Annotated in this window: 49 protein-coding genes, 2 tRNA genes and 1 riboswitch (1 of these 52 running past the window's edge); of the genes, 23 read left to right on the forward strand and 28 right to left on the reverse strand. The window is 42.1% G+C overall.

Features of this window, described 5'->3' with window-relative positions; translation table 11 throughout:
* Nucleotides 1-210 precede the first annotated feature (210 nt).
* A complete protein-coding gene (locus ACZW67_RS04605; RefSeq protein ID WP_465182315.1) occupies nucleotides 211-1257 on the reverse strand; it encodes a histidine kinase in 1047 nt (348 codons plus the stop codon).
* A gap of 206 nt (nucleotides 1258-1463) precedes the next feature.
* Here ACZW67_RS04605 and argH point away from each other — a divergent pair, with 206 nt between their 5' ends.
* Both argH and ACZW67_RS04615 read left to right on the forward strand, forming a co-directional pair.
* Nucleotides 1464-2837, forward strand: coding sequence for an argininosuccinate lyase (gene argH, locus ACZW67_RS04610; RefSeq protein WP_465182380.1), 1374 nt, complete (start codon nucleotides 1464-1466; stop codon nucleotides 2835-2837).
* Between the two features lie 140 nt (nucleotides 2838-2977).
* The gene (locus ACZW67_RS04615; protein WP_465182316.1) at nucleotides 2978-3268 is read left to right on the forward strand and encodes an oxidative damage protection protein; all 291 of its coding nucleotides are present in this window, start codon (nucleotides 2978-2980) and stop codon (nucleotides 3266-3268) included.
* Between the two features lie 260 nt (nucleotides 3269-3528).
* On the opposite strand, the gene phoU is transcribed toward ACZW67_RS04615, so the two are convergent.
* The 5 genes from phoU to pstS all read right to left on the reverse strand — a co-directional run bounded on the left by phoU (nucleotide 3529) and on the right by pstS (nucleotide 8834).
* Nucleotides 3529-4323: a phosphate signaling complex protein PhoU gene (phoU, locus tag ACZW67_RS04620; protein ID WP_465182317.1), complete on the reverse strand. Its 795-nt coding sequence runs from the start codon at nucleotides 4321-4323 to the stop codon at nucleotides 3529-3531.
* Between the two features lie 118 nt (nucleotides 4324-4441).
* Nucleotides 4442-5200: a phosphate ABC transporter ATP-binding protein PstB gene (gene pstB / locus ACZW67_RS04625; protein ID WP_465182381.1), complete on the reverse strand. Its 759-nt coding sequence runs from the start codon at nucleotides 5198-5200 to the stop codon at nucleotides 4442-4444.
* A gap of 312 nt (nucleotides 5201-5512) precedes the next feature.
* Entirely contained in the window at nucleotides 5513-6427 is a 915-nt protein-coding gene (pstA, locus tag ACZW67_RS04630; RefSeq protein WP_465182318.1) for a phosphate ABC transporter permease PstA, read from the reverse strand.
* Between the two features lie 106 nt (nucleotides 6428-6533).
* On the reverse strand, nucleotides 6534-7487 hold the full coding sequence (gene pstC / locus ACZW67_RS04635; protein ID WP_110922050.1) for a phosphate ABC transporter permease subunit PstC: 954 nt from the start codon (nucleotides 7485-7487) through the stop codon (nucleotides 6534-6536).
* Nucleotides 7488-7661: 174 nt separating this feature from the next.
* Entirely contained in the window at nucleotides 7662-8834 is a 1173-nt protein-coding gene (gene pstS, locus ACZW67_RS04640) for a phosphate ABC transporter substrate-binding protein PstS (protein WP_465182319.1), read from the reverse strand.
* A 331-nt stretch (nucleotides 8835-9165) separates the two neighbouring features.
* Nucleotides 9166-9296: riboswitch (TPP riboswitch) on the forward strand.
* A 246-nt stretch (nucleotides 9297-9542) separates the two neighbouring features.
* Between pstS and thiC the strand changes: the two genes are divergently transcribed.
* Both thiC and ACZW67_RS04650 read left to right on the forward strand, forming a co-directional pair.
* The gene (gene thiC / locus ACZW67_RS04645) at nucleotides 9543-11468 is read left to right on the forward strand and encodes a phosphomethylpyrimidine synthase ThiC (protein ID WP_465182320.1); all 1926 of its coding nucleotides are present in this window, start codon (nucleotides 9543-9545) and stop codon (nucleotides 11466-11468) included.
* Nucleotides 11469-11661: 193 nt separating this feature from the next.
* The gene (locus ACZW67_RS04650) at nucleotides 11662-15426 is read left to right on the forward strand and encodes an autotransporter family protein (RefSeq protein ID WP_465182321.1); all 3765 of its coding nucleotides are present in this window, start codon (nucleotides 11662-11664) and stop codon (nucleotides 15424-15426) included.
* Between the two features lie 93 nt (nucleotides 15427-15519).
* Here the strand turns inward: ACZW67_RS04650 and ACZW67_RS04655 are convergent, their stop codons facing one another.
* Both ACZW67_RS04655 and ACZW67_RS04660 read right to left on the reverse strand, forming a co-directional pair.
* Nucleotides 15520-16410, reverse strand: a complete 891-nt coding sequence (locus ACZW67_RS04655; protein WP_465182322.1) for a fructose bisphosphate aldolase — start codon at nucleotides 16408-16410, stop codon at nucleotides 15520-15522.
* Nucleotides 16411-16592: 182 nt separating this feature from the next.
* Entirely contained in the window at nucleotides 16593-17441 is an 849-nt protein-coding gene (locus tag ACZW67_RS04660) for an EamA/RhaT family transporter (protein ID WP_465182323.1), read from the reverse strand.
* A 349-nt stretch (nucleotides 17442-17790) separates the two neighbouring features.
* Here ACZW67_RS04660 and ACZW67_RS04665 point away from each other — a divergent pair, with 349 nt between their 5' ends.
* The 3 genes from ACZW67_RS04665 to ACZW67_RS04675 all read left to right on the forward strand — a co-directional run bounded on the left by ACZW67_RS04665 (nucleotide 17791) and on the right by ACZW67_RS04675 (nucleotide 21305).
* Nucleotides 17791-19698 carry an ABC transporter ATP-binding protein gene (locus tag ACZW67_RS04665; protein WP_465182324.1) on the forward strand — a complete coding sequence of 636 codons (1908 nt, stop codon included), beginning with the start codon at nucleotides 17791-17793 and terminating at the stop codon, nucleotides 19696-19698.
* A gap of 90 nt (nucleotides 19699-19788) precedes the next feature.
* Complete coding sequence (locus ACZW67_RS04670; protein WP_465182325.1) at nucleotides 19789-20679, forward strand: alpha/beta fold hydrolase; 891 nt, start codon at nucleotides 19789-19791, stop codon at nucleotides 20677-20679.
* An 8-nt stretch (nucleotides 20680-20687) separates the two neighbouring features.
* Nucleotides 20688-21305: an alpha-ketoglutarate-dependent dioxygenase AlkB family protein gene (locus ACZW67_RS04675; protein ID WP_465182326.1), complete on the forward strand. Its 618-nt coding sequence runs from the start codon at nucleotides 20688-20690 to the stop codon at nucleotides 21303-21305.
* 24 nt (nucleotides 21306-21329) lie between these two features.
* On the opposite strand, the gene ACZW67_RS04680 is transcribed toward ACZW67_RS04675, so the two are convergent.
* From ACZW67_RS04680 to ACZW67_RS04690, 3 genes are all read right to left on the reverse strand, one after another.
* Nucleotides 21330-22325: an NADP-dependent oxidoreductase gene (locus ACZW67_RS04680; RefSeq protein ID WP_465182327.1), complete on the reverse strand. Its 996-nt coding sequence runs from the start codon at nucleotides 22323-22325 to the stop codon at nucleotides 21330-21332.
* A gap of 124 nt (nucleotides 22326-22449) precedes the next feature.
* Nucleotides 22450-23208, reverse strand: coding sequence for an endonuclease/exonuclease/phosphatase family protein (locus ACZW67_RS04685; RefSeq protein WP_465182328.1), 759 nt, complete (start codon nucleotides 23206-23208; stop codon nucleotides 22450-22452).
* A 209-nt stretch (nucleotides 23209-23417) separates the two neighbouring features.
* Nucleotides 23418-24530 carry an AOC03_06830 family ribosome hibernation factor gene (locus ACZW67_RS04690; RefSeq protein WP_465182329.1) on the reverse strand — a complete coding sequence of 371 codons (1113 nt, stop codon included), beginning with the start codon at nucleotides 24528-24530 and terminating at the stop codon, nucleotides 23418-23420.
* A gap of 644 nt (nucleotides 24531-25174) precedes the next feature.
* On the opposite strand from ACZW67_RS04690, the gene ACZW67_RS04695 reads away from it, so the two are divergent.
* The 4 genes from ACZW67_RS04695 to ACZW67_RS04710 all read left to right on the forward strand — a co-directional run bounded on the left by ACZW67_RS04695 (nucleotide 25175) and on the right by ACZW67_RS04710 (nucleotide 28811).
* The gene (locus ACZW67_RS04695; protein ID WP_465182330.1) at nucleotides 25175-27334 is read left to right on the forward strand and encodes a M3 family metallopeptidase; all 2160 of its coding nucleotides are present in this window, start codon (nucleotides 25175-25177) and stop codon (nucleotides 27332-27334) included.
* Nucleotides 27335-27592 carry a YheV family putative metal-binding protein gene (locus tag ACZW67_RS04700; protein ID WP_465182331.1) on the forward strand — a complete coding sequence of 86 codons (258 nt, stop codon included), beginning with the start codon at nucleotides 27335-27337 and terminating at the stop codon, nucleotides 27590-27592.
* Nucleotides 27593-27712: 120 nt separating this feature from the next.
* Complete coding sequence (locus ACZW67_RS04705) at nucleotides 27713-28213, forward strand: hypothetical protein (RefSeq protein WP_465182332.1); 501 nt, start codon at nucleotides 27713-27715, stop codon at nucleotides 28211-28213.
* 34 nt (nucleotides 28214-28247) lie between these two features.
* Nucleotides 28248-28811 carry a hypothetical protein gene (locus ACZW67_RS04710; RefSeq protein WP_465182333.1) on the forward strand — a complete coding sequence of 188 codons (564 nt, stop codon included), beginning with the start codon at nucleotides 28248-28250 and terminating at the stop codon, nucleotides 28809-28811.
* Between the two features lie 230 nt (nucleotides 28812-29041).
* Here ACZW67_RS04710 and pnp read toward each other — a convergent pair whose 3' ends face one another.
* The 14 genes from pnp to tpiA all read right to left on the reverse strand — a co-directional run bounded on the left by pnp (nucleotide 29042) and on the right by tpiA (nucleotide 42887).
* The gene (gene pnp / locus ACZW67_RS04715) at nucleotides 29042-31144 is read right to left on the reverse strand and encodes a polyribonucleotide nucleotidyltransferase (protein ID WP_465182334.1); all 2103 of its coding nucleotides are present in this window, start codon (nucleotides 31142-31144) and stop codon (nucleotides 29042-29044) included.
* Nucleotides 31145-31866: 722 nt separating this feature from the next.
* Nucleotides 31867-32133, reverse strand: coding sequence for a 30S ribosomal protein S15 (gene rpsO, locus ACZW67_RS04720; RefSeq protein WP_110922066.1), 267 nt, complete (start codon nucleotides 32131-32133; stop codon nucleotides 31867-31869).
* 399 nt (nucleotides 32134-32532) lie between these two features.
* Complete coding sequence (locus ACZW67_RS04725) at nucleotides 32533-32709, reverse strand: hypothetical protein (RefSeq protein WP_465182335.1); 177 nt, start codon at nucleotides 32707-32709, stop codon at nucleotides 32533-32535.
* A gap of 119 nt (nucleotides 32710-32828) precedes the next feature.
* Entirely contained in the window at nucleotides 32829-32990 is a 162-nt protein-coding gene (locus ACZW67_RS04730; protein WP_465182336.1) for a hypothetical protein, read from the reverse strand.
* A gap of 74 nt (nucleotides 32991-33064) precedes the next feature.
* Nucleotides 33065-33589 (reverse strand): type 1 glutamine amidotransferase domain-containing protein, encoded by a 525-nt coding sequence (locus tag ACZW67_RS04735; protein ID WP_465182337.1) that lies wholly within the window; start codon nucleotides 33587-33589, stop codon nucleotides 33065-33067.
* 369 nt (nucleotides 33590-33958) lie between these two features.
* A complete protein-coding gene (gene truB / locus ACZW67_RS04740) occupies nucleotides 33959-35038 on the reverse strand; it encodes a tRNA pseudouridine(55) synthase TruB (protein ID WP_465182338.1) in 1080 nt (359 codons plus the stop codon).
* 9 nt (nucleotides 35039-35047) lie between these two features.
* Nucleotides 35048-35437 carry a ribosome-binding factor A gene (locus ACZW67_RS04745; RefSeq protein ID WP_110922069.1) on the reverse strand — a complete coding sequence of 130 codons (390 nt, stop codon included), beginning with the start codon at nucleotides 35435-35437 and terminating at the stop codon, nucleotides 35048-35050.
* Between the two features lie 203 nt (nucleotides 35438-35640).
* Nucleotides 35641-38364: a translation initiation factor IF-2 gene (infB, locus tag ACZW67_RS04750; protein WP_465182339.1), complete on the reverse strand. Its 2724-nt coding sequence runs from the start codon at nucleotides 38362-38364 to the stop codon at nucleotides 35641-35643.
* Nucleotides 38365-38515: 151 nt separating this feature from the next.
* Nucleotides 38516-40000, reverse strand: a complete 1485-nt coding sequence (gene nusA, locus ACZW67_RS04755; RefSeq protein ID WP_110922071.1) for a transcription termination factor NusA — start codon at nucleotides 39998-40000, stop codon at nucleotides 38516-38518.
* Between the two features lie 169 nt (nucleotides 40001-40169).
* Nucleotides 40170-40670, reverse strand: coding sequence for a ribosome maturation factor RimP (rimP, locus tag ACZW67_RS04760; protein WP_465182340.1), 501 nt, complete (start codon nucleotides 40668-40670; stop codon nucleotides 40170-40172).
* Between the two features lie 464 nt (nucleotides 40671-41134).
* A tRNA-Met gene (locus ACZW67_RS04765) sits at nucleotides 41135-41211 on the reverse strand.
* Nucleotides 41212-41335: 124 nt separating this feature from the next.
* Nucleotides 41336-41419 (reverse strand) — tRNA-Leu (locus tag ACZW67_RS04770).
* A gap of 142 nt (nucleotides 41420-41561) precedes the next feature.
* Nucleotides 41562-41870 (reverse strand): preprotein translocase subunit SecG, encoded by a 309-nt coding sequence (secG, locus tag ACZW67_RS04775; RefSeq protein WP_110922073.1) that lies wholly within the window; start codon nucleotides 41868-41870, stop codon nucleotides 41562-41564.
* A 204-nt stretch (nucleotides 41871-42074) separates the two neighbouring features.
* Nucleotides 42075-42887, reverse strand: coding sequence for a triose-phosphate isomerase (tpiA, locus tag ACZW67_RS04780; protein ID WP_465182341.1), 813 nt, complete (start codon nucleotides 42885-42887; stop codon nucleotides 42075-42077).
* 451 nt (nucleotides 42888-43338) lie between these two features.
* Here tpiA and pilB point away from each other — a divergent pair, with 451 nt between their 5' ends.
* From pilB to coaE, 4 genes are all read left to right on the forward strand, one after another.
* Nucleotides 43339-45048 (forward strand): type IV-A pilus assembly ATPase PilB, encoded by a 1710-nt coding sequence (gene pilB / locus ACZW67_RS04785; protein WP_465182342.1) that lies wholly within the window; start codon nucleotides 43339-43341, stop codon nucleotides 45046-45048.
* Nucleotides 45049-45269: 221 nt separating this feature from the next.
* Entirely contained in the window at nucleotides 45270-46493 is a 1224-nt protein-coding gene (locus ACZW67_RS04790; RefSeq protein WP_465182343.1) for a type II secretion system F family protein, read from the forward strand.
* 25 nt (nucleotides 46494-46518) lie between these two features.
* Nucleotides 46519-47418, forward strand: coding sequence for a prepilin peptidase (locus ACZW67_RS04795; protein WP_465182344.1), 900 nt, complete (start codon nucleotides 46519-46521; stop codon nucleotides 47416-47418).
* 124 nt (nucleotides 47419-47542) lie between these two features.
* Nucleotides 47543-48235: a dephospho-CoA kinase gene (coaE, locus tag ACZW67_RS04800; protein ID WP_465182345.1), complete on the forward strand. Its 693-nt coding sequence runs from the start codon at nucleotides 47543-47545 to the stop codon at nucleotides 48233-48235.
* Here coaE and rlmB read toward each other — a convergent pair.
* Together rlmB and ppnP are read right to left on the reverse strand one after the other, a co-directional pair.
* Complete coding sequence (rlmB, locus tag ACZW67_RS04805; protein ID WP_110922079.1) at nucleotides 48198-48968, reverse strand: 23S rRNA (guanosine(2251)-2'-O)-methyltransferase RlmB; 771 nt, start codon at nucleotides 48966-48968, stop codon at nucleotides 48198-48200. The two genes, coaE and rlmB, sit on opposite strands and share 38 nt — an antisense overlap.
* Before the next feature lie 252 nt (nucleotides 48969-49220).
* The gene (gene ppnP / locus ACZW67_RS04810) at nucleotides 49221-49556 is read right to left on the reverse strand and encodes a pyrimidine/purine nucleoside phosphorylase (protein WP_465182346.1); all 336 of its coding nucleotides are present in this window, start codon (nucleotides 49554-49556) and stop codon (nucleotides 49221-49223) included.
* Nucleotides 49557-50406: 850 nt separating this feature from the next.
* Here ppnP and recN point away from each other — a divergent pair.
* The 7 genes from recN to xerD all read left to right on the forward strand — a co-directional run bounded on the left by recN (nucleotide 50407) and on the right by xerD (nucleotide 56584).
* The gene (recN, locus tag ACZW67_RS04815; RefSeq protein ID WP_465182347.1) at nucleotides 50407-52086 is read left to right on the forward strand and encodes a DNA repair protein RecN; all 1680 of its coding nucleotides are present in this window, start codon (nucleotides 50407-50409) and stop codon (nucleotides 52084-52086) included.
* 118 nt (nucleotides 52087-52204) lie between these two features.
* Entirely contained in the window at nucleotides 52205-52768 is a 564-nt protein-coding gene (locus ACZW67_RS04820) for a YqgE/AlgH family protein (RefSeq protein ID WP_194196217.1), read from the forward strand.
* Nucleotides 52769-52824: 56 nt separating this feature from the next.
* The gene (gene ruvX, locus ACZW67_RS04825; RefSeq protein WP_201588965.1) at nucleotides 52825-53361 is read left to right on the forward strand and encodes a Holliday junction resolvase RuvX; all 537 of its coding nucleotides are present in this window, start codon (nucleotides 52825-52827) and stop codon (nucleotides 53359-53361) included.
* A 90-nt stretch (nucleotides 53362-53451) separates the two neighbouring features.
* A complete protein-coding gene (locus ACZW67_RS04830; protein ID WP_465182348.1) occupies nucleotides 53452-53967 on the forward strand; it encodes a hypothetical protein in 516 nt (171 codons plus the stop codon).
* Nucleotides 53968-54026: 59 nt separating this feature from the next.
* Nucleotides 54027-54371 carry a sulfurtransferase TusA gene (tusA, locus tag ACZW67_RS04835; protein ID WP_465182349.1) on the forward strand — a complete coding sequence of 115 codons (345 nt, stop codon included), beginning with the start codon at nucleotides 54027-54029 and terminating at the stop codon, nucleotides 54369-54371.
* A 68-nt stretch (nucleotides 54372-54439) separates the two neighbouring features.
* On the forward strand, nucleotides 54440-55621 hold the full coding sequence (locus ACZW67_RS04840; RefSeq protein WP_465182350.1) for a methyltransferase: 1182 nt from the start codon (nucleotides 54440-54442) through the stop codon (nucleotides 55619-55621).
* A 24-nt stretch (nucleotides 55622-55645) separates the two neighbouring features.
* Nucleotides 55646-56584, forward strand: coding sequence for a site-specific tyrosine recombinase XerD (gene xerD / locus ACZW67_RS04845; protein ID WP_465182351.1), 939 nt, complete (start codon nucleotides 55646-55648; stop codon nucleotides 56582-56584).
* A gap of 314 nt (nucleotides 56585-56898) precedes the next feature.
* Here the strand turns inward: xerD and ACZW67_RS04850 are convergent, their stop codons facing one another.
* The gene (locus ACZW67_RS04850; protein WP_465182352.1) at nucleotides 56899-57198 is read right to left on the reverse strand and encodes a hypothetical protein; all 300 of its coding nucleotides are present in this window, start codon (nucleotides 57196-57198) and stop codon (nucleotides 56899-56901) included.
* A gap of 103 nt (nucleotides 57199-57301) precedes the next feature.
* On the opposite strand from ACZW67_RS04850, the gene ACZW67_RS04855 reads away from it, so the two are divergent.
* Nucleotides 57302-57671 carry the 5' portion of a PH domain-containing protein gene (locus ACZW67_RS04855; protein ID WP_465182353.1) on the forward strand. The gene runs 50 nt beyond the window's last position, so only the first 370 of its 420 coding nucleotides appear in the window; it begins with the start codon at nucleotides 57302-57304; its stop codon lies off the right edge, out of view.

A 57671-nucleotide genomic window follows, 5' to 3' on the forward strand; every position in this document is an offset into this window, starting at 1 on the left:
AACCGGTAAATCAGGGCTAATAATAAATTTAATACGAGGCTATTTTTTGTATCTCGTTTTTTATATTTATTTATTCACCGTTAATAACAATGATTATTAATCATTACTAAATATAAAGTAAAACAATAATATAGATACAATATACGGTGCAATATGTATGCCACGCCGGTCTATTTATAAGAAAAATAAAAAATAAGTAATGAAAAATCATTACAGACTGACGTCTTGTAGCGGATAGTCAATAACAGTAATGATTTGAGTGTTCGTCACTGTACTTTTAATATCAGCACTTTGACCAAAATAGGAACGCAAACGCTCAGCTTGAACATAAAAACTCATGTTTTGGCGTAAATCGTGATTAATGATTAAGGTTCTTTTGGGAAGGTCGACACCAATTACAATCATAACCTGATGCTGCTGCCACGTTGCTTTAATATTGATACAAATAATTTCAGTGGTCATCTCAACCACATTTAACAGCATACGTTCCAATATACTCTGCAAGGTTAAGGCATTAATCACCATGTCATACATAACATCTTCGTCAGGTAAATCCCATGTCACCTCAAGCTTATCTGCCAAACGGCTAGCTTCAATCGCCAAATAATGCTCACATAAAGCGATCTCTTCTTCGAAGCTAATCTCGCGTGCCCCATTAAAGCTGGCATGGAATAATGCGGAAACATTCTGTAATAAGGCAGCCGCTCGTGGTGGGTTAGATTCGATAAGTGATACAAGCGTGTTAATGGTATTAAAGAAAAAATGCGGGGAAAGACGCGCTTTGATGATATCGTTTTGGGCACTTAGTTTGTGTTCAAATGATTGCTTGAGCGCATTCATCTCGCGATAGCGGCGTAAGAAATACAGTAGAAATATCAAGGCAAAACCACCGGCACTCACGGTATCAACTAATATATCTGGAATGAACGTCTGATGATTATAGTCAATCCAACCCATATTAATCATAATAAGACTGATTAGCGTCATTGAAATGGCATAGTTAGTCATTAGTATACTGACTACATATACCGTAACTTTGGGGATGCTCATGCTTTTAAAGATATGGCGAAGATAGTCAATGATATACAGCGATGGCATGATGCTCAAAATGTTTTGAAGTAACCTACTCGACAGGTGCATTAAAAAATCTGACCAAGTGGCGATCTCGTAACGATGCGTCACCGTCACGAATAGCGTCCAAAAAAAGACATATAACAGCCACTGCCAAGCTTTCATGACATCCATGAGCTTGGGCATAAAAAACTCTAAGCGCTCCGCTAGCAAGGCTACCTCATCCTTTGCTATACTCGAGTTCTTATTCTCTTGACTTGTCTTGTACCGATATGAACGCCAATTCTTCAAACCTTAGTAATCCCGAATCAAATGTAACCGCATCTGTCTCTGATTCTAGCACAGATGCCTCTATAACAAGTAACAGCCCTGCAAGCGGTCAGGGTCAGCAAATGTGGGGCGGTCGCTTTAGTGAAGCGACAGACAGCTTCGTTGCTGCCTTTACCGCATCTGTTGGCTTCGACCAACGTTTTGCACGTCACGATATTCAAGGCTCGATCGCTCATGCGACCATGCTCAAAGAATGTGACATTCTGACTGCTGACGAAGTGGCTACTATCATCGATGGCCTGCAGCAAGTGCTGCGCGAGATTGAAGCTGGTGAGTTTAATTGGTCAATCGCGCTTGAAGACGTACACATGAACGTCGAATCACGTCTGACTGACATTATAGGTGCGGTTGGTAAAAAACTACATACTGGCCGTAGCCGTAACGACCAAGTGGCCACCGATATTCGTCTTTGGTTACGTGAAGAGACGGATAACATCCTAGCCCTATTGGTACGTTTGCAAAGTGGCTTGTTGGATTTGGCTGAGCAACATACCGATACCATCATGCCAGGCTTTACCCATTTGCAAACGGCACAGCCCGTCAGCTTTGGTCATCACGTGATGGCATGGTTTGAGATGTTGTATCGCGATACTGAACGTCTAGTCGATGCGCGTCGCCGTATTAATCAGATGCCACTTGGTAGCGCAGCGCTCGCTGGTACTACGTTCCCAATCGATCGTACGATTACCGCTGAGTTGCTTGGTTTTGAAGGCATTTGCCAAAACTCGCTAGATGCAGTTTCTGATCGTGATTTTGCTATTGAGTTTACCTCTGCCGCGTCTATTCTTATGATGCATATGTCACGCATGAGTGAAGAAATTATCCTGTGGATGTCAGCGCAATTTAACTTCGTACAGATTCCAGATCGCTTTTGTACTGGCTCATCTATCATGCCCCAAAAGAAAAACCCTGATGTGCCTGAATTGGTACGCGGTAAAGCAGCACGTGTCTTTGGTCAACTGATGACCCTGCTCAGCCTGATGAAGAGTCAGCCACTGGCCTATAACAAAGACAATCAAGAAGACAAAGAGCCGCTTTTTGATTGCGTTGATACCCTTACCGGCTGTTTATTGGCTTTTGGTGATATGCTACCTAACATCACGCCTAATAAAGAAAACATGCGTGCTGCCACCATGAAAGGCTATGCGACTGCCACTGACCTTGCAGATTATCTGGTACGCCAAGGTGTTGCGTTCCGTGATGCCCATGAAGTGGTTGGTAATGCCGTTGCTTTGGGTATCAAAGAAGGCGTTGATTTGAGTGATTTATCATTGGCACAGCTACAGCAGTTTAGCGATGCTATCGGTGATGATGTATTTGATTATTTAACGCTAGAAGGCTCATTAGCAGCCCGTGACCATTTAGGTGGTACTGCACCGAATCAAGTAAAAAAGGCCGTAGTCAATGGTCGTGCTCGTTTGAAAGCTTTTGCTTAAAAGCGACTCTATAACCAAGTAGTTTATTACTCTAATAATTGAAAAACACCCGCTACTTAGGCGGGTGTTTTTGTTACCATAAGCAGGTAACGTCATTTAAAATATATTTATAAAGACCCATACATAATAAGGAACGCCTTATGACTGAGACTTTTAACCCTCAAGCCAATACTGTATTTTGCCGTAAATATAAGCAAGATTTGCCAAAGATGCCACACCCGCCTTTTCCTAATAAGAAAGGTCAAGAGCTGCAAGAAACCGTATCTGACAAAGCGTGGAAAGAATGGATCGAACACCAAACCATGCTGATCAACGAAAATCATTTAAGCATGATGGATCCTGCCGCCAAAAAGTTCTTAAATGAGCAACGTGATAAATTTTTGGATAATGAAGATTACGAACGTGCGCAAGGTTGGACACCCGAAAGCTAGCCTTTCCTCGCTTTCTAGAGCGTGTCCTCATTTTAAAAATGGTGATAAAAATGAGATAAATTGCCGTCAAACGAGGAAAGTAGTGCAGATAATATCGAGATATTGACCAACTATTTGACGATGTTTGGCAAAATTTAGCTATCTTTAGCCCATTTAGAGGACACTCGTTTGAATTGAGGACACGCCCTAATAACCATCAAAAACGCGCTATTTTATATAGCGCGTTTTTTTAGGCTCAAATACCAACTAAATAGTTTTTGCTAGTCCTCATTACTGTCTAACGCATCGAAATCAGAAGCTGCCATTGTGGCTGATGTTATATTGACTTGGCGCGCCGCCATGCGGTCATTGGCTTCTTGTACGGCTTTTTCGACCAGTGCATAGTCAGAATGACGAACATCTTGACCACTACTATAGTTAATCACCAGCTCGGCGACATTCTGTGCATGATCGCCAATACGCTCAAGTGCACGCAAGACCCACATAATATTGATTACTTTTGAGACATGGCGTGAATCTTCCATAATATAGGTCATTAGTGCGCGAATAGCCGACTGGTATTCATCGTTGACCACATTGTCATTGCGCATGACTTCAAACGCTTGCTCAGCATTCGACTGACTAAAAGCCTCTAACGCATTATGGAGCATGAGGCGAACTTGATTACTTAGATGCTGTACTTCTGAATAGCCGTACGACAATTTCCCTTGCGCAGCGATTTTATTTGCCATTTGGGCGATTTTTACGGCTTCATCACCAATACGTTCTAAATCAACCACGCCTTTACTGATCGACATGACCAAACGTAAATCACTGGCGGCTGGCTGGCGTTTTGCGACCAATAACAAAATATGCTCATCCAACTCTACTTCCATTCGATTGATCTCAAAATCCAGATCGATGACCTCTTGTGCCAACGTCTCATTTTTATCGATGAGCGCATGAATGGCTTGGGCCACTTGATCAGCGGCCCTATCACCCATGTATAGAAACAACCGAATGGCTTCGTCAAGATCTTGGTCAAAACTTTTAGAGATATGCTTATCACTTTGCATAAGAGGTATTCCCTGAAATCCATGTATTAATAGCGCGATGAGATTTTTAGGTTAAACGAATTGGCTCACGAAACACTATCAAACGTATTGAGCATTTTTCACTTATTGATACTCAGTGTTAGCCATAACGACCTGTAATATAGTCTTCTGTCGCTTTTTGAACAGGCTTAGTAAATACTTGATCCGTCTCACCCATCTCAATCATATCGCCCAAATACATATAGACGGTGTAATCAGATACACGTGCGGCTTGCTGCATATTGTGAGTGACGATGGCGATCGTATAGTCTTTTTTAAGATCTTCAATCAAATCTTCGATTGCACCCGTCGAGATAGGGTCTAACGCGGATGTCGGCTCATCGAGCAGTAATACTTCAGGCTTAGTCGCGACACTTCGGGCGATACATAAGCGCTGCTGCTGTCCGCCTGATAAAGACAATCCAGAAGCCTTTAGTTTGTCTTTTACTTCTGGCCATAATGCAGATTTTTTGAGTGCCCATTCCACGCGATTGTCTAACTCAGCTTTGCTTAACTTTTCATAGAGGCGTACTCCAAAGGCGACATTGTCATAAATCGACATTGGGAATGGCGTCGGTTTTTGAAAGACCATACCGACTTGGGCACGTAGCAAATTCACATCGACATCTTTACCCAAGATGTTATTGCCATCAAGATTGATACTGCCTTCGGCACGCATACCTGGATACAAGTCATACATACGATTAAAGGTACGTAATAGCGTAGATTTGCCACAACCTGATGGGCCGATAAAAGCGGTTACTTTTTTATCAGGGATATCGATATTGATATTTTTTAGTGCTTGGAAATCACCATAATAAAAATTTAAATCACGAATCTGCATTTTTGCTGGCGGCATATTTTGCGGGAGATCATGAAGTGTTTGTTTGGTCAGGCTGGCAATATCAGGTTGCTGCATTTGTGTACTCGTAGACATGGAACGATTCAATAAATTGCCAGTTGTCGTATTGAATGTATCAACCGTGCTTTTGGTGCGTGTTTTGCTTGCGACATCATTCATAATATTATCCAACCTAGCTTAATTGATTTCGTATAAGTGTGAGTAAATGCTTGGTATCTTGGTATCTTGGTATCTTGGTATCTTGGTATCTTAGTATCTTAGTATCTTAGTATCTTAGTATCTTCGTGCTGTGTCATCTGACATCAGGCTTTATTTGACCTGACCTCTACTACCAATGAATCTCGCCAAAATATTGAGTACCAAGACAGAAGTAGTAATAAGGAGCGCCGCTGCCCACGCTAAAGTATGCCAGTTGTCATAAGGACTCATCGCAAACTGGTAGATCGTATTTGGTAAGTTGGCAAGAGGTTGACCCATATCAGTGCTGAAATACTGGTTGTTCAGCGCGGTAAATAGCAATGGTGCCGTCTCACCTGTGATTCTCGCAAAGGCCAATAACACCCCAGTCGTAAGTCCGGCTCTAGCAGCTTTGATCGTTACTTGCGTAACCATCTTCCACTTAGGCGTACCCAATGCATAGGCTGCTTCGCGAATGCTATTAGGAACCAGATTCAACATATTCTCAGTGGTACGCACGACCACAGGAATCACGATTAATGCCAATGCCAATGCGCCCGCCCAACCAGAGAAACTTTGACCTTTTACCATGAGCGCATAAATAAACAGGCCGATGACAATAGATGGTGCTGATAACAAAATATCATTTAAGAATCGTGTGACTTTACCAAGCATGCTACCTTGAGAAAACTCAGATAAATAAATACCTGTCATCAGTCCGATAGGTGCCCCGATAAACAATCCTGAAAACGCTAACATGACTGAACCGACAATCGCGTTGCGTAACCCGCCAGCACTCATCGGTGGCGGTGTATCAGCAGTAAAGATAGGCAGTTGCACCATACCCTGAAAGCCTTCCACTAACAGCGTTAACAAAATCCAAGACAGCCAAAATAAACCAAAAACCATTGCCGTCATGGCAAATCCTAGACCCAACTTATTGGCCCAGCGGCGCTTGTTATATAAGCTTCTGTTATAGCGCCCTTCAAAACCCGTGTTCAGCGGTGACGGTGCATTGATTGCGTTGGTAGCATTGTTAGAAGGCATAAAATGTGTTTCCCGTATTTTTATCAATACCAATAACCATCGACACTTAACTGATTGATTCACTCGAACCGACTCAATCAAACTAAGGCAATCTAGCAACTAGCGATTAGCGATTACCTGCTTTTTTATCCATACTCATGAGCATCAGCTTAGCGAGCGATAGCACGATGAAGGTAATGACAAACAAGATTAAGCCCAGATGTAGTAAGGAAGCCAAATGTAGCTCACTCGATGCTTCTGCAAATTCATTTGCCAAGGCTGACGTAATCGTAACGCCTGACGTAAAGAGACTTGGACTGATGTTGAAGGCGTTACCAATCAAGAAAGTGACTGCCATCGTCTCGCCCAATGCACGACCCAATCCCAAAATGACGCCACCTACCACACCTGCTTTGGTATAAGGCAGGATAATCTTGAACATGACTTCCCAAGTGGTCGCACCCATTCCATAAGCGGACTCTTTCAACAGGTCTGGTACAACCGAAAAAACATCACGCATGGTGGCGGCAATGAATGGAATAATCATGATGGCCAGTACCAATGAAGCGGTAAACATACCTAGCCCCATTGGCGCACCTGCAAATAGTTTACCGATGATAGGCAGTGGACCAATGTGCTCAATGAACCATGGCTGAATGTGATCGCCAAAGAAAGGCGCAAATACAAACAGTCCCCACATACCGTAAATGATAGAAGGGATACCAGCCAATAGCTCAATAGCGATACCAAGGGGTTTTTTTAAGAACTTTGGGCACATCTCAGTTAAAAATATGGCAATACCAAAGCTGACTGGAACCGCAATTAAGATAGCGATAAATGACGTCACTAACGTGCCGTAAATAGGCGCTAATGCACCATACTCATTGGCAACTGTATCCCAATTATTACTGGTATAAAAACCCAAACCAAATGCTTGAATGCTCGGCCATGCGCCGACTATCAATGAGACTAAAATACCACCTAAAGACATTAGGACAAGAATGGCAAAAGCTTTGGTTGCATTAACAAACAAAAAATCGTAACGTTTTTGTTTAGCCAATTGGGACCTTAAATCATTCATAAGTGTCTCAGCATTGAATAGGGTTGAGTCAAAATATTAGAAATCTTTATTGGGTTTTATCACAGCAAGCTTAGGATCAAAATTACTGTGATAAAACCTCTCAAATAACTACCGGAGAATAGTTATTCGAGAGGGTAACTCGTAACGTGCTAACGCTTATTTAGCAGATACCAGTTACTGAGCTGGCTTGTAAACTGGTTGTCCATCACTGCCTTTTACGTCATTCCATTTGGCTTTGAATAAGGCAACAGCCGTATCAGAGAATGGAACGTAATCTAGTGCCATGGCATCATCGTCACCTTGGGTGTAGGCCCAATCAAAGAAGTTTAATACGCCAGCCACTTGCTGAGGATTTTCTGGTTGCTTGTGTACTAAAATAAAGGTCGCAGCAGCGATAGGCCATGCTTGCTCAGTCTCAGAGTTGGTAATAACTTTATAGAAGCCTTCTTGCTGTGACCAGTCGATATCACCAGCCGCTGCAAAAGTTTCTGCAGATGGTTGTACGAAGTTACCCGCAGCATTTTTTAGCGCTGTGTGTGACATTTTATTTTGCTTGGCATAAGCATACTCAACGTAACCGATAGAGTTTTTCATGCGGTTTACATAGCTTGATACACCTTCGTTACCTTTACCGCCTGCACCAGTAGCAGAAGTTGGCCATTTCACAGTCTTATCAACGCCGACGCTGTCTTTCCAGTCCGTTGACACTTTTGCTAAGTAATCAGTGAAGTTAAAGGTTGTACCTGAACCGTCTGAGCGGAATACGGTAGTAATAGCAGCATCAGGCAAGTTCAAATCTGGGTTCATTGCTTTGATAGCCGGATCATTCCAGTTGCTAATTTTGCCCAAATAGATGTCTGCTAACGTTGTACCGTCTAACTGTAATTGACCAGGCTCAACACCGTCGATATTTACGATAGGTACGACACCACCGATAACGGTTGGAAACTGAATCAAGCCTGCTTCGTCTAACTCTGCAGGCGTCATCGGTGCATCAGAAGCGCCGAAATCGACAGTTTTTGATTGAATTTGTTTGATACCACCAGAGGAGCCAATTGATTGATAATTGACTTGACCACCAGTCGCACCATTGTAGTCATAAGACCATTTGGCATAGATAGGCTGCGGGAATGAAGCACCTGCACCCGTGATATTCATTGCGATATTCTCAGCAGATTTAAAACCTGTATCAGCAGAAGGCGTGCCTTGAGTCTGAGTGGTTGTTTCAGCCGTGGTGGCAGCGCTACTGGTAGTATCAGCAGCTGGCTCTGCCGTATCTGTTGACTTATTACACGCCGTAAGCATTAATGTACAACTAACGGCAACTGCTAATAACGAATAACGCATATAAGACTCCTGAAGTTTAACAACGATACAAAAAAGCATTGTTTGTGACATGCGTGCTATCTTGCCAAGTTTTTATGACAGTTTAATGACAACCTTATGAATCTTTCATTTGCTGTAATAAATGTGCAATTCAAGGAATCTTAGAAGAGTAAAGATACGCCCGATTATTACAGCACATTTATTAAGTAGTAGTTAAAGAGCGCTTATCGAAGGGTGCTCATGTTCTGTGCTTATCACAGATTTGAAATCTGCTATGTAGATGGAACACCTATGGCCAAATACTATTAGCCCTCATAGCAGAATTTTGTTAGTATGAAGGGGATTCACAACACTGACAGACTCGGGGTGCGGTGTATTATTGGCTCGCTTTATTAAAGTAGATGTCCTAATACATTCGCTGAGAGATCACCCGCCGAACCTGATACGGTTAGTACCGACGCAGGGAAGTCTTAAGCACTTTATTATTTATGACAAGGGACGCGTAGAAATACCTTTTTATCATCACTGCTGTCTTAATATGCGTAATGCATGACCTGATAGCGACGATCGATACAAAGCTGCGTCTGATATTTGATGACCGATACCTGCGACGATGTTTTTAGTTGTAGGCTTGTACTCACAATATAAACTTGTCTAAATGATGGATGCTACCTCCGCAGATACTGGCGGTGTTGATTTTATTCAAAAACCAACACGCTAGGACAGCATATGACTATTTTAGAGACCTCCCCGAACACAAAAGCCGCTCAAACTCATATCCCAGCCAGTGCCTCACTCAATGCGAGTGGCAGCAAAGCGGATAAAAAAGCAGACGCGCTAAAAACCCCTGCCCACCGTGCCGCAAGTGATGCTCGCTTCGAAGAAGATGCCCGCGATTTGCACCGTATCTTGCCCGCCTCTCGTAAAGTTTATATCGAAGGTTCAAGACCCGATATTCAAGTGCCGATGCGCGAAATAACGCTTGACCCTACTCCTGTGCAAGGCGTTTCTGAGAATGAATGGGAGCAGAACCCACCCTTTTATGTTTATGACACATCAGGCGTTTATACCGATCCCAACGTCGATATTGATTTGACGAAAGGCTTGCCAAAGCTGCGTGAAGGTTGGGTAAATGAGCGCGGTGATACCGAACAATTAAGTGGATTGTCTAGCTCATACGGACTGGCACGCGCCCGCGATATCAGCACCGCCAACCTTAGATTCGCCCATATCGACAAACCACGCCGCGCCAAAGATGTCGATGGCAAAGCTGGCAATGTCACGCAAATGTACTACGCTCGTCGCGGTATCATCACTCCTGAGATGGAATATATCGCCATTCGCGAAACACAAAAACAGCATGCGCTGACCGATATGCGTCAGCACGATGGTGAGAACTTTGGTGCTAACACGCCGACGGTTATCACCCCTGAATTTGTGCGTAGCGAAGTAGCGGCAGGTCGCGCGATTATTCCAAACAACATCAACCATCCAGAATCTGAACCGATGATTATCGGACGCAATTTCTTGGTGAAAATTAATGCCAATATCGGTAATTCAGCACTGGGTTCTTCTATTGATGAAGAAGTGTCTAAAATGACATGGGCCACACGTTGGGGTGCGGATAACATCATGGATTTGTCGACTGGCAACCATATTCACGAAACTCGTGAATGGTTGATTCGTAACTCGCCAGTGCCCATTGGTACCGTACCAATTTATCAAGCATTAGAAAAAGTCGATGGCGTGGCAGAAGACCTCACGTGGGAGATATTCCGTGATACGTTGATTGAGCAAGCTGAGCAAGGGGTGGATTACTTCACCATTCACGCAGGTGTGCTATTGGATTATGTACCGATGACTGCCGGACGCCTAACAGGCATTGTGTCGCGCGGCGGCTCCATCATGGCGCAGTGGTGCATGGTGCATCAACAAGAAAGCTTCTTGTACACGCACTTTGAAGACATCTGCGAGATTATGAAAGCATATGATGTGGCCTTTAGTTTGGGTGACGGCCTGCGCCCTGGTTGTTTGCAAGATGCCAATGACGAAGCGCAATTTAGCGAACTCAAAACCTTGGGTGAGCTGACCAAAGTGGCGTGGGAGCATGATGTGCAAGTGATGGTTGAAGGGCCTGGGCACGTGGCCATGAACCGTATTAAAGAAAATATGGATTTGCAACTTGAGCTGTGTGCTGACGCGCCATTTTATACTTTGGGGCCTTTGACGACAGATATCGCTCCGGGCTATGACCATATCACCAGTGCAATCGGGGCTGCGATGATTGGTTGGTTTGGTACAGCCATGCTCTGCTATGTCACACCAAAAGAGCATTTAGGTTTACCTAACAAAAAGGATGTCAAAGATGGCATTATCACTTACAAAATCGCTGCTCATGCAGCAGATCTGGCTAAAGGTCATCCAGGCGCACAGGCGCGTGATAATGCGTTATCAAAGGCACGTTTTGAATTCCGCTGGGATGATCAGTTCAATCTAGCACTTGACCCTGACACGGCACGTGAATTCCATGATGAAACATTGCCGAAAGACGCGCACAAAGTTGCCCATTTTTGCTCGATGTGCGGCCCTAAATTTTGCTCAATGAAAATCACTCAAAACGTGCGAGATTATGCGGCGGGGCTCAATGCCTTATAACTGGGTATTAAACTTAACCCATTAGATAAAAATAAAAGCTGCCTTTTTAAGGCAGCTTTTTTACTTTTGAAGACAATCGAATTGGAACAAACTTTTGTGTATAAAATATAGACAAATTCATAGAATAGAGTAATATACTGGTCAATTAGTAATCAAATGTTACTTAAAAAACCCATTCTCTTAAGGTTTCAGTATGAATCATGTCTACCGTGTTGTCTTTAATCGTTCATTAGGTGTTTATCAATGCGTGTCTGAGCTTGCCAAGTCTCGTGGTAAGTCTTCGGGCAAGTCTCAAGTCGCTACTAAGCTTATACTTGCTCCATTAGCAGTAGCTATGCTTGGATTGTCGGGGACGGCGATGGCAGCTGATTTGGTAATTGATAATGGTCAGCGTAATCAATTTGATCAAGATATATCAATTGATCGCGATGTCTTAATAACAGGAGCGGGCACTGTTCTTGCTGCACCGAATAATTTGATTGGCTTTGGTTCAGATCCGTCAAAAATCCTTACTACTGTTGCAATAAATGATAACGCAAGAGTTGAAGCAGATACTCTTACTGTTGGTCAATTCGGAGAGACCGAAGTTACCGTAGATAATGCTTCTATAAGTGCTGGCATATTAGGTATAGGCGGTGAATCAACTTCTATCTTAAGTATTACTAATGGCGCTACTTTAAACGTTGATACCGATATATTGATGGGTTTTAGTCCTATTAGTGATGCAGACTTTATTTTTAGCACTTTAATCGTAGATGGAGCTAGTAGCGCCGATACAGATAATCTAACTATTGCTAGATTAGCAAATACGCGAGGTATCGTTACTGTAGATGGTATTGGTAGTGCATTTAACGTTGGAAACAATACTCTTGTTGGTCAGGATGGTAGAGGCGAGCTATATATCGAGAATGGAGGAAAATTCACCAGTGATTTTGTATCTATTTCTGGACAGACAGATTTTGTAGAAAGCCGCGTTATAGTTTCAGGTGTAGAGTCGAGCCTTAAAGTAAAAGATTTACTCGTTGTTGGTGGCGATGACGATGGCGAACTATTTATCACTGAATCAGGAAAAGTAAGCAGTGATCAGATAGCTGTTGGCTTACTATCAGATACTTCAGGTAGAGTAACAGTAAGCGGTATAGATTCCTCCTTAAATAGTAACGTTTTAACTCTTGGCTTAGAAGGCACAGGAAGTATGGATGCTACTAAGAACTCTACAATAAACTCGCTGAATACTGAAATGGGAGCGTTACAAGGTTCAGCAGGTGTAGTTACTTTAGATAGAGGGGCACAGTGGAATAATAAAGAGACCCTTACAGTAGGCAAAAACGGAACAGGCTTTATAGATATATATGGAGTAGGAACACGACTGAATACTGATAAGCTCAATATAGGCAGCTCAAATGATGAGAGCAGTGTCCGTGTTTCTGGTAGAGGAACTATTGATGTCGATCAAGTAATAGTTGGAGGTCTAGACGAAGATAAAGCAAATTATGATGGCAATCTTATTGTTGTCAATGCAGATTTAGAAGCTCAGGATATAAACGTAGGTAGCTATGGAAATGGCGCGTTTATCGTAGCAGGTGATAGCTCAAACATTACTGTTTCCAACAATTTGATTATTGGTGATAATGGTACTGGTATAGTCGATATGGATCGTTTAGGTGAAGAAGATATCTATTCATTTGGTAGTAATAGCCTTAATGTCTTTGGAGATACTATATTGGGGAGTAACACCTCAGGTAATGGTACTTTAAATATTCAGAATAAGGATAAGTTCCAAACAACTAATTTGGTAATAGGCGGAGAAGGTAAAGGTGTCGTAAATATTAATAATACTTATGACACTGATGACGATGCTTGGTCTACTGGAATGGAGGTCTCAGAAGATATCATTATTGGTAATACTACAACAGGTATCGGTGAGCTCAATATTGATAGTGCTCTTGTAGATGCTGGCAACCTTATAGTTGGTAATGAAGGGTCAGGAGTTTTAAGAGTCGTTAATAATGGCTTTTTAGGTGCGAACAATATATCGCGTGGTGTTGATTCAGTATTTTCTGATGTTTATTTTGATGGATCTACTCTAAATGTTGGAGCTCAATCAAATCTATTTGCTAATTTTACTGATAAACAACGAATTGAGATTGGAGCAAATGGGCTGAAGTTTGAAGTTAATGACGATATTACTATCAATCCTAATGCTGTTATAACAGGCAATGTTGGTTCTGTAGACTTTGAAAGTGGCAAAGGAGGATTTTTAAAAGTTGGTGATAGCACGTTAACAATGTCTGCTAACAGCAAGCAATGGACAGGTGAAACCTTAATTACTGAGGGTATTCTGAAGTTGAACGGCGACTATACTATGGCGACAAATGAAACGCTAGGTATTGCCATTGATATCGAAGAGGAAGGTAATCTAGAGAGTTATGGTCAATTAGTCGTTAATGGTAATGCTGATATCAGCAAAGGGGTTTTAAAAGTCTACGCTTCTGAAGCTATCGCAGGCATGTCTGGTAGTAATGAGTGGAAAAATATCGTTAGCGCAGACAGTCGAACTGGTGAATTTGTATCAGTCAGCGATAACAGCCCATTGGTCAGTTTCTACGCAGATTACAGTGACGCTAATGCTGTACATTTAAAAATGGGTACAGCACCAGTTGAACCTGAAACACCAGTTGAACCTGAAACACCAGTTGAACCTGAAACACCAGTTGAACCTGAAACGCCAGTTGAACCTGAAACGCCAGTTGAACCGGAAACGCCAGTTGAACCGGAAACGCCAGTTGAACCGGAAACGCCAGTTGAACCTGAAACACCAGTTGTTGATCCAACCACTACAGACTCAACATTCGTTAATGCTGCTAACAGTCAGTCTGATAAACAGGCGTTAAGTCTTGCTGCTGTATTAGATAAAGCAATGATAAATAAAACGAGTCCATTAGCTCTTCAACTGATTACCGATACCGAAGACCTTGTAGACAACCCAACGCTAGAGCAACGCCAAATCAGAATAAATAATACGGTATATCAACTACAGCCGTTGTTTATGGGTGCGACCAATCGCATTATTGTCGATGCCAACTACGCGGCAAGTGATGCAATCAGTGAGCATAGCCCTATTACATCTGAGCGTAATATTTGGGCAAAGCTAATCGGTAATAACAGCAATCATGATGCAGAAAACGGTATCACTGGTTATGACACGGAAGGTTATGGCGCTATTGTTGGTTTGGATACACCAATTAATACTGACCTTAATCTAGGTCTTGCGGTCTCTTATATTCAAAGCGATGCCGACACAGATGGCAGCCGCCTCGACCATGAATTAACAGCAAAAAACTGGCAGGTTCTAGGATATGGTAAGTATGCTGCAAGTGAAGCGACGCAGGTGAACTTCCATGCAGGTGTTGGTAGCAGCGATGTCGAAGGCGAACGTCATTTAGCGCTATCGAATAGCCCTATTGCACAGTCAGACTACTCTGTCGATACCTTACAGGCAGGATTAGGAGTGACGCATCGCATCGGTAATGAGCAACGTAATCTGACGCCATTTGCTCAGCTCAACTACGCTCAAGCAAAAAGTGATGGATATCGTGAAACTGGTGCTGGCGTTTATAACTTAGACGTTAGTGAAAATACTTATGAGTCTATGCGTTGGACAGCTGGTCTACGGATGTCACAGCTTTTGACATCAAAACTGGCGCTGACTGGTCAGTTAGCAGCAGCGATTGAGAATGGTGATCAACAGTCAGATATTACCGCCAGCTTTGTAGGCATGCCTAATGACAAGTTTACGACTATTGGACAAGAGATTGGCCGTGAAATCGGCATCGCTGGTATCGGTCTTAGTTATACGCCGATGGCTAATATGAAGATATCAGCAGGCTATCGTGGAGAGTGGCGTGATAACTACGACGACCACGGCGCGAGCATCGCTTTGCAAACGACCTTTTAATCGTTAATACCCTATAAAAAAAGCTTGAATCCAACCACTGGGTTCAAGCTTTTTTTATATCTTCAATTTACTTCAATTTTGTTTATTGTAAACTTAAACCTTCGACGCCTCATAAATCTCATTGATTGAAGCATTAATCGTATCAGTAAACGCTTCATCGCCTTGCTGCTTAATCAAACCTTCAGTAAAGGCACGTGAGAAACTGGCAATCATACCGGGGTTTTGCTTAAGCTTAGCACAAGCATCGCTACGACTATAACCACCAGACAACGCCACAACTTTTAATACTTTTGGATGATCGATCAGCTCTTGATAGAAACCAGCTTCCTCTGGTAATGTCAGTTTGAGCATGACTTTCTGCTCATCGTTCAAACGATCTAGATTATGCAAAATACTGGTCTTCAATATAACTTCGCATTCATGCTTTTTGCTACTATTAATATCTACTTCAGGCTCAACAATTGGCATCAAACCTTTTGAAATAATTTGCTTTGCGACATCAAACTGCTGCTGTACGACTAGCTCGATACCATCCACATTTGGCTCGTAAATTACTGAGCGCATCTTAGTACCAAATACGGGATAATTTTTTGCTTTGTCTAATAATAGGTCTAAGTTCGGCATTGGCTTCATAACTTGCACGCCACTCATTTGCTCAGCCAATCCTTTATCCACCTTCAAAAATGGCACGATATTCTTATCTTCCCACAGATAGTTGGCCGTTGATTTGCCATTGACCTCACGCTCCATAGTATCTTCGAATAAAATCGCGCCAAGTACACGCTCATTATCAAAAGCAGTGCAAGTCATCATACGGGCACGCATCTCATGGACTAAGTCGAACATGGCTTCGTCATTGTCATAATCATCACTTGTGACACCATAGTTTTCTAGCGCCTTTGGTGTGCTACCACCACTTTGATCAAGTGCTGCGATGAAACCTGAACTGGTTTTTACACGCTGTAATTGTTTTTCGTATTCCATTGAGAGTGCATCCTATTTTTATTGATTGAGGTCAAGTGTCACAAAAATAACTACTTTTTGTCAACTTATATCAGTCTTGCTGTTTGTAGACAACCTTAACATAGGACGCTCTTTACGCCTATATCTGATCGGTTAACGCTTCCATAAAGTCGTCATTACACTCACGTATTTAGAATAAACCATTATGCTAAAAACAGTATCGCCACACAGCAAATCGCTAATAATAAGCCCAATACATTAATCCGATTAAGGTGCTCTTTAAAGACCCCAACACCAATTAAGGTAGCGACTGCGATAACGCCAACATTCATACCAGTAAAGACGATACTGGGAGAGTCATGCATTACTTGATGGGCCCGTACATAGGCATAGATATTACCCATATTAAGCGTACCTAATAGCAATCCTGCCGCAAGCGCATTTTTTTGCCAGCGCACACGAGTAACCAGTAAATAAATCAACAGTAATAAACCTGCTAACCCAAAACTGACAAATAACGTAAGTGGAAAAGCAGTACCTTGTTTGGCAACCTGCTTGAATAAGATATCAATGATGCCATAGCCAGCCCATACGCCAAACAACCAAATGGGAGTGTGTTTGGCCTGCTGACTAATCTCAGCATGCTGTGGACGATAGACCAAAGCTGCTAACGCCAAAAATCCTAACGCCAATCCCAATATATGCGTACCCGTGATCAGCTCACCAAACAATAGGAAAGAGGCTACGATAGGAATGATTAATGATAGACGTTGTGCTGCATCGGTCGCGACCATACCCACTGCTTCGATTGTCCGACCAAGGATGATGAACACGGCAGGCAGCATTATTCCAAGAGCGCCAATCACACCCCATGCACTACCAAGGGTACTCACCCCGCTTATATCTGGTTTTAATAAAAACCAAGTTAATAAACAGGCCACTGAATAACCAGCAACGATGGTCTGACGTATGTCTATGTTTTTTTGTCGTAATATCTTTAATAACACTGAAACAGCGACGCTACAAAGCACCGCTATCGTTAAGTACACCATGAGCTTTTACCTTGTTAAACGAACATTTTTGCGTGATGACTTTTCAAAAAATCAGAAAGTTCAAAAAAACAGTAAATTCAAAAACCAGAAAGTTTGCTTATGACATTTGAGCTGCCCAAAAGAGTAGAATAATAACATGTAACAAAATATTTTTGCGTAGCTATCGATTGAATTGAGGACACACCCTAATAACTAATTGACCTATACCGTTCAAATTACAATTAGCATGCAGGTCTAATTGTGAAGTTTGCTAAAATAGCGAGCAATCCTAATAACTAAAGTAACGATTCAAAATGACGAGTGATACCGTTGATTTTGGCGTACTGCTATTGATGTTTTATGACTACCTATGAATACTCTATTTCGCTTTTTTGAAACTCGCCTGCCTGCCTTCCCTGATTCCCCTATGCCGCTACCCTCACCTCGTGATGGCATGCTTAAATTTCTGTGGGTGTGTACCAAAGGTCTACGCGGTTGGCTACTGCTATTTATGCTTTTGTCAGCAGGTATTGGTATTTATGAAGCGATGCTGTTTGCTTGGATTGGTAATATCGTCGACTGGCTCGGCGTATATACACCGCAGAATTTATGGTTAGAAAAAGGCGATATGCTGCTGATGATGCTAGCAGTCATGATAGTCAGCCCATTATGGATTGCCTTATCATCGTTCATTCATTTTCAGACCCTGCAAGGCGTGTTCCCAATGCAAATGCGCTGGCGTTTTCATCAGCGTATGCTTGGTCAGTCCATGCAGTTTTATCAGGATGAGTTTTCAGGACGCGTCTCCGCAAAAGTCATGCAAACGGCACTGGCTGTGCGTGATACCGTCATGACCGTTACCGACATGTTTATGTATGTCTCTGTCTACTTTATTACCTCGGGTATTATTCTATTCAACTTAGACAGCCTACTATTAATTCCATTTATCATTTGGTTCGTCTTGGTTGCCCTGAGCATTTGGTACTTTATTCCTAAATTAAAACACACTGCCATTGTTCAGGCAGATGCCCGTGCATTGATGGTTGGACGCATTACTGATGCGTATGCCAATATCATGACCGTCAAGCTATTTAGCCATTCGCGCCGTGAACTTGGTTATGCTAAAAATGCCATGGGGCAGTTTTTGAGCACTGTCCATGCACAAATGCGTTGGGTCAGCTATTTAGAAGTTTCGACTCACCTTATCAGTGTTATTTTGGTCAGCAGTACTGCTGGTATTGGTTTATATTTATGGCAGCAAGGAGACGTCGGTGTGGGCGCGTTTGCTGCTGCGACAGCGATGGCACTACGTTTAAATGGTCTGACACGTTGGATTATGTGGCAAACTGCCAGTTTATTTGAAAGTATCGGTACGGTACAAGATGGCATGCGCACATTATCAGCTCCGCAAACCATTGTCGATAAACCAAGCGCGCCTGCCTTAGACGTATCTAAAGGTCGTATCGTCTTCGATGATGTAGATTTTAGCTATGAAAGTAATAACAATGCCGATAATGTCGAAAGCAAAAATATAGACGAAGCAAAGTTACCAGCAACCTCTACTATCAAGCTTCTCGATAACTTTTATTTGGACATCGCGCCAGGTGAAAAGATAGGTTTGGTTGGCCGCTCTGGGGCGGGTAAATCAACATTGGTGAATTTACTGTTACGCTTTTTTGATGTTGATAGCGGTAAAATCCTGATCGATGGTCAAGCGATCGATGCGGTTACCCAAGAGTCTCTACGCCAACAAATCGGCATGGTCACCCAAGACACTTCTTTATTACATCGTACCGTACGTGAAAACATCGCTTACGGCCGTCCTGATGCGACCGATGAAGAAATCATTACGGCTACCAAGCAAGCCCAAGCTTGGGATTTCATCAAAGACTTGTATGATGATAAAGGCAATGTCGGTCTTGATACCCAAGTCGGTGAACGTGGTGTCAAACTCTCTGGCGGACAACGTCAACGTATTGCCATCTCACGTGTTATGCTAAAAAACGCGCCGATTTTACTATTGGACGAAGCAACCAGTGCACTTGACTCTGAGATTGAATTTGCCATTACCGAAAGCCTGAATGACATTATGACTGGCAAAACGGTCATTGCCATTGCCCATCGCCTCTCTACCATTGCCGCACTTGATCGACTGGTCGTCATGGATAAAGGTCGAATCATTGAGCAAGGCAGTCATGATGAGCTATTGGCTCTACACGGCGTCTACGCACGGTTATGGCATCGTCAAAGTGGTGGCTTCTTAGGTGAAGACAGCTAAGGCGTGTCTTCAATTCACTCGATAGTCATCTCAATAGGCTAAAAGTGGTTAATTCTCATTAAAAATCAGACACAAGGAGGTGTTTACCTTATGAAAGCATTTGCAAAAAGTATTAATATTAGTGGAAAACAAGCGCGCTACTATAATCTTAGTCGGCTTGCTCCGTCGGTACCATCAAACACTGCCTCACGTGTACCGGCACACTTTTATGGTGGCAATAGCTTCACTGTTGGTACCTACCTACCACTACTAGGTGCTTTGGCAACGAACTTTGATATCAGATCCCTCGCCTTACGTGGCTACTGGTATGACAAACCGCAACGCCGTCGTCTAACACGCGAACAAGATGCCGAGATACTTATTGAATTCTTAGAAAGAACACAAGACAAGCCCGTCGTTGGTATTGGCCATTCGCAAGGAGCAACTTCCACTGCAATCGCGGCGGCCAAACGCCCAGAATTGTTTTCACAGCTATATTTGATAGAGCCTGTGACGTTTACTAAAAGACAAGCCAGACTATATAACCTATTGCCACGTAAGCTTCTGCTGAACCGTGAGCCGTTTAAAAGCACACTAGCCAAACAAACTATCTGGTCAAGTATCGATGATTATTATGAGAACTTGCGCGAGCAACGTGCCTATCGACGTATCAGCGATGCACACTTACGGATATTCGCTGAACAAAGCTTAATCAAAAATCCTGATAGCAGCTATACCTTGATATTTGCGCCCGAGCAAGAGCTTGCTAACTATTTTGGCGCCCCTCATATCGATAGCGCACTCAAGCAGCTCAAATGTCCTTATACGTTGATTACTGGCAAGCCTACTTTGTTTATCAATGACAAAGTGCGTAAGCAGTGGCGCAAATTCGTACCGGACAACCGTATAATATCCCTATCAGAATATGGTCATCTGTTGCCGATGGAAGCACCTGAATTATGTGCTCAAATCATCAATGAGAACTATCAGAGTAGCAAATAAGCGTATTTATGACTGATCTTTTTTCCCCTGCACCGACTGACAATCTATTGCCTTATGAGGGCAATGTGAACGACTTCGGTGTTGTTGTTGAGAACTGCGACACTTTGTATGACCGCTTATTAAATGAGTTACCTTGGCAATCTGATATCGTGACATTATTTAGTAAGACTCATATCACCACACGTCAAATCGTTTGGATGGGTGAAAGCAATACTACTTACCACTACTCTGGACAATCACGCCACACCACTCCATGGACAGACTCCGTGTTTCACGTGAAACAATACATCGAGCAACAGCTATCAAGTATTGGCATCGATACTACTTTTAATTCTTGTTTACTCAATTATTATCCCTCAGGTACTGACGGTATGGGCTATCATGCAGATGATGAAAAGGAATTGGGTGCTCAGCCAATTATTGCTTCACTCTCTCTTGGTGCCACACGAAAATTTGTTTTAAAGCATAAAAAAACCCAAGATAAAGTTGAGCTTCATCTTGAGTCAGGTCAGTTAGTAGTTATGCATGGTGATACGCAAAAATTCTGGAAGCATACCATTACAAAAACTAAAACCGTTGCAGCGGGACGTATTAGCCTAACGTTTCGACAAATACTATCGCCTTAGATTGAATATAGTCTAGAGCGTGTCTTAGCTTACTTTCAAAACAATCTTGCCGAAAGCATCACCTTTTTGTAGCTCATGGTGAGCCGCAACGACTTCAGATAGTGGATAGATTTTTTGAATCTTTAACGTCAGCGTACCATCCGCAACAAGCTGTAAAACTCGAGCCATGTCCTCACCACTACGCTGCGACTTATAACCCGCCACATTTAAGCTCTTTTGGCTGCCGGCTTCTTTAAGCTTATCAACCCAAATCGTTGGTAATACATAGACATCACCTTCAGGCTTCATGACATCAAGCGCTCGCACACCTGCTTCATTGCCAACTAAATCCAGTAGCACATCAGCTTTTAACTCAGGAAATGCCTCGTCTTTGGTATAGTCAATCCAGCCAGCCAACTTAGATACATCTATCAACTCACCAAGCTTGGCATATTTTTCTGGTGAGCAAATTACCGTCACCTTGGTATTGTTTTTAGCCACTTTATTCATCAATAGCTGAATCAATAAGTGACCGACGCCGCCAGCTGGTGCATTGATCACCACATGCTCACCATCTTTAATATCTGCAAAATCTACAAACTGTATCGCCGTCTGTCCGATACAAGGCAATGCACCTGCTTGCTCCAATGTCACTGGTTCTGGTACTTTTGCCAGGAGTTGGGCGTCGACTGCGACATACTCAGCATAACCACCACCATTGAAAGTCAGCGCAGCAACTTGATCGCCAATATTGAAGTGCTCGCTATTACTATCGACCACCACACCTGATACATCGAAACCTAAAATAGCTGACTCATTATTATCAAATTTTTCTTTTTGAATGGCGGCAGCACCCCAGCCTTTTCCTTGACGTGTTTTATAATCGACAGGGTTGATACCAGCATAAGCGACTTTGACCAATACTTGGTTATCTTCTAATACAGGCACAGCCACATTGTCTTGGTAAGTCATCACTGCAGGTGTACCGAACTCATTGATGAGTACAGCATGTTGGGTCGTTGGTAGTTGGCTATTAGACATCGTTATATATCCTTATATATTATCGGGCGTTTTTTTGCACCCACTATTTTGATTGGTATTGTTTTAATAGAACGTTAATTTTCAAAGATACTGACGACTACTTTATAACGGATTTAGCTGTATTTTACAACAGCGACAACTCTGCACTGATTGGCAGATGATCCGACAGCGTCGACCAAGGCTTGCCAGTGTGTACCCACGCGTCTTTTATCTTTAGATTGCGCACATAAATACGATCTAGGCTGAGTACAGGTAACTTAGCTGGGAATGTTGGCAACAGCTTACCATGGCAGTGTTTAAAAGCTTCCGTCATCCCTAGACTAGTGGCCAGCTTATCGCAGGACATTTTTTTCCAATCATTAAAATCACCTGCCAAAATCAGGGGCTGATCATCAGCAATCTCATGACATATATAGTTAGTAATGGCTTCATATTGCTTGATACGATCACGCTCAAACAAGTTCAAATGCGCACACAGCACCACAACCGGTCTCTCCCAACCTATCGGCTGTACTTCGCAGTGCAACACGCCGCGCTGCTCTAGCTTATTGACAGTAATATTAACATTATGTTTTGGGTCTAAAGGAAAACGGCTCAATACGGCATTGCCATGATGGCCATTCTCGTACTCTGAATTTTTGCCATAGCTATTCTGTAGTTGCAGATATTCACCGAACCACTCATGCTGTGATTGGTCAGGATATTCATTGTATTGCAGGTTTCGCTTCAGGTTTTGACCTTGTACCTCTTGCAAACACAGTATGTCGGAACCAACGATATCAAGTGCTTGGGCAATACCTTGCATTTTGACTTGTCGATTTAATGGCGACATGCCTTTATGAATGTTATAGCTGGTTAGAACAAAAGAGGTCGTAGTTTTCATTTTATTAGTCATAGACTTAGTATTTATAAAGTAAGGATTGATAGCGCTTCTTCAAAATTTGTCGCAAAAATATTGAATAAAGAAAGGGTCAAATACGCATCAATATAAAAAAGCATTGATTCGTATAGAACCAATGCTTCCATGTTATACCTATCCGCCATCAATGGCTAATTCATACATAACTCTCATTGATGGAGTGTCTTAGCAAATCAATAACGGGTTACCAAAGCAATCGGTTGATCGGTACCCATAATATCTTCTGGTAAGAATACAGCTTTACCACCATTGTGAATGACATGCTCAATGATTTCACCTACGGCATCATCAGTGACACCTTCGGTGGTAGCATCATCTACGATACTCAATGTCTGCGCTTGCTCATCAATTTTAGCAGACTGGATATATCGGCGGCGTACGTAAAGTGTCTCACCCACCCCTTGAAACGCGCTACGATAGATTTCTTGTAGGTCAGTCTGTAACATATTGGCACCGCGAGCCTTATCGATCTCACCCATGGCTGCTTGATGTAGCGACGTTCGATAGCCTTCTACGGCTTCTTGTACACTGTCGATGATATGCTGGGCATGGCCATCTTCTAAGTTGGTTGCATTCGATACTGTGGCAATGATGTTATCTGGACGGTCGCATACTTCTTTATAATAGCCGATATTTTTGGCATCGCCCACGACCACGAGCGGCATTTTATGCTCGCCCCATAGCTCTTGCACACTCTTATCTACTTGGTTAAAGAACTCTTTTAGATAGCTGCTCTCATTATTCGACGAGCGATCTGTACCACCATCTCCTGTTGTATATAGGCCATTATTTTCGATTGGGAACGGGATATTCTCCATATTGTTTTGCACATCGTCGTCTTTACCTAACTCTCTAATGACTCGATCATTAGAGGCTTCTATCAAACGTGCACCATCACGGGTTAGCACTACCGTGTAATAATGAACCGCACTAGCCATATCACGCACCAAATCTCGGGTCGCAAAACGATGTGAAATCATGACGCGTTCAGTGGTATCGATCGGCATACGAATCACTTGCACATCTTCAGTACTGGCAAAAATAGCTAAAGTATCGAGATTTAAGTTATGATTTAGCTCTTTGGTTTTGGCATGAATATTATCTAGAATCGTGGTCGCTATACGCTTGTCGTATTCATTGGTTAAGCGTTCTTCGACTACTTTTAATTGGTTTTTTAGGGCGATTGAATCTTGTTCATTGGCAGGATGCTCACGATGAGTCTTGACAAAAATACTGATCGCAGGATTGGCATTTGTCTCGCGTAAGCTTTTGAGAGTTGCTTTCATATATTGCTCCTTGTTTTATTATCATTTGCTCTTAACGTTGTAGATTTTCTAGGTGTCAGTTATCAATAACCAACTACTTATGCAATGTACGCTTTTAAAACTGATAAAAAATCGAGGCCTTATAAATGCCTGCTGTCATGCATCAGGAAATTTAGTCACATCCTCTTTGACTAGTGTTCTATTACTTTTCTTTCGAATCCGTACATACTTTCATATCAGTCTATGTAGTCGATATTTAATACATAGAATCTTAATACCTTACATAGAACCTTAATACCTTGAGTATCAACGCATTAACGATTATTTTTTTGTGCTATTACTTTCATGCTAACAGTAAGGTCACCCTATCTATACGACTAATTTGCAATCAAATGATGGTTCTTTGTAAATAGAAAGATTTCTATCACCATATACATTGAGGCTTTTTGTTCCATATCCTCTGTATATCAACGCATACATTCCTTTACCCTCTATATTATGAGTACTCAGGTTGTATTTTTATCAATCGAACCCATCTTTTATATAACTTATCTATAAAACCACAAGATACTAAAGATTCAACGTACTGCATTTTTGGTCAATTAATATTTTTATCACATCACACTTAATTAATAATAATTCATTCACTAATATCGGATACCTTTATGACTTCTATTTCTTCAGACTTACGGCTTGTCGATTTTGCCACTGCTACGCCGAGTATGTTACAAAGCCAAGTTATCGATGCTATCGATAATGCCAATGCATTTTTAGATGCGATGACAGATACCATAGATAATAGTACTTCCGCCCTAGAGGATGTGATGACTTTTGATCATATCAATCTCGCGCTAGATCGCAGTTGGGGTATCCTGTCGCATCTGAATAGTGTGATGAGTAATGATGAAATCCGTCATGTACATCATGAACTACTGCCTAAACTATCAGCTTATGGCACTCGTGTAGGACAACATCAGCCACTATTTAATCGTTATCAAATGATCGTGAATGACACAGCATTTTTTGCGACGCTTGAGCCTGCGAGATCACGTGCCATTGAGCTTGCGCTAAGAAGCTTTGAGTTATCAGGAGTCGCACTGCCTAAAACTGAACAAGAAAAATTTGCGGCCATTCAAAGCAAACTATCCACCTTATCGGCAACCTTCTCTGATCATGTTTTAGATGCCACACAAGCATTTGCACTGCCTTTACAAGACAATCAGTTAGCTGGTTTGACTGAAAGCGGCTTGTCACTATTGGCGGATGCAGGTGAGCAATACAAAGCCCGTCAGCTTACCAGCGGTGTACTCACGCAAGCTGATATTGAGACGTTACCAACGCCTTATTATGTGGCAAGTTTAAATATTCCTGTCTATCTCGCTATCATGACCCATGCTGATAATCGCGATTTGCGTGAGACTATGTACCGTGCTTACGTTACCCGTGCGTCTGAATTTGATGAGCATACCAATGCTAAAGGTGAGTCGCTAAACAATGCTGATATCATGAATCAAATTCTAAGTTTGCGTGAGCAAAAGGCAAAGTTATTAGGTTTCGATAATTACGCAGAGGTCTCATTATCGACCAAAATGGCTGACAACGTAGCGGAAGTTGAAGCATTTTTACGTGACCTAGCAGAGCAAGCAACGCCTACTGCTAAGCAGGACTTAGCACAACTACAGAAATACGCGAAGAACCATAGTATCGATGACCTGCAATCATGGGACAGCGCCTATATCGCTGAAAAAGTAAAGCAAAGCGAATTTAGTCTGTCACAAGAAGAAATACGACCTTACTTCCCATTACCAAAAGTGATTGATGGTTTATTTGCCATTGTTGAGCGCTTGTACGACATAAAAGTTCAAGAGAAAAGTGAATCTGTGTCACGCTGGCATGAAGATGTGCGTTTTTATCAGTTATTTGATGCTGACGACCATTTACTTGGCGGCTTCTACTTCGATTTATTTGCACGCAGTGGTAAGCGAGGCGGTGCTTGGATGAGTGGTTTCCAGTCGCGTTATACTTATGACGAGCAAGATCACAAGCAGCTGCCTGTTTGCTTTATGGTCGGCAATTTCACGCCTGCACTTGCGGGCAAGCCAAGCTTATTGACTCATGACGAAGTATTGACCTTATTCCATGAGTTCGGCCATGGTTTGCATCACCTATTAACCCAAGTCACAGTCGGTGATGTCGCAGGTGTCAATGGCGTCGAGTGGGACGCAGTTGAACTACCAAGCCAGTTTATGGAAAACTGGGCATGGGATGCGGAAGGTATCGCACTGATTAGCAGTCATGTCGAGACCGGTGAGCCGTTACCTAAAGACAAACTTGATGCACTATTGGCTGTCAAAAACTTCCAGAGCGGCATGCAAACACTGCGTCAAATCGAATTCGCCCTGTTTGATTTATTGATTCATGGGCATTCGCCAGCACTTGATTATGATGGTGTTTTAGCCACGCTAAACAAAGTACGTAGCGATATCTCTATCATGCAAACGCCTGATTACAACCGCTTTGCTAACGGCTTCAGCCATATCTTTGCAGGTGGTTATGCGGCTGGCTATTACTCTTACAAGTGGGCTGAGCTGTTATCTGCAGATGCCTTTAGTAAGTTTGAAGAAGACGGTATTTTTAACCCAGCCACAGGTAAAGCTTTCCGCGAGTCTGTCTTGTCCGTTGGTGGCAGTTTTCCAGCCAAAACCAATTTTGAGAACTTCCGTGGTCGTAGTGCCAGCATCGATGCTTTATTACGTCATAGTGGTTTTGATAGTTCTAAAAATATCAACGCTGCCAATGCTCAAACGACTCACGAGGCGATTTAAATGCGCTACCAATCATCAAGCCCTAAACGCCGGTTTTTAGCAGGTGTTCGCTGTCCAAAATGCCAAGCAGTAGACGCGGTAGTACAGGTTAATATCGTAACTCCAGCACCTGATGAATACATCGAGTGTACTCTGTGTGGACATGCCGAGCATCGCCCTGACCCTGATGCAATCAGTGCCAAAAACCATCTCGAGGATCAACTGGCTCGTGATGCAATGGTCACAGGTACAAGTGGCACAGTGAAGTTTAAACCTTAAATATCTGATACTAAGCGTCAAGTTATAATCGCTACTGGCCTATCTATCAATAGATAGGCTTTTTATTTTGAGTTTGCTATAGTATGGCTATCTATATTTTTAACATAAATTGACCACGATATGAAAAGCCAAAAAACACCTCCTTTATCAACTAAGTTATTAGAAGAGAACTCTAATAAACCTTGGAAAAAATGGTTTCTGGTATTAATATTAGTAATGTTATTTATTGGTTACTTGATCTGGAAAGGTGCTTTGTCTGATACAAACTCGTCTCTACCAGTCACAAGGCAAATTGAAGCAACAGAGTCTATTTCTACGCCGCTTAATAACGTGACGAACACATCGGATAATACAGATATATCTGTATCTTCCAATAATCATTCCCTTAAGTCTGATGCTATCAGAAGCGCTCCTTTACCAGAAACGGACAGTTTGGCCAAAGAAGAGAGCGATCGTCTCAATGACCAAGGCAAACGCTCATTTGAACAAGAAAAACTACTGGCTGAACAATTGGCGATGAACAAGCAGTTGGCTGAGATGAAAGCGCAGCAAATTACATTGGTCGAGCAACAGATAGCGCAACTAGAAGCAGATGGTACTGTTACGACTGAGGTAAAATAAACGTATACTCATACCTATTATAAAGGGGCTGGCAATGGCGACTCTACAATTAACCCACGCCCCTATTCTCACGAGTAGCGCGCAACTACTTATTCTGCCAGTTAATACGGCAGGTGTTCTTCTAGATCCTGTACTCACAAAATCTAAGACTTTATTTCCTGATAATTATCAACGTTACTATCGCGCGTGCCGTGATGGTAGTTTAAATGTGGGTAGTTGTATGCTCCATAAGCGTGCACTTGAGCAAGCTGGACTTGGCATAAGCAGTAATGGCAATCAACCAAGCTATATCGCCAACCTTGTTATATCAGACCATCCTTATCACCCGGTACGCATGCGTTGGTTGACAGAAGCAGTAACAGACTGTCAACAGCAGCTCATACCTTTGATACGCTATCAAGGTATCCGTAGAATTGCCCTACTTGCACGTCCGCTTATACATAATAGTGTACGGAATAACGATCCCGAAACACGAAGTTCAGTACACCCACTTCCTTTAGATTGGGATACGGATATTTTGCCATTACTGATTGAGAAACTACAAGATCTGCCTAAGTTACGTATCGACGTACATGTACCTAAAAATATTGAAGTTTAAAATAAAATAAGCCGAAGTGGTTAAGACAATATAGCGCCGAAAAGCACCATCATTAACAGTGGCTAGCCTCAGTAAGTGGAGAGCTAATATCTAATCGTTTAGCGTCATAACCTCGTTCAATATTACATAATCTAAGAATAATACCCATAAAAAAACCGCCTTGAATACTCATGACGAGTAGCTCAAAGCGGTTTTTTTGTACTAAATTAAACCAAACCAATTGTTAAAAATTAGTTCTGCTCAATACCTTTCATAGTCAGCTTAATGCGACCACGGTTATCAACGTCTTGAACGAAGACTTTAACGACCTGACCTTCTTTCAAGTAATCTGATACATTTTCTACGCGCTCTTCTGCGATTTGTGAGATATGTACTAGGCCATCAGTGTTTGGCAATACGTTAACAAACGCACCGAAGTCAACAATACGAGCAACTGTACCTTCGTAAGTTTTGCCAACTTCAACCTCAGCAGTCAATGCTTCAATTTTACCAATAGCGGCTTTGGTCGCTGCTTTGTTTTCACCAAAGATACGAATCGTGCCACCATCATCGATATCGATAACTGCGCCAGTTTCTTCAGTTAGCTGACGAATCATCGCGCCGCCTTTACCGATTACATCGCGGATTTTGTCCGGATTGATTTCGATAACAGCATAGTTAGGCGCATGAGCGTTGATTTCAGTACGGCTCTCTGGCAATACTTTATTCATTGCATCTAGGATATGGATACGACCAGCATGGGCCTGCTTAAGCGCTTGCTCCATGATATCAGGCGTAATACCTTCGATTTTGATATCCATCTGAAGCGCAGTAATACCATCTTTAGAACCAGCAACTTTAAAATCCATATCGCCAAGATGATCTTCATCACCTAAGATGTCTGATAGTACAGCGAAACGCTCGCCTTCTTTAACCAGACCCATCGCGATACCAGCAACTGGTGCTTTTAATGGTACGCCTGCATCCATCAATGCCAAACTTGCACCACAAACAGACGCCATAGAAGATGAACCGTTTGATTCAGTAATCTCTGATACCACACGGATGACATATGGGAAGCGTTCACTATCTGGAAGCATTGCTTGTACACCGCGACGTGCTAAACGGCCATGACCGATTTCACGACGTTTTGGAATACCTTCACGGCCCGTTTCACCTACTGAGAAATGCGGGAAGTTGTAATGCAGCATGAAATGGTCACGGATAGTGCCACCTAGTGAGTCAATCATGTTGACGTCACGACTGTTACCCAATGTGGTCGTAACCAATGCTTGCGTCTCACCACGAGTGAATAGTGCTGAACCATGAGTAAATGGCAATACACCAACTTGTACGTCAAGCGCGCGGACGGTCTCAAGATCACGACCATCGATACGTGGCTTACCTGACAAGATATTGTCACGAACCGTACGATACTTAAGATCGTTATAGATTTCTTTAAGTTCAGTTACGGTATCAGCATAACTTTCTGACTCAGCATCACCAGCAAGCGCATCAATAATTGACTGCTTGATTTCGTCAAGCTTAGCGTAACGTTCTTGCTTGTCTGTGGTAGTGTAAGCGTCAGCAACTTGCTCACCGAACTGCTCTTTCATGCTGCTTGTAAGCGCTTGATCGCGTTCAGGAGCACTATACTGTTGCTTAGCAGTACCGATTTCTTCTGCCATTGACGCAATGTTGTCAATAACGATTTGCTGTTGCTGATGACCGTACAATACCGCACCTAGCATCTGATCTTCTGAAAGCTCTGCGGCTTCAGATTCAACCATCAATACTGCAGACTTCGTACCTGCCACAACCAAATCAAGATCACTCTCTTTGAGCTGATCAATTGTTGGGTTCAGTACGTATTCACCGTTGATAAAACCAACACGTGCCGCTGCAACTGGACCATTGAATGGCGCATCAGAAATAGCCAATGCCGCTGAAGCACCGATTAGTGCAGCGATATCAGCAGACTGAGTTTTATCTGATGATACAACCGTCGCTGTGATTTGGATCTCGTTCACATAGCCTTCAGGGAATAGCGGACGAATAGGACGATCGATTAAGCGCGAAGTTAAAGTCTCAAACTCGCTCGCACGACCTTCACGTTTGCCATAAGCACCCGGAATTTTACCCGCTGCATACATTTTTTCTTGATAATTAACAGTTAGCGGAAAAAAGTTCTGGCCTGCTTTAGCTTCTGATTTTACGACTGCTGCAACTAGTACAGTGACGCCGCCCATATGAACTAAAATAGAGTTTGCCTGACGTGCTACGCGACCAGTTTCGATAACAACTTGCTGGTTACCGTATTGGAATTCACGCTTAATAGTGTTAAACATTGTCATATAATATTCCTAATGTTGACTGACAAAAATAATATCAGCGCTATAAAATCTGATATCTGTCATTAAAATTCTTTGTATATAGCCGTTTATTGACAAGGCTCCTGTTGTAGGACGATGTCAATTAGGGTCAATATCGTTACCTATTTATCTCATATATATGTCTATGATAGACATCGTACGCTTACGTATATTTGGTCGTTCAAATTCGGTTGTACTATAAATACTATCAAAGGCCTTCATACAAAAGGCATCAGTGATCAAAACTACCATACATGATATTTTCTGTGTTCTTTAAGTATTTATATTTATAGTGGCTAGACTATAGCTTATCACTATATAAATAATCGCTATATAACTAGCAGCCATATGATAAAACTTACTAGGCATTATTTTACAGTGATTTATAGCCATTGACCAATGAATTGCAAAACGGCGCGTATCTTGCCAGTTCGCACTTCAGTTGTGATTAAACCATCAATGTTATCGCTAATCAGCTATTTATTACTTACTCTCAGATGGCTATATCAGTTAAGACAACAACTCTTAATAGCCCATACTGATAAGCATAAAAAAACGGCGTGAAACTATTCCACACCGTTTTTAGAAAAATCTATTTTATCGATATTAGCGAGCAAATGCTAAGCGGCTTAGCAAAACCTTTAAAGTAATGCCACATACGGGCACTTTTTAATTTTGCAGCCATTCGCACTGTTGTCGCTAGATTAACGACGTAGACCTAACTGGCTAATAAGGGTGGTATAACGACCAAGATCTTTACCTTTTAGGTAATCAAGCAATTTACGACGGGTGTTAACCATACGGATAAGACCGCGACGGCTATGATGATCCGCTTTATGCGCTTTAAAATGGTTCTGTAGATCGTTGATACGAGCACTTAACAAAGCTACTTGAACTTCTGGTGAGCCAGTGTCGCTTTCGCCACGTTGGTATTGAGCAATGATTTGTTCGCGATCAGTATTAGTTAGCATAAATATCTCCGGCAATGCTAAAAGCTTAAAAATACACTCGAATTTGAGTCATTTTAAAAGCAGTAGAATAGTAAATAAAGTAACTTGCACGTCATTCAGGACAACCCTGCATTACTAGAGTTGACCTAGTGTACGACAAGCTCAATTAATTATAACGATCATTTATATGAAGCTGTTATGAGACAGTATCTAATATAGCCATCCGTTTTGAATAGTATACTCGATACAATATCCCATCTAAACTAAATTTAAATGTGACGCTGATTATAACAAAAAACTGCTGAACTCGCAGCAGTTTTTCACATTAGTTTTACGGCTAAATTGGCTTCTATCGAAAACATCAAACCTAGTCATTTACAAACTTAATCATTTACAAACTTAGTCATCTGATAGCGCTATTTATTTTTTGATATCGCTCTCAGTAGCATTACCACCCAGATCATCATCAGCAAGAGGTGCCGCCGTAGTGACTTCCGCTAAGCTATCTGGAACACTATGTTCGCTAGGATTAATCTCTTCTGCAAGCTTTTCAATCTCTTTTTCTTGCTCGTCCATATTGTTTGGTGAATTACTCATATTAGCTCCTAAATTATTATTTTTTTAGACTAACTGCGATTGCACTCATTAATACTGAAACGTGCAAACTATAAATACATTAGTATAGCTCTACTCTAGAAAACGCATTGGACAAAAAATTATTTGCTTTCTGTCGTACTTTCTACATTATCGGCAATACGGTCTGCAGCTGCTTCAGTATCTGCTGAGTGATTGTTTTCAGTCTGGTCTTTGAGCGCTGCAGTCGCTGAATCAGAACGTTGTTGCTCAAGCTTAGTATCGTTTGGGTTAGAATTTGACATAATATTTTCCTTAGTTATGGTTATGAATGATTAAAATATCTTGATGCTTGTTTGACGGTTAGATAGCAAGGATTCTAAGATAGTGCTTTATCTATAGCATCAACAAAATTGGTTATATCATCTGGATTACGCGAGGTGATAAGATTGCCATCAACTTGTACTGTTTTATCTACATAATTTGCGCCAGCATTCTCTAAATCTGTCTGTAGTGTAGGATAGGCGGTAAGCGTTTTGCCTTTGGCAATGCCAGTATTAATAAGTACCCAAGGCGCATGACAGATAACAGCCAACGACTTATTCGCATCATTGATAGCATTAATTATTCCATGAGCTTGCTTATTGCCTCGGATGGTATCTGCATTCACAGTACCACCTGGCAGCACCAACGCATCATAATCAGCAACACTAGCCTCACTTGCAAAAATATCAGCGGTGAAAGTATCACCTTTATCGACATCTTGCTTCATCGCTTGGACTTCTTTGTCCTCATTAGTGGTGATAAGAATTGTCTTATAACCTTTAGCTTTCAGCTGGTTGTTGACCTCTTCATATTCTGCTTGTTCAAAGTTGTTATGTAATAAGAAAGCGATAGTTTTCATAATACTTCCTGTCTTTATATTTGTGATTTTATATAAAAAAATTTATTATTGATTTGCCTACTTTTCTTGTTATTAGTACCTTTTAGTTTTATTAAGTGCCGAGCATCGAGCCGTAAAGCTTTCCTTATTAGAACTATTCCATATTAATTTTTTATTATTGTGAGTTTTTCTTATTAGCCTACTTTTTATTTTTGTCATTTTTTTATATTAATTATTTCGTCTGGCTTTCCCTAGCTGACATATCTAATGTACAAAAAAAACAGGTTCCACCATAGGTGAAACCTGCAATAAAATGTGACGATATGTGATTAGTGTAAACTGTTAGTAAGCCAAAAAGGCTTTATCGCGACTTATTTAACAAGAATAAAACTAAAGCTGGATTAATTTTTTTGGCTGTAATCGACCATTCAGGCTGACTGCCCCTAAACCTAAAAATTGACCGTCTTCATTTATCAAGCGAATATCCACTGGTATTTCATGCTTCAATGGCTTCGTATCAGTAAGCTGCTCGCTATCATCTGTCTCAGAAATAAATTGCTGATTAACATTAACATTAACAGCTACTTCATTATTTTCCAATGATTCGCTGTCAATATTGTCTGCTATGTACGTTCTGATATCATCTGTCAGTTGCTCAAACACATTTAGACGTTGACCCATATGTATACGAGTACACTGTTCAGACGTCAATATCATTTCAGCGTCAATATTGACACAAGCATCCACTGGCATCAGCTGCCCTTGTCGGCTATCCAACGCTAGCGCTTCTAAATCCGGTAAGGCAATCGCATTATCAATGTTAAAATCACCCACTTGCGTACGTCGCAATGCTGTTAGATGACCTAATGTACCTAGTGCTTTGGCAATGTCTTCACCAAGAACACGTACATACGTACCTTTAGTACAAGTCACTGTCAATTGGATCTGCTCGTGATCAATCGCTTTTAAATCAATCGCCTTAATCACGATATCTCTAGGGGCTCGCTCTACTTCTATACCAGCACGGGCATATTCATAGAGTTTTTTACCGTCTTTTTTTAGTGCAGAATACATTGGAGGTATCTGCTGCTGAGCGCCTGAGAATTGCTGAGCAACTTGCTCTAATAGTGCAGTATCGAATGTTGGAATAGCTGCTTGCTCAACGATTTTGCCATCTGCATCGCCAGTATCGGTCTGACCACCAAGAAAAATAACGGCTTCATAGGATTTGTCAGCATCAAGCTGATAATGACTAAACTTGGTTGCTTCACCCATGCAAATCGGCAATAGACCCGTCGCCATTGGATCAAGCGTACCCGTATGTCCCGCTTTTTTACTGTCATGATTCGGCGATTTAAACAGATATTTCACCTTTGACACCACTTGCTGTGAGGTCATACCTTGGGGTTTATCTACTAAGATAACCCCTGAGACTTTTATTTTATCAGCTTGCTTGGGCGATGTAGACATAATGTAGATTTACTCGTCATTCTCATTTTGTTCTGTCTTAGTGACAGCCTGGCTAATCAGATCCATCATGTAGTTACCACGAGCGGTCACTTCATCATAATGAAAACGTAAGCGCGGTGTAGTACGTGTTTTTAGACTGTGGCTTAGCTCAGTACGTAAGAAACCGGCTGCTTTATTTAGTACAGTAACGCTCTCTTCATGATTGGTCTTAGTCATCGCATCATTGAGCCCAGGCTCCATAATAGTGACATAGACATCAGCATACCCTAAATCCGGGCTAACCTTGACACTAGAAATAGTGACAAAACCAGTCAAGCGTGGGTCATTAACTTCATCACGAATAAGAACAGCAAGCTCACGCTGAATTTGATCGGATAATCGTTGTAAACGTTGGTTCATTTTATTACCTTAATTTGGTAGGGCTTATTTTCATTGATTAGCCCATTTGCTTATTAATACATTTAAGGGCTGATATTTGTTAAAAAAGGCCTAGCAGGATGTACCTGTTAGGCCTAAGTACAGCTAGATATGAAAGGTATACTAATATGCTCAGCGGATTAAGCGTATTGCATTATTAGAGACCTTTCTATCGAACAACGACTTTAGATAGTACGTGCGAACTCTTGAATTTCGAAGACTTCGATCTTATCACCAGCTTCGACATCGTAACCACGTACCGCTAGGCCACATTCCATACCAGTACGTACTTCATTGACGTCTTCTTTGTAACGACGCAATGATTGCAATTGACCAGTAAAGATAACTTGGTCAGCGCGCAATACGCGGATAGGCTTGTTGCGATAGATTGTACCTTCAACGACCATACAACCAGCAGCTGCACCGAACTTACTAGAGCGGAATACTTCGCGAACATCTGCAACACCAAGGATTTTCTCACGATGTTCAGGAGCCAACATACCGCTCATTGCTGCTTTTACATCGTCGATCAAGCCATAGATGACACTATAGTAGCGAATATCCATGTTGGCAGAATCTGATTTACGACGTGCAGTAGCATCCGCACGAACGTTGAAACCTAGTAATACTGCTTCGCTAGACTCTGCAAGTGTTACGTCAGACTCAGAGATAGGACCAACGCCTGAGCTAATCACTCTGACTTTAACTTCGTCAGTTGACAACTCATTTAGTGCAGAAAGCAATGCTTCAAGCGAACCACGAACATCCGTTTTCAATACGATATTCAAGAATGACACATCGCCTTGTTCCATCTGATCGAACATGCTTTCAAGACGCATGGCGTTTTGACGTTCAAGTTGACGCTCACGCTCACGGTTGGTTCTAAAGTCAGCAACTTCACGAGCTTTTTTCTCATCAGTGACGACTAAGAATTCACTACCAGCGGCTGGCGTTTCAGGCAGACCTAAAATTTCTACAGGAATAGAAGGACCCGCTGATTGGATACGTTGACCATGCTCATCTGTTAGCGCACGGACTTTACCATAATGCTCACCAGCTAGAACCAAGTCGCCTTGCTTCAATGTACCTTTTTTAACTAGGACACTAACAACAGGACCACGACCTTTTTCAAGTCTTGATTCAATAACGACACCCTGTGCAGCACCATCTACAGGTGCTTCTAGTTCCATTAACTCAGCTTGTAAGCTAATGAATTCTAGCAAGTTGTCGATACCTTCGCCTGTTTTGGCTGAGATACGTGCCATTGGTGTATCACCACCCCATTCTTCTGATACGACTTCTTTCGTCGTCAATTCATTAAGAACACGGTCAGGATCAGCGCCTGGCTTATCCATTTTGTTGATAGCAACAATAATCGGCGTACCAGCAGCACGTGCATGATCAATGGCTTCTGCCGTTTGTGGCATCATACCATCGTCAGCTGCAACGACAAGTACAACAATATCAGTCGCTTGAGCACCACGTGAACGCATTGCACTAAAGGCTGCGTGACCTGGTGTGTCAAGGAAAGTAATAACACCGCGCTCGGTTTTTACATGGTAAGCACCGATATGCTGTGTAATACCGCCAGCTTCGCCATTCGCAACTTTCGTTTCACGAATTTTATCTAGTAGTGACGTCTTACCATGGTCAACGTGACCCATGATGGTTACGACTGGTGGACGCGTTTGCACGTTGCTACTACGTTCATCAACCGCATACTGTAAGTCATCTTCAACTTTAGTATCACTGACTGGCACTGGGTTGTGCCCCATTTCTTCGACAAGTAAACTTGCAGTTGCTTGATCGATAGTGTCTGACTCACGAGCCATTTCACCCATTTTCATAAGTAATTTGGTCACTTCGCGAGCTTTAACTGCCATACGCTGAGCAAGATCTGCTACGGTAATTTGCTCACTAATCTCAACATCATAAACGATTTTTTCAACAGGTTTTTCAAATTTATGCTGTGATGCTTGCGTTGAGCGCAAACCGTTTTTACGGTTTTTGATCTCACGTTCATCTTGATTCTTACGACGGCGACCACGAGCACCAGTGCTGCTTGCACCGCGCTTGATTTCGCGACGTTCTTTTTCAAATGATTCTTCTAATGCGTCACCGACTAGACCTTCAGCCAATGGCTCATCTTTACGAACTTCAGCAGCAGGCTGATCCGTATATTTACCAGCCATTTTACGCATTTGCTCAAGTGTGCGCTTTTGCGCTTCTTCAGCTTGAACACGGCGTGTTTCTGTTTCGATCTCGCGTAAACGTGCTTCTTCTTTTTCACGCGCTTCACGAGCTTTACGCTCTACTGCTGTTTCAACTTTTGGTTTCGTAGCAGCGATTTTTTTCTTCGGTTGTTCTTTAGGCTTGACTTCAACAGTCGTTTTTCCGCCTTTTTTCACAACAACTGACGTTGAAATATCGTCGTTCTTGTCATCAGATTTTTTGCTAGAACCTAAGCTTGCACGCATCGCAGCTAAGGTTGCTGCTTGACGTTCTTCAGATTTTTTCTTAGTAGCAGTACGCTCTTCAGCGTCCTTAGCAGCACGTTCTTGCGACTCAATCATCGCTTGCTCACGCGCAGCCAATTCTTCAGCCATTTTTTCTGGATCAGGCTTTTCGAATACTTTCTTTTTACGCACTTCAACATTGACGCTCTTAGATTTACCTGAAGAGCCAGTCACGCGCGCGGTGCTAGTCGTTTTAGACTTTAGACTAATACGACGCTTCTCTTGCTGACCGTGACTTTGCTTTAAATACGTCACCAACTTCTCTTGCTCAACTTCTGAGACTAGGTCATCCTCTGCACGAGCAGGTAGTCCAGCATCTACTAATTGCTGTTTTACAGCACTTGCAGTTTTGCCTACCATATCTGCCAGTTCTTTGACGGTCTTATCTGCCATTTATTATCACCTACTGTCTATTATTTGCTATATGTTCAATTCAGTTGTTGGCTACAAATGATTGGGGTAAGGCTGGTATTTGTGTTGCAGTCATACCAGCACTTTATTATCGATAGCATATCACCAAAAGACAGCGATATGCAGTTACCGCTTATTCATTGAACCAAGATTCCCGAGCTTTCATGATGAGTTTTCCTGCGGTTTCAGAGTCTAAACCTTCGATATCTTCGAGATCGAAGACTGCTTGTTCTGCCAAATCATCAACGGTAATGATGTCTTGCTGTGCCATTTTATAAGCCCAACTAACGGTCATACCTTCAAGCTCTTGTAGCTCTTGACTTGGCTCTTTCATGTTCTGTTGTTTGACCAGTTCATCAGCAATGACCACTTCTTTAGCACGCTCTTGAATCATCTCAATCGCGTCATCGTCCAAACCTTCGATATCATAGAAGGTTTCAACTGGTACGTAAGCCACTTCTTCAATACTGGTAAAGCCGATATCGACAAGCGCTTGGGCTAAGTCTTTATCTACTTCTAGACGTTCATAGAATAATTCGATAAACGCTTTAGATTCGTTTTGTTGACGTTGTTGATACTCTTCTTCTAGCATCATATTAAGCTTATAGCCCGTCAATTCAGATGCCAAACGTACGTTTTGGCCTTGTGAGCCAATAGCACGTGCTAACTGATCGTTGGTGCTAAAGATAATATCAGCAGTCTGAGTATCTTCATCTAGAATAATGCTGCTAACGTCAGCAGGCTCTAAAGAGCTAATGATAAATTGGGCAGGATCATCTGACCAAACCACCACATCAATACGCTCACCATCAAGCTCTTGCTGTACTGCTTGGATACGCGTACCACGCATACCGATACAAGCACCTACAGGATCGATGCGATGATCATTGGTCTTCACTGCTATTTTAGCACGAGTACCTGGCAAACGCGCGACGTTGCGAATTTCAATAATTTGTTCAGCAATCTCAGGTACCTCTTTTTGCATCAATGCTGAAAGCATTTCAGGATGAGTACGAGAGAGTAATAACTGTGCACCGCGGTTTTCACGGTTTACATGATATAAAATTGCGTTGATACGTGATTTGGCACGTAGCTGCTCACGTGGCAACATCTGATCGCGTGACAAGTAACCTTCGGCATTGTCGCCCAAATCGATGATATAACCATCGCGAGTCTGTTTTTTGACTTCGCCATACATCATTTCACCAATACGTGGCTCAAAAGCATCAGCGACTAACGCGCGCTCAGCTTCACGGATTTTTTGGATAATAACCTGTTTGGCTTGCGTGGCGGCGATACGACCGAATTCAATCGATTCAATCTGCTCTTCTTTTATATCGCCGATTGACCATTCTTCTTGATCAAGATCGGTAATGGCTAGCTGACATGCAGGCATTTCATGGTCTTCATCTGCAACCACTGTCCAATAACGATAAGTATCATAATCGCCCGTTGCACGATCGATGGCAACCCGTACCTCCACTTCTGGCTGTTCGGTGTATACTTTTTTCTTAGTAGATACCACTAAAGCGTCTTCAATCGCTTCAAAGATATCTTCAGGATTTAAGCCCTTTTCATTACTGACAGTTTCTACTACCGTTAAGATTTCACGACTCATGCTATACCTGTCCTATCATTTTTTAATTGACTTAAATTTTATAATTTATGTACTGATATTATATTTTCACCATTAGCTATAAGGCTATTTGGAGATTCAAATCTTGATTTATAATAAGCTGCTTATTAGATCAAACTAGATACATTCATAAGATGAACACTCTAGCTGATTACGCGTCTTCGTAAATCAAATTGGCTTTGTCTATATTACTCAGTGCAATCTCAAACTGCTGACCATCACTTGATGTCAATTTTAGCGAAGTTGCATCGATACTGTCTAAAGTACCTGTCGCTTTACGACGCTTTTGATCACCTTCACCAATCGCTTGTATCAAACGCAAGCTGACGGTTTGACCAACATAGCCATGCATCTGCTCATCTGAGAAGAATGCGCGGTCAAAACCTGGTGAAGAGACTTCTAAGATAAACTCACCGGCAATCGGATCATGAACCTCAAGAATACCGCTCACTTGATGATTTACCGCAGCACAGTTTTCAATCGTTACTTGTTTATTTTGGGCTTGCTCTTCTGGCAATGCCTCAATATAAATACGTAACAATGAACGGTTGCCTTGTGGTGCAAACTCGATACCCCATAGTGCCACATCGCAAGCAGCGACGGCAGGAGCAATAATGTTGGTCAGTTCTGTAACTTTGGTCGAAAGCTTCATAATCTATTTATCTTTTCCTATTCGCGTATCTATCATACTGAGTAAACCGTATTGAATTTTTCATTCATCTCTTACTTATTAGTAGTATGCACTTATATAGTGAGAAACACGGTCATAATATTGTTTTAAATCACTAGCATATCGTTTATGCGCTATGCCTTTATATAGGGATGAGCATAAAAAACATCAAGCTCAGCCAGACAATGCTTTTATTATTCATAAAGCAATACTATCGATAAAAGAGTGAGGAGTATAAAGATAGTGTGCTTAAGGAGCATCACTCTAATAACGGTGAGTCACGACAAGCTACAGTAGATGTTATCGTACTCTATAGAGCTAGAGCTTAACATAAGTAGGATAAAGACCACGATAATGCTGACAGCCAGATACAAAAAAACCCACAAGCATAATGGTGGGCTAATCGCTACTGACAAATTTAGTGTACAAAACATCAGTATAAAAAGTGGTAGCGGGGGCTGGATTTGAACCAACGACCTTCGGGTTATGAGCCCGACGAGCTACCAGACTGCTCCACCCCGCATCAATCTAGAACGCACATTATAGGTAGGTTTGATAGAAGTGTCAACGTTTATTTTAAACTAATTTCAAATAAAACAATTGATGACTATAAAACATAACCTTACGCTGTGCTGCGTAATAAAACTTGGTGCGATTGGGGGGACTTGAACCCCCACAGCTTGCGCCACCACCCCCTCAAGATGGCGTGTCTACCATTCCACCACAATCGCATTTTACTACTCTGTTCCATTATATCCAGTCTACTATAAAAGACGCTTAAGGTAGGCATCCATAGAGTGGTACTTCTGAAAACAGAAACGCATTGTAAATCTAACGCATCAAAATAGCAAGGGCTGCATTTTTAAAAGATACTTACTGAGGATCTTGAGTCAAAGGACGCGGTGTTTGTGGTACTGAAACGGGCGCATCTAGACGAAACTGATCTTCAGCTTGCTTACGTGCATGAACAGCAAGCGTCATACTAGTGATAAAAAATATCACCGTCAACACTGCGGTAGCGCGCGTCAAAAAGTTGGCAGTGCCCGCTGCACCAAATACGGTACCTGACGAGCCAGCACCAAAAGAAGCTCCAGCGTCTGCCCCTTTACCATGCTGTATCAAAATCAAGCCGATCATGGCAATCGCCACAATAATGTGCAGGGCTAATATAAACGTAAACATGGTGGCCTCTTTTGCCGCATAATGACGACTGATAACGGTAAATAAATCTTAAGTTTAGTAGGACGTATAATCACGCCAAATCGATTATATAAATAAGGCGCATTGTACACGATTGCAAGGGCACTGTTAAACCTACTTTTGCCAACTGATAAAGACACTTTACATACAGATAGTGAACTTTATATCTAAGTGCTACATTAAGGTTTAAGTGCTAGCACGACTAAATGCATTAGCAATCGCCAGAAAACTCTCTGCTTTTAATGAAGCACCGCCAACCAATGCACCATTGATCATAGAGTCGGCAGCAAAGCTATCCGCATTATCGGCATTGACACTACCACCATATAAAACAGTCATTTCATTCAAACTATCCGCAAAATCTGCCACTGTCTGCTTTATATGCTGATGGGTTTTACTGACCTCCGTCACGGTCGGTACTTTACCCGTACCAATTGCCCAGACAGGCTCGTAAGCAATAATCAGACGATCAGATAATGAAGCAGCTATATCTGGTTGTTGAACCAATAAGTCTTTGATGACGGATAATTGGCCATCGATTACTTCTAGTGTTTGATTTGCATCATATTGCGTTTGGGTTTCACCGATACAAAGTACCACACCTAAGTCTTGCGTTAATGCATGAGTCATTTTTTGCAATAAGCACTCATTAGACTCTTGATGATACTGGCGGCGCTCAGAATGACCCAATAACGTCCACATTGCACCCGTGTCAGCCACTTGCTGCGCAGAGCAATCGCCTGTATAGGCACCTGTACTCGCACTATGAGCACTAATGTTTTGTGCAGCACACAATATAGGCGTACCTTTTAAACGAGTACTGACAGCTGCTAAGTGAATACAGCTTGGTGCCACCATTAAGTTGCAATGATTATTTGAAAGCTCAGTACCAGCCTCTGCTCCATCATCTATTGCTGTCAATAAGCTTTCTAACAACGTATCGACGTCTTGACTCGCGGCTGGATTCTGTTTCCAATTACCTATTACCCAAGCTTTCATACTCATCTACCCTGTCTCATGTATTCCTGCCAATTCGGCTAATATGCGCGCCAGTATAACAAATAATTCCCAAGTGCTATAGTATGCTGCTATCCGCAAAGAAACAGCCTGTTAAGACAAATACTAAAATGACATTATTATAAATGATGTTTTTTACGGGCTAGTCGCTTAATAGTCTATATAAAGTTTTTAAACTAAAGTAAAGTTCTATACTATTGCATCTACCTATAAAAGACTATGATTAGTCATCTGATGTATTGAGCCGATGATGGCATATACTATTAATAACAACTATCTATTGAACCTCTTACAAAAACACCTTTTCATCAATTTTCATTAGCAACAGTCCAAGGGGTAATGATGACTGATAAAATGTGTCTGTCAAAGACTATAAATAGTATCTAAATTTCAGGCAAATATACAGAATACTTGGTATCAAGGAGAGGTCATAATGTCTATCACATCTAATAAGTATGGTGGTTTAGCACATCAGCTAATCAGCGAAGGTATTGTTAGCGAAGCAAACATGAAAACCGCACAGTCTGAGTCGCAACAGCAACAAATAGGACTCGTATCTTATTTAGTAGATCACAAACTCGCCGATGCTTATCATCTTGCTAAGATGCTGTCACAGGCATTTGGCGACCCGCTCTTCGATCTTGATGCCTTAAGCAATGATGTCGTTCCAAAAGATTTAGTAGACGAAAAAATCGTTCGTAAATTTAATGCGCTGCCACTCTTTAAACGAGGTCAACGATTATTTGTCGCGTTGAGTGATCCCACTCGCGTCGATGCTATCGATGCCATTGCATTTAATTCACGACTGTCTATTGAAACCATCGTCGTTGAAGAAGATAAGCTAAAGAAGCGTATTGAAAGCCTTTACGCTGATACCATGCAAAGCTTTGATAGCTTCAATGACAGTGATTTAAACGTTGATTTTGACGATGGTGAAGACGACGAAAATGAAACCAAGCTCACAGATAGCATTGATGAAGCCCCTGTTGTAAAGTTTGTTAATAAAATGTTGGTTGACGCGATTCGGATGGGTGCCTCTGATTTACATTTTGAGCCATATGAGAAAACATATCGTGTGCGATTTCGCGTCGATGGTGTGATGCAAAGCATGGCTAACCCTCCTGTACAGCTGGCAGGTAAAATTGCAGCACGCTTAAAAGTAATGTCGCAAATGGACATCTCAGAGCGACGTATACCGCAAGACGGACGTATTAAATTAAAACTATCTAAAAACAAGGCCATTGATTTTCGGGTAAACTCTTTACCAACCTTATTTGGCGAAAAAATCGTTTTACGTATTTTGGATCCCTCATCTGCCATGCTCGGTATTGAAGCTTTAGGTTATGAACTCGACCAAAAAGAGATGTTTTTAGAAGCACTGAACAAACCACAAGGCATGCTACTTATTACGGGGCCGACTGGCTCTGGTAAAACGGTCTCACTCTATACAGGCATTAATATTTTAAATACTGGGGCAACCAACATCTCTACTGCAGAAGATCCCGTCGAGATTAACCTAGAAGGTATCAATCAGGTCAACGTCAACCCTAAAGTAGGCTTAACTTTTGCCAATGCGCTTAAATCTTTTTTACGCCAAGATCCGGATATTGTGATGGTTGGTGAGATTCGTGACCTTGAAACGGCTGAGATTGCGATTAAAGCTGCGCAAACAGGTCATATGGTCCTCTCAACACTTCACACCAACTCTGCTCCCGAAACGCTAACCCGCTTAAAAAACATGGGAGTTGCATCATTCAACATTGCCACCTCAGTCAACCTCGTCATCGCCCAGCGATTAGCACGCCGCTTATGTAAAAACTGTAAAAAACCTATCAATATTCCACGGCAGAGCCTGCTCGAGCTCGGCTTTACTGATACAGATTTAGACAATCCGGATAGCATCATTTATGAGCCAGTTGGCTGTAATGAGTGCCGTGAAGGTTATAAAGGCCGTGTGGGTATTTATGAGGTAATGAAAGTTAGCTCAGATATTTCACGAATTATCATGGAAGATGGTAATGCGATAGATATTAAGGATGCGGCTCTGAAGAATGGTTTTCGGGACTTACGCCGCTCTGGTATTTTGAAAGTACTACAAGGAGTAACCAGTATTCAAGAAATGATGCGTGTTACCTCAGAGTAGCTATTTCTAGCTCGTAAGTAATATCGTTATGTGTATAAGCTTTGCTTTGTCAGCCAAACTTTTAGAAAACAGCAATACTACCCACCAGATATACTTAAATATAAAACAGATATATACTGGTTTTTTACGTTAAAATAAAGTATGCCGTTTTTAAATAGTGAGTCAGGCATCGTTATACATCTTTGTAATATCTATATTAGACAATATTTGAGGGTAGTGCCATGGCAAAAGTGAAGACCGACATGCTGTTAGACTTTGTCTATGACGGGGTGAACCGACGCGGACAGAAAGTGAAAGGGGAAACGACTAGTCGTAGTTTGGAACTAGCGAAAGCAACTTTGCGTAAACAAGGTATCTCTGTCAAAGGCATCAAGAAAAAACCTAAACCTCTATATACCTTCAAAAAGTCTATTAAGCCTATCGATATTGCCATTTTTGCTAGGCAGTTAGCAACTATGATGAAAGCAGGTGTACCACTGACACAATCTTTTGAGATTGTCGCTGACTCACTTGATAATCCTAGTATGAAAGAATTGGTCTTAAAAATAAAATATGATATCGAAGCAGGCGGCACCTTTGCCTCTGCACTACGTAACCATCCACGCTACTTTGATGACCTATTTTGCTCTCTTGTCGACTCTGGTGAGCAATCAGGTTCTCTTGAAACCATGCTTGAGCGAGTTGCGACCTATAAAGAAAAAAGTGAGTTACTTAAAGCTAAAATTAAAAAAGCCATGAAATATCCAATTGCTGTTATCGTGGTTGCTATTATTGTAACCATGATTCTACTAATTAAAGTAGTCCCAGTATTTGCTGATTTGTTCAGCTCTTTCGGTGCCGATTTACCTGCATTTACACAAATGGTAGTAGGAATGTCTGAGTGGATGCAGGCATGGTGGTTTGTACTAATTATCGTTATTGGTGGTGCCATTATTGGTTTTTCAGAAGCCAAAAAACGTTCTAAGAAATTTAGAGACTTTTTAGACCGCGCAGTACTAAAGGCACCGATATTTGGCAACATTGCTTATCAAGCGATTATCGCGCGTTTTTCACGTACATTGTCTACTACTTTTGCTGCTGGTGTGCCACTTATTGATGCTCTGGACTCTACTGCTGGCGCTACCAATAACGTTGTATTCTATAATGCGACTCAGCAAATCAAAAATGACGTTTCCACTGGTCAGCAATTACAATTTTCAATACGCTCAACCAACCTTTTTCCAAGCTTGGCCATTCAAATGGTCGGTATCGGTGAAGAGTCTGGTAGCTTGGAAGAGATGCTAGATAAAGTGGCCGTCTATTATGAAAACGAAGTTGATAACGCGGTTGATGGATTAACCAGCTTAATGGAACCAATGATTATGGCTGTATTAGGCGTATTGGTTGGTGGCCTAGTCATTGCAATGTACTTGCCAATCTTCCAAATGGGCGCAGTGGTAGGTTAAAAGCGAATTAAAGGACTGCTATTTCATGCAATTTATACAGTTACTACAAGATAATACGGCTATAGCTTTAGTCGTATTTGGTCTATTGGGTCTTTGTGTTGGCAGCTTTTTGAATGTGGTGATTCATCGTATACCACTAATGATGCTTTATGGTTGGCGACAAGAGTGCAGCCAGTTTATGTCTGAGCAAGTAGACTTGCCACATGAACATACTCTACCTCTAAAAAATATTGCAGCCGCTGACCAACCTATTACGTTGAGTCGTCCTGCCTCACGCTGCCCTCATTGTAGCCATAAAATTAAGTGGTATGAAAATATACCCTTGATTAGCTGGTTGGTACTACGTGGACATTGCTCAGACTGCAAGGCTTCTATCGGTCTGCGTTATCCTATCGTTGAGTTGGTCACTGCGCTACTGTCAGTATTAGTGATTTATCAATTTGGGGTTAGTGCTGCGGGAGTGTCAGCGTTACTGTTAGTATGGACGCTCATTGCCTTAACAGGAATCGATTTTGATACTCAGTTACTACCAGATCGCTTAACCTTTCCTTTAGCAGGTTTAGGACTAGCCGTGAACTCACAAGGCTGGTTTGTCTCACCAACTCAGTCAATTTGGGGTTTATTGCTTGGCTTTTTATCATTATGGGTAGTGGTTAAAGTGTTTTTTCTTATCACTAAAAAACATGGTATGGGACAAGGAGACTTTAAGCTTTTAGCAGTATTAGGAGCTTGGCTCGGTCCTATGATGTTACCGTTGATTATCTTACTATCTTCTTTGCTAGGGTCAATTGTTGGGATTATCCTAATGAAAAAACAAGGTGAGAGTAAACCGTTCGCCTTTGGTCCTTATATCGCTATTGCAGGTATCGTTGCTTTATTGTATGGCTCAGAGATTGTCAGCTGGTATCTCGGTATGTATCCTTAATAGTGTATGACAAAAAAAACAGGTTAGGACAGCAAACTATCGATCTTTAACGATCCTACTTGAAAGCTATATTTTTCAATTGGCAACTGCTACTATTATCATACCAATCAGATAAGTCATCATTATGTCAAAATACACAATCAATTCTTCACCCTACTCGCATCAATCGCAAAGTCTGCAAACTAAAAGTAAGACCTTAGTAGTCGGTTTGACAGGTGGTATTGGTAGTGGAAAATCTGCTGCTAGTGCTTGGTTCGCCGAGCAAGGTATTGATATCATTGATGCTGATGTCATTGCCCATGAAATCGTTGCTAAAGGCAGTTCGACCTTGCGCAAAATTCAGAAGAAATTTGGTGACTGGGTATTGAATGGTGATGGATCAATGGATCGAGCGGCCGTAAGAACGCACGTATTCACACATCCTGATGCATTAATTGAGTTAGAAGCGATCACTCATCCTGCGATACGCGAGACAGCAAAAGCTCAGTTAGCGGCTAGTACCACACCTTATATAGTATTGTCAGCACCGCTACTCATCGAAGCTGCAGAAGCAGGGCTAGCAAATTTATGCCAACGTATTCTAGTAATGGATGCCACTGAAGACACGCAGCTGGCACGTGCCAGTCAACGTGACGAGCAAAGCGTGCAAAAGATTAAAGCCATTATGGTCAATCAGCTAAGCCGAGAAGAGCGCAATCGTCATGCTGATGATGTGGTGCTAAATGAAAGTAATCTTGCAGATCTATACTCGCAATTAGAACCACTACATCAAGAATATCTTATACTGGCCCAGCAGCTAAAGTTCGCTGCCGATTAACTTCGTATAACGCCATACCCGTGGCAACACTCACATTTAAACTCTGTAGGTTGCCATATTCATTCCCTGACATTGGAATATAAACCAGCTCATCGCAGCTCTCCATAGTCAGACGACGCATCCCTTCCCCTTCTGAACCCATGATAATAGCTGTCTTACCTGTTAAGTCCGCAGCATGTATCGGCTTGGCATCAGAATTGAGCGCGGTCCCAAAGACAAATACGCCTGCACTTTTTATTTGTGATAGCGTACGAGCAAGATTGGTGACACTAATGATCGGCATCATTTCAGCTGCGCCAACAGATACTTTGGCAACCGTTGGTGTGAGGCTTGCTGCATGGTGCTTTGGACAAACCACAGCATCCACGCCCATTGCTACAGCAGTACGCAAGCAAGCGCCAAAGTTATGCGCATCAGTGATTTGGTCTAAAACTAATAGCAAACACTGATCACGTCCAACAATAGTATCGAGCAAACCTTCATTAGCAAAGCCTAGTGGACGAGCATTTAGCACGACGCCTTGATGTTGCGGGCTACCACATAATTGCGTGAGATTGTCTTTTTGCGTTGGCTGAATGCTTATGCCATTGGCGCTTGCCTGTGCCATAATCGCTTGGACATGACTATCAGTCTCGCGGCCTTGCTGTACAAACAAGCTAAGCCCATCAAGAGGACGGTGTTCGAGTAAGGCATCAATTGCATGAATACCATAAAAGTAAATAGGTTTTGCCATAGTAGGCCTACTAGTTATAAAGTGATTGTTTGTAAGGTGGTCAACGCCTAATGCGATAAGACAGAAAGAGAATAGAGAAGTGATTGTAGCAAGTCATTGTGAATAAAAGGGTGTGACAATTGAAAAAGAAAGAAACAATGCCAATTCAGTATTGTTTCTTTCTTTTGAATGAGAAGTGCTTGGCATGGTAAATGGTAAGCCACTAAACTATAATTTTAAGCGGCTGGTTCCGATAAAGACCCGCCAATCAAATTAGCCTTCTAGGTGACAAACATACTGTACGATTTCTTCGGTACGTAAGTTAAAACCACTATTGCCTTCAACCACGAATGACTGACCTGCACGGTAGTAACTGAACGCTTCTTCGCCATTTGTTTTGACTTCACACTCACCGCTGATGATTTCGATACGCTCAGAGGTGTTGGTGCTAAAGTGATAGTGCTCGACCAAATTATCACAAGGCAAAATTACGCCCAATGTCTTATGTCGACCATCTTCGAACATAATAGTATGGCTAGAACAACGACCATCATAAGATATCGTTGCGTGAGCATTGACTGTTACATTAGTAAATTGCGCCGCTGTCATAGTGGCTTCCTTATCAAATAATTATTGCAAAACTAAAAAATAAGTAACTGGGTAGAGTACCGTGAAAGTGTATGTTTTAGAAAATATAGATTCTAATTTGTGTTTTCTATTATTCTAGAACCTGTGCTCTAGCTGTGGGCGCAGGCTCTACAAAGACGATATATCATCATAGCTGAGCTTCTTACCTTTAGTACTATACCCGCTTAATTTGAAAGTATTGTGACTCATTGTCATGTAACATAAGGTATAAAAGCTAGCCAGTAAGAGTTTATCATTATGTTAGATTATGCTACCACATTATCTCTATAAAGTTTGTTAAAGCGGTTAGGAAAATTTTATCTAATGCCAATTCTAGAATGTCTTTGCAGCTGAATATTTAATGCTAATATATCACTAGAATTTGATTAACTTATTCAATTTATAGCTAATATTGGTCATCAAATAACAACGATGAACCATTAGCTTTTGCAAAATTTTTAATAATATTTTTCCTTCAATTTATTGTATTCATTGCTATTAAGGTTTGTATTTGACCCCATTTAACACCATAATATTTGCTAATTATCGTTATCTAGCTAGGGCGTGTCTTCAATTCACTCGATATTCATCTAAATGGGCTAAAAATGGCTAAATCTTGCCAAACCACGTCAAATAGCTAGTTAATATCCCAATATTATCTGCACTATTTTTCTTGTTTGACGGCAATTTATCTCACTTTTATCACCATTTTTAAAATGAAGACACGCCCCAGTATTAGTACCTGAACGATTTCACTTCCTTATTAATCCTATTTTAGATATGGCTTTACTGTTTTATAAGTGAAGCTCACTGTCTATCATGAGAGGCGTTGATGCTAGTATCATTAACTTTACATCAGTTTGCGTTGATCGCTCAGCATGAGCTGAGTGTGGCTGAAGGCTTCAATGTCATCACTGGCGAGACTGGAGCTGGCAAGTCGCTCTTACTTGATGCGTTATCATTGTGTGCGGGTGAGCGTGCAGACAGTGCCATGGTCAGACATGGTGCTACACATGCAGATATTTATGCGCAGTTTGATGTAGAAAACAACCATGTCATTGCTGACTGGTTCGCTAAAAATGATAGAGCGCTAGAAGAGCCGGAAGTATTAATTCGCCGTCAGCTAAGTAATAACGGCCGCTCAAAGGCATGGTTAAATGGTGTGCCAGTCAGTTTGGCCGAGCTGAAAAGCCTCGGTACATTACTGGTTAATATTCATAGCCAACATGCTCAGCAAGCATTGCTTAAACCACAATTTGTGGTGAAATGGCTAGACGAAATGGCGCAAATCACACCTCTAGCCTTACAAACAGCCAGTAGCTATCAAACTTATCAGCAGCTCAAACGCCGCGCTGATGATATCGCTAGTCGTGAAGCTCAACGTCAAGATCGTATTCAACTTTTGCAAAGCCAACTAGCAGACATTGCCCCATTACTAGCCGTCGATTATGCAGAGGTCGAAGCAGAGCATGAAGAGTTGTCTAATATAGAAGCACTGATGCAAGAGGCCAGCCACGGCTTACATCTGCTCGATAATGATACAGATGAGCCAGATGTCATGACCCTACTAGGGCAAGCTATTAAGCTCTGTGACAATCAAATGAGCGTCAGCCAAACCTTTGAGCAAGCATCTGAACAGCTACATTTAGCACAGCAGCAAATCACTGAAGTGACTGGCCTATTATCAGATTATGCAGAGCAGCAGCTACCTGATCCTGAGCGCTTACAAACACTAGACAGTCTTATCAGCTTGGGGCATCGTTTATCACGAAAGCACAGCTTGCCAGCCAGTGATTTAATTGAGGAAGCAAAAGGCTGGGAAACACAATTAGAACAATTAGAAAATGAGCCAAATAGCGATGCAATGGCGGCACAAATTGAACAAGCTTGGCAAGAATATCTAACACTAGCCACCCAATTAAATAAAGAACGCACTAAAGCTGCACCAATTGTCAGTCAACAACTGATTAAGCAACTACAACCGCTTGCGCTACCCAATGCCCGCTGTGAGTTTGTCTTTACCAAAAAAGCAGATCCTAGCCAATATAGTGCGCAAGGTTGTTTTGATATTGATCTGTTATTCAGCGCCAACGTCGGCATGCCAATGCAGCCACTGCATAAGATTGCATCAGGTGGTGAGCTGTCGCGGATGGCACTGGTCATGCAAGTATTGCAAGCCACCAATGCGGACAATAACGCTGCCAAGCCAATGCTAGTATTTGATGAAGTCGATGTCGGTATCAGTGGAGGCACGGCGCAAGTCGTCGGCGAGTTATTACGTGAGCTTGGCCGTACGCAGCAATTATTGGCCATTACTCACCAAGCACAAGTAGCGGCGCAAGCGCATCAGCATATCTTGGTACAAAAGCACCATCAGGAGCAGACTGAAAGTGAGCTGTTAATATTGACCGATAGCGCACAGGTCGATGAGCTAGCACGTATGTCCGGTGGTGTGATTATTACTGACGTTACCCGTGACCATGCTCGTAGTTTATTGACGGATGTTAAGTAAACATTCAGAGTTCATCATCAGCCCCACATCATGGCTAAATATTTGCTTTAGTTGATTTTTTACTCACTATCGCCATATAGTGGTCTTTCACCTTCATTATTAGGTTTTGCTTGTCTCTATGTCTAAAACCAATTTGACTCATCATTTCTTAATCGCGGCGCCAGAACTGTCAGACCCAAGGTTTGAGCAGGCGCTAATCTATATCTGCCGTCATGATAAGCACGGTGCACTCGGCCTAGTCATCAATCGTCCATTAGAGCAATCACACGTGGGTAAGTTGCTAGAAGACTTAGATATTGAGGTCACTGATCCACAGGTAATGGAAGATTTGGCATTAGAAGGCGGCCCTATGTATCCTGAGGTTGGCTTTGTACTACACACAGGACAGCCAGAATGGGCGTCATCTTTTGCTATCTCAGAGAACGTCTGCATCACGACCAGTCAAGATATTCTTAAGCGTATCGCTGCTGGTCAAGGCGTTGGACACTATCAATTGTGCTTGGGCCATGCCAGCTGGGGCAAAAAACAGCTAGACCAAGAGTTGAACAATGGCGATTGGTTGGTCTGCCCTGCGGATCTAAATTTATTGTTCGATACGCCATTTGAAGAGCGCTGGCAAATAGCCGCTGATAAAATCGGGATCAACTTTGATTACCTAAGCAGTGATATCGGACACGCTTAACCTCAGATGTTCCATGAATACAGAAATAAAAATCAAAACAGGATACATCCGTTACTATGGTAGATAGCACTCTCATAACAGATAGCACCAATGCAATAGAGACTGATACTGGCGTTGCTGAAGCGACCGTTAAGCCACATCTTGTCTTAGCCCTAGACTATGGCGTCAAAAAAATGGGCATGGCACTTGGTAATACCATTACCGAGACAGCGCGTGCTTTTGATATTTTAGCGATGAATAATGGGCAGCCAGACTGGGATAATTTACTCGGTATTATTAAGGTGTGGGGCGTGTCGAAGGTAGTCGTTGGCCTACCGCTTAATATGGATGGTAGTAGCTCGATGCTGTCTAAGCGTGCGCATAAATTTGCTCGTCGCCTAGCACATAGAGTTATGGAGCAGCATCTGCCAGTGGTCGTGTCACTCTGTGATGAACGCCTGACCTCAGTCGCAGCGCGAGAAATCGCTTGGGACAATGGCTGGATTAAGAATGAGCGCGACCCTATTGATGATATTTCTGCATGTATCCTGATGTCGACGTATTTTGCTGATCCGAATAGTAGTATTGCCATCGATGCAATCAAAGCAGATTAATTTAGCAACTAGCATGTCACTCCTATGCCAATAATTTCTGCTATATAGTGGATTGACCATATCATCTAAACGGATAAATGACTGATTATTATGACTACTGTTTCAGACCAATCCACGCAAAATAAATCGCAACATGGTTTTTCTCCGCTCGCTATTGCTCGTATCAAAGGCGCACAACGGATAAACCAAGTCGCAATTTATCTCATTTATGCTGCTATCTTTGCGTTTATGGTCTTTGGCACCATTGCCAGTATCAAAGCGTTCCATGATAACCAACTGCTTTATCAACTATTTTATAATTTGCCATACGCCTTGGTTGCGCTCACGATTCCTATTACGCTTTATGACGCCTTAGTCGTTTATCGTTATCGTTTGAACCAACCTTCGATGATTGCCATGAGTATCGGCGTATCGACCATTATATTGATTGGTGGGCTATTATTCGCTGACACGGCATGGTTAGGATTATCCTGTTGGTTAGGAGTGGCCTTTTTATTCAAAGTGAGCTTTAAGCGCTTTTTCAACTTTTTAGAAGTGGCTGATTTGCCTGATACTGACGAAGTGCTAGAGACAGAGGTTGTAGAAAAATCAGAAAGCATATCCTAATAAGCACATCAACAAACTATCCATTATCAAACTTATCTCTTAGGTTTATTAAAACAATTATGACAACTTCAATAACAGATATTTCTATCAGCCATCATCTGGACACGCAGGGGCTTATTTGCCCTGAGCCTGTGATGATGTTACATCGAGTCATACGCAAAGCAGACAGTGGCGAGGTGATTGAAATACTGGCCACTGACCCTGCTACCACTCGTGATATTCCTAATTTCTGTCGTCATTTGGGTCACGAACTGTTGACTCAAGAGACGCTGGCTGAGAACGTGAGCCTAGATACTGACACTGATGAAATCAAGATCGATAGTGATGATACTGTACCCATGAGTGTGACGCTTTATCGCTATTTGGTTAAGAAAAAATCGCTTAAAAACGTTCAACAACTTTAGATCACTAATAATATAAAGATATCTTTGATTTATACGAGATATATCTTTCACAAAAGGTAGGCTACTACGTGTTACAAACAGAAAAGCAGTATGTACAATGGCAAGAAAACGAAACTCTACGTAATGCTCTTTGGTTGTCTGAAAGCAATCATATGCCACCTGCACGCATTGTATTGGTCGATGATACAACGACCGCAGATGACGCTTACCGTTTGGCTTGCGAAGGCACATCACTACTATGGCGCGGTGACTTTCATAATGCACGGCAATTGCTACAAGCACTTGGTCGTCGCATAGATCGCACGAATGAACGCTCTGAACAGCGTAAAATTAAGAAAGCGGCGAATAAACCTAACACAGCAAAGGTTAAAGGCATTCCCAACTTATTTCATCAGCAGCGTCAATTACAAGCCCAGCGCTCACGCATATTAAGCCGTTTGCTACTAGAGCTTGATGCCAGTTATGTCAGCCAACTACGCCGTGCCCCTGATATGAGTGCGGCCTGCACAGCAGCTTTTGGTGCAATCGATGAGCCATGCGTATTATCATTTCGTGATATGCAAGGCGCACTTGGCGCGGCAGGATGGCGCGAAAAAGGCGTCCCAATAGACAGCTTAGGGTTATCGATTTTTCCACATTATGGTGTGTTTGCGCCGACCCGTCATGAGTATGTGCAGCTGTTGCTCGATGCACCGCTACCAGCGACTCATGATGTCGCCTATGACATCGGTACTGGCACGGGTTTATTGGCCATTATCTTAGCGCAGCGCGGTGTCCCACAAGTAATAGCCACTGACTTAAATCCGCGTTCTTTAGCATGTGCTAGCGAGAACTTTGAGCGTTTGACGTTATCTGCCGTACAGTTACAGCAAGCGGATTTATATCCGACTGATGCGCCACTTGCTAATCTAATTGTTTGTAATCCACCTTGGTTACCAACTAAGCCAAGCTCACCGCTCGAATATGCAGTCTATGATGCCAATAGCACGATGTTGCGTGGGGTGTTGCAGGGTGCTAAACAGCATTTAGCTGAGCACGGAGAGCTTTGGTTGATAATGTCGGACTTAGCTGAGCACCTGCAACTGCGCACCCGTGATGATTTATTAAGCTTGTTTGCCGATGCTGGATTGGCAGTAAAATACCGTCTAGATACAAAAGCGAAGCATGGTCGTAGCCAAGATGATACCGACCCGCTACATGTCGCGCGCAGTGCTGAAGTCACTTCATTATGGTGTTTAACGCTTATCTAACAGTCAATCATCGAGTATTGAATTATGAGTCGTGATCGTGCCGTGCAACAGCGCCAACCCAAGGCGCTGGCAGTAGATGACGAACCCAGTTATATGACTGAGTTTCGTCAAGCCATGCTGGCACGTGGTCTAGCGACGCGTACTCGTAATGCGTATGTCCGCGACCTACGCTCCTGCGAGCTGACCAATCCTATCGCCCTGACACGCTGGCAGCCTGACGACGTGCTGCACTGCTTATCAACCCTCACTCAAGAAGGCAAAACCCCACGTACCCAAGCACGCATGCTCTCAAGCTTGCGTCAGTTTTATCTGTGGATGATTGCCAGTAATCTGCGTGAAGACAATCCTTGTGAACGTATCAAAAGCCCAAAGCTGGGTCGTCCATTACCGAAAGATTTGGCCGAGGCTGATGTCGATAATCTACTTTCTGCCCCTGATACCAGCACTGCACTCGGACTGCGTGATAAAGCCATGTTAGAGGTGCTATATGCCTGCGGGCTGCGTGTGAGCGAATTGATTAATCTCTCATTAGAGCAAGTGAATCTAAACGCTGGCTGGCTACAAATCACAGGGAAAGGCAATAAAACGCGACTGGTACCACTAGGCGAATATGCAAACGATGCGCTAGAAGATTATCTAACGCATGCTCGTGGTGATTTGATTGCGCATTTAAAATCAGGAAATTGCCAAGCGGTATTTTTAACGGCGCAAGGTGGCTATATGACACGGCAGAACTTTTGGTATTTGCTTAAGAAATACGCCAAAGTTGCGAGTATCGATAAAGAACTGTCACCGCATACGCTGCGTCACGCTTTTGCCACGCATCTACTTAATCATGGCGCGGACTTACGTAGCGTGCAATTATTGCTAGGACATAGCGATTTATCAACGACGCAAATCTATACTCACGTGGCGACAGCGAGATTGCAGAAATTGCATGCGGAGCATCATCCTAGAGGGTGACTTATAAACTTATTTAGTCTAAAAAAATATTAAATTTGATTAAGGCAAAAGTTAGTTATAACAATCATCAGTTAAGTTATCAAGTGAATTAGAAAGCTTAATGTCAGTAGCAAACATTGCACTTCCCTCAGAGAAGCCGTATCTAACAAATACAGGGTTGAACCCTTTCCGCTTGAAGCTATAGGTTGCATTCGAACCTGTGTAGCCAAAGCTTTCATTACACTTCGATTCAACTTCTTTAACGACACCTTGACCAAAGAGCTTATTTAAACTGTTTTTTGAAGTAGGAAATCCGCCATTACTTATTACTATGTTTACTGAGTTAAAAAAGTTCTAGCACCCTCAACCCTAATATCCATTGCACCTATATTGGGATTACGGTCGTTACCTAATTGACCTTTACCAGTCATGATATAGTCATGTTTACCTACTTCATAATAAGGCCAAATCCAGCCTACATCTTCGATATCGTCTATACTCTCCCACCCTTTAACGTTATATTCAACATTTTCAGGTATAGCCACTGCATTGATAACAGAGTCAAGCTGTCCTGCAAATGCAGGCATAGAGACGGTAACTAATAGAACAAGAAATACTAAATTAGTTTTTTTCATTTTTAATCTCAACTCTATGATTTAGAATAAATTATACTTATGTTTGCTTTATATGTAATCATTGGGTTAATATTGTTGCTATTTTATTTTAGGGTAATGTCTGATGGCAAGCTATATCGATAGTAATTTAACCACCAACGAACGAATTATTAAAAATGCTAAAGTATCATGGTGGTCTCAATGGCAAATGATTTTGCTTGGGGTTTTGACTATTGGTTTCATGATTGGAATAATATTTTTCATTTTTGCAATTATACGTGTTATGACTACTGAGCTTGCACTAACAAACAAACGAGTTATTGCCAAAACCGGTTTCATTAGACGTGATACTGTTGAGCTTCGCTTAGAAAAAGTGGAAGGTCTAATTATTAATCAAGGAATTATAGGCCGTATTTTTAATTATGGCACAGTAATCGTTTCTGGTACCGGTGGCATTAGAACGCCTATTCCTTTCATAAACGATCCAATCAATT

Source organism: Psychrobacter sp. TPE 89C, from assembly GCF_055522395.1.

Coding starts and splice junctions, on each gene's coding strand:
- tusA (WP_465182349.1), top strand. CDS start 54,027: ATGACAACTTCAATAACAGATATTTCTATCAGCCATCATCTGGACACG.
- ACZW67_RS04795 (WP_465182344.1), top strand. CDS start 46,519: ATGCAATTTATACAGTTACTACAAGATAATACGGCTATAGCTTTAGTC.
- ACZW67_RS04675 (WP_465182326.1), top strand. CDS start 20,688: ATGACTGATCTTTTTTCCCCTGCACCGACTGACAATCTATTGCCTTAT.
- pstS (WP_465182319.1), bottom strand. CDS start 8,834: ATGCGTTATTCGTTATTAGCAGTTGCCGTTAGTTGTACATTAATGCTT.
- ACZW67_RS04615 (WP_465182316.1), top strand. CDS start 2,978: ATGACTGAGACTTTTAACCCTCAAGCCAATACTGTATTTTGCCGTAAA.
- rimP (WP_465182340.1), bottom strand. CDS start 40,670: ATGAAGCTTTCGACCAAAGTTACAGAACTGACCAACATTATTGCTCCT.
- pnp (WP_465182334.1), bottom strand. CDS start 31,144: ATGACAATGTTTAACACTATTAAGCGTGAATTCCAATACGGTAACCAG.
- ACZW67_RS04605 (WP_465182315.1), bottom strand. CDS start 1,257: ATGCCCAAGCTCATGGATGTCATGAAAGCTTGGCAGTGGCTGTTATAT.
- ACZW67_RS04670 (WP_465182325.1), top strand. CDS start 19,789: ATGAAAGCATTTGCAAAAAGTATTAATATTAGTGGAAAACAAGCGCGC.
- xerD (WP_465182351.1), top strand. CDS start 55,646: ATGAGTCGTGATCGTGCCGTGCAACAGCGCCAACCCAAGGCGCTGGCA.
- ACZW67_RS04820 (WP_194196217.1), top strand. CDS start 52,205: ATGTCTAAAACCAATTTGACTCATCATTTCTTAATCGCGGCGCCAGAA.
- ACZW67_RS04725 (WP_465182335.1), bottom strand. CDS start 32,709: ATGAGTAATTCACCAAACAATATGGACGAGCAAGAAAAAGAGATTGAA.
- ACZW67_RS04735 (WP_465182337.1), bottom strand. CDS start 33,589: ATGAAAACTATCGCTTTCTTATTACATAACAACTTTGAACAAGCAGAA.
- pstA (WP_465182318.1), bottom strand. CDS start 6,427: ATGCCTTCTAACAATGCTACCAACGCAATCAATGCACCGTCACCGCTG.
- ACZW67_RS04695 (WP_465182330.1), top strand. CDS start 25,175: ATGACTTCTATTTCTTCAGACTTACGGCTTGTCGATTTTGCCACTGCT.
- phoU (WP_465182317.1), bottom strand. CDS start 4,323: ATGCAAAGTGATAAGCATATCTCTAAAAGTTTTGACCAAGATCTTGAC.
- pstC (WP_110922050.1), bottom strand. CDS start 7,487: ATGAATGATTTAAGGTCCCAATTGGCTAAACAAAAACGTTACGATTTT.
- ACZW67_RS04655 (WP_465182322.1), bottom strand. CDS start 16,410: ATGGAATACGAAAAACAATTACAGCGTGTAAAAACCAGTTCAGGTTTC.
- ACZW67_RS04650 (WP_465182321.1), top strand. CDS start 11,662: ATGAATCATGTCTACCGTGTTGTCTTTAATCGTTCATTAGGTGTTTAT.
- ACZW67_RS04830 (WP_465182348.1), top strand. CDS start 53,452: ATGACTACTGTTTCAGACCAATCCACGCAAAATAAATCGCAACATGGT.
- infB (WP_465182339.1), bottom strand. CDS start 38,364: ATGGCAGATAAGACCGTCAAAGAACTGGCAGATATGGTAGGCAAAACT.
- ACZW67_RS04700 (WP_465182331.1), top strand. CDS start 27,335: ATGCGCTACCAATCATCAAGCCCTAAACGCCGGTTTTTAGCAGGTGTT.
- rlmB (WP_110922079.1), bottom strand. CDS start 48,968: ATGGCAAAACCTATTTACTTTTATGGTATTCATGCAATTGATGCCTTA.
- secG (WP_110922073.1), bottom strand. CDS start 41,870: ATGTTTACGTTTATATTAGCCCTGCACATTATTGTGGCGATTGCCATG.
- ACZW67_RS04730 (WP_465182336.1), bottom strand. CDS start 32,990: ATGTCAAATTCTAACCCAAACGATACTAAGCTTGAGCAACAACGTTCT.
- nusA (WP_110922071.1), bottom strand. CDS start 40,000: ATGAGTCGTGAAATCTTAACGGTAGTAGAAACTGTCAGTAATGAAAAG.
- coaE (WP_465182345.1), top strand. CDS start 47,543: ATGTCAAAATACACAATCAATTCTTCACCCTACTCGCATCAATCGCAA.
- ppnP (WP_465182346.1), bottom strand. CDS start 49,556: ATGACAGCGGCGCAATTTACTAATGTAACAGTCAATGCTCACGCAACG.
- recN (WP_465182347.1), top strand. CDS start 50,407: ATGCTAGTATCATTAACTTTACATCAGTTTGCGTTGATCGCTCAGCAT.
- argH (WP_465182380.1), top strand. CDS start 1,464: ATGTGGGGCGGTCGCTTTAGTGAAGCGACAGACAGCTTCGTTGCTGCC.
- rpsO (WP_110922066.1), bottom strand. CDS start 32,133: ATGCTAACTAATACTGATCGCGAACAAATCATTGCTCAATACCAACGT.
- ACZW67_RS04690 (WP_465182329.1), bottom strand. CDS start 24,530: ATGAAAGCAACTCTCAAAAGCTTACGCGAGACAAATGCCAATCCTGCG.
- ACZW67_RS04710 (WP_465182333.1), top strand. CDS start 28,248: ATGGCGACTCTACAATTAACCCACGCCCCTATTCTCACGAGTAGCGCG.
- pstB (WP_465182381.1), bottom strand. CDS start 5,200: ATGCCGCCAGCAAAAATGCAGATTCGTGATTTAAATTTTTATTATGGT.
- ACZW67_RS04790 (WP_465182343.1), top strand. CDS start 45,270: ATGGCAAAAGTGAAGACCGACATGCTGTTAGACTTTGTCTATGACGGG.
- ACZW67_RS04660 (WP_465182323.1), bottom strand. CDS start 17,441: ATGGTGTACTTAACGATAGCGGTGCTTTGTAGCGTCGCTGTTTCAGTG.
- ACZW67_RS04680 (WP_465182327.1), bottom strand. CDS start 22,325: ATGTCTAATAGCCAACTACCAACGACCCAACATGCTGTACTCATCAAT.
- truB (WP_465182338.1), bottom strand. CDS start 35,038: ATGTCTACATCGCCCAAGCAAGCTGATAAAATAAAAGTCTCAGGGGTT.
- tpiA (WP_465182341.1), bottom strand. CDS start 42,887: ATGAAAGCTTGGGTAATAGGTAATTGGAAACAGAATCCAGCCGCGAGT.
- pilB (WP_465182342.1), top strand. CDS start 43,339: ATGTCTATCACATCTAATAAGTATGGTGGTTTAGCACATCAGCTAATC.
- thiC (WP_465182320.1), top strand. CDS start 9,543: ATGACTATTTTAGAGACCTCCCCGAACACAAAAGCCGCTCAAACTCAT.
- ACZW67_RS04665 (WP_465182324.1), top strand. CDS start 17,791: ATGAATACTCTATTTCGCTTTTTTGAAACTCGCCTGCCTGCCTTCCCT.
- ruvX (WP_201588965.1), top strand. CDS start 52,825: ATGGTAGATAGCACTCTCATAACAGATAGCACCAATGCAATAGAGACT.
- ACZW67_RS04745 (WP_110922069.1), bottom strand. CDS start 35,437: ATGAACCAACGTTTACAACGATTATCCGATCAAATTCAGCGTGAGCTT.
- ACZW67_RS04705 (WP_465182332.1), top strand. CDS start 27,713: ATGAAAAGCCAAAAAACACCTCCTTTATCAACTAAGTTATTAGAAGAG.
- ACZW67_RS04850 (WP_465182352.1), bottom strand. CDS start 57,198: ATGAAAAAAACTAATTTAGTATTTCTTGTTCTATTAGTTACCGTCTCT.
- ACZW67_RS04685 (WP_465182328.1), bottom strand. CDS start 23,208: ATGAAAACTACGACCTCTTTTGTTCTAACCAGCTATAACATTCATAAA.